Here is a 56,318-nt window from a genome sequence, read left to right as displayed (position 1 = left end):
CCCAGATACGGGTTGGCGGTCACCGCGTCTGCGCGGTAGCGGTCGAACGCCTCGCTGGCGTAATGCTGTGCGGTGCTGCCGATATCGCCCCGCTTGGCGTCCAGGATCACCGGGATGCCGGGGTGGTTGGCGTGGATGTGGGCGATCAGCCGCGCCAGCGCGTCCTCCGCGCCCAGAGCGGCGAAATGGGCGATCTGCGGCTTGAATGCGCAGACGTATTCGGCCGTTGCATCGACGATGCCGCGGCAGAAGTTGAACACCGCATCGGGGTCGTTGGCGAATTGCGCCGGGAACTTCGCCGGCTCCGGATCGAGCCCGACGCAGACCAGTGAGTCGGCGTCGGACCAGCGGTGTTTCAGGGCCTGCATGAAGGTCATTGCAAACTCACTTCAGTGCCTTGAACCGGAGGCGCTTGGGCTGGGCGCCTTCTTCGCCGAGGCGACGCTTCTTGTCGTCCTCGTATTCGCGGTAGTTGCCCTGGAAGTACTCCACGTGCGAGTCGCCCTCGAAGGCGAGGATGTGGGTGGCGATGCGGTCCAGGAACCAGCGGTCGTGGCTGATCACCACCGCGCAGCCGGGGAACTCCAGAATCGCGTCTTCCAGTGCGCGCAGGGTCTCCACGTCCAGGTCGTTGGATGGCTCATCGAGCAGCAGCACGTTGCCGCCCTGCAGCAGGGTCTTGGCCAGGTGCAGGCGGCCGCGTTCACCACCCGACAGCGTGCCCACCAGTTTCTGCTGATCCTGGCCCTTGAAGTTGAAGCGGCCCAGGTAGGCGCGCGACTGGATCTCGACCCCGTTGATGTTGAGGATATCCGCGCCGCCGGAGATTTCCTGGAACACGTTGTGGTCGCCTTCCAGCGTGTCGCGGCTCTGGTCGACATAGGCGACCTTGGTCGACGGGCCACGGGTGATCTCACCCTTTTCCGGGGTTTCCTGCCCGGTGATCATCTTGAACAGGGTCGACTTGCCGGCGCCGTTGGGGCCGATGATTCCGACGATCGCGCCGGGCGGGATGATGAAGCTCAGGTCGTCGATCAGCAGGCGGTCGCCGAACGACTTGGAGACGTTGTTGAACTCGATCACCGAGTTGCCCAGCCGCTCGCCCGGCGGGATGAAGATCTCGTTGGTCTCGTTGCGGCGCTGGTATTCGACCGAGTTGAGCTCATCGAACCGCGCCATGCGCGCCTTGCCCTTGGTGCGGCCGCCCTTGGCGTTGCTGCGCACCCACTCCAACTCCCTGGCCAGCGCCTTCTGGCGGGCCTTCTCGCCGGACTCCTCGCGCTTCAGTCGCTCGGATTTCTGCTCCAGCCAGGCGGTGTAGTTGCCCTTCCACGGGATGCCCTTGCCGCGATCCAGCTCCAGGATCCACTCGGCGGCATTTTCCAGGAAGTAGCGATCATGGGTGACCGCGACCACGGTGCCGCTGTAGCGGGCGAGGAACTGCTCCAGCCACTCCACCGACTCGGCGTCCAGGTGGTTGGTCGGCTCATCAAGCAGCAGCATGTCGGGCTTCTGCAGCAGCAGCTGGCACAGTGCGACGCGGCGCTTCTCGCCACCGGACAGCTTGCCGATGATGGCTTCCCACGGCGGCAGGCGCAGCGCGTCGGCGGCGACTTCCAGTTGGTGCTCCAGCGTGTGCGCATCGCCGGTGGCGAGGATCGCCTCCAGGCGCTGCTGCTCGGCGGCGAGCTTGTCGAAGTCGGCGTTCTCGTCGGCGTAGGCCTCATAGACCTTGTCCAATGCGGCCTGGGCATTGATCACCTCGCCCAGGCCTTCCTCGACCGCTTCGCGCACGGTGTGCTCGGGGTTGAGCTGGGGTTCCTGGGCCAGGTAGCCGACCTTGATGTCCTTGGCCGCGCGCGCCTCGCCGGTGAAGTCGGGGTCGACGCCGGCCATGATCTTCAGCACCGTCGACTTGCCCGAGCCGTTCAAGCCCAGCAGGCCGATCTTGGCGCCGGGGAAGAACGACAAGGATATGTCCTTGATGATCTGGCGCTTGGGCGGAACGGTCTTGCTGACGCCGTTCATGGTGTAGATGTATTGCGACATTCGGGGGCTCCGCAGGCAGACGGCGGCGCCCTGCGCGGGGGCAGGGGCCGGAAAGGATCGATAGCCGGCCATTATCCCGGATGCAGGAGTTTCCTGCAGCGGGCGGGTCAGCGGGCAGTTGGTTTGGGTGCAGGTCGCACCGACAACCCGTTCGCCCGTGGTTCCGGCGGCGGGTCGGGGCTAAACTCGGGGCCTTCCCTTCTTCATCTGAACTGGAGTGGCAATGTTTGCGCGCGATGCACGTATTGAAGGATTTGACCCGGAACTCGCCCAGGCCATCGCGAACGAGAATCGCCGCCAGGAAGACCACGTCGAGCTGATCGCCTCGGAAAACTACGCCAGCCCGCGGGTGATGGAAGCCCAGGGTAGCCAGCTGACCAACAAGTACGCCGAGGGCTATCCCGGCAAGCGTTACTACGGCGGCTGCGAATACGTCGACGTGGCCGAGCGGCTCGCGATCGACCGGTTGAAGGAGTTGTTCGGCGCTGATTACGCGAACGTGCAGCCGCATTCGGGCTCGCAGGCCAACCAGGCGGTGTACTTCGCACTGTTGAAGCCCGGTGACACCATCCTGGGCATGAGCCTGGCGCATGGCGGCCATCTCACCCACGGGGCCAAGGTCAACATCAGCGGCAAGCTGTTCAACGTCGTCCCGTACGGCCTGGACGAGTCCGGGTTGATCGACTACGACGAGATGGAGCGGCTGGCCCGTGAGCACAAACCGAAGATGTTGATCGGCGGCTTCAGCGCCTACTCGCAGGTGGTGGATTGGGCGCGGATGCGCGAGATTGCCGATGCGGTGGGCGCGATCTTCTTCGTCGACATGGCCCACGTCGCCGGCCTGATCGCCGCCGGCGTTTACCCCAATCCGGTGCCGCACGCGCACGTGGTGACCTCGACCACCCACAAGACCCTGCGCGGCCCGCGCGGCGGCATCATCATTGCCAGCAACCCGACCGAGGAGCTGGTCAAGAAGCTGCAGAGCATCGTCTTCCCCGGCCTGCAGGGCGGCCCGCTGATGCACGTGATCGCGGCCAAGGCGGTGGCGTTCAAGGAGGCACTGGAGCCGGCGTTCAAGGACTACCAGGCCCAGGTGGTGAAAAACGCCAAGGCGATGGCCAAGGTCATCATCGATCGCGGCTACAAGGTGGTCTCGGGCGGCACCGAGAACCACCTGATCCTGATCGACATGATCGGCAAGGGGATTACCGGCAAGGACGCGGAAGCCGCGTTGGGCAAGGCGCACATCACCGTCAACAAGAACGCGGTACCCAACGACCCGCAAAAGCCGTTCATCACCTCCGGTCTGCGCATCGGCACCCCGGCGGTGACCACGCGCGGTTACCTCGAGGCGGACTGTGTCGCGCTGGCCAACTGGATGTGCGACATCCTCGACAACCCGAATGACGAGGGCCTGATCAAGTCCGTGCGCGAAAACGTGACCACGCAATGCGCGCAATTCCCCGTCTATGGTTGACCGCTGCCTGACGCGCACCCACCCCGCACCCCCGGGGCGGGTCTCGACCCCTCATGGCCAGTCACCCGTAGGTCGGGTTTCAACCCGACATGCCCGGCCACCCGTAGGTCGGGTTTCAACCCGCCGCCCCCGCACGACCGGGCAACCCGGCTAGCCCCCGCCCGCCATGCACTGTCCCTTCTGCCAACACGTAGACACCCGCGTCATCGACTCGCGGGTGTCCGATGACGGCGCGACCATCCGCCGTCGCCGCGTTTGCGAGGCCTGCGGCGAGCGCTTCTCCACCCTGGAGACGGTCGAGCTCAAGTTGCCGGTAATCATCAAGTCCGATGGCCGTCGCGAATCCTTTGACGCACGCAAGCTGCGCGGCGGCTTCGACCGCGCATTGCAAAAACGGCCGGTGGCGGAAGAGCAGATCGAGACGGCGGTGCGCGCGGTGGTCCACCAACTGCGCCGCACCACCGAGCGCGAGTTGTCGTCGCTGCGGGTGGGCGAGTTCGTGATGGGCGAATTGCGCAAGCTCGACCATGTCGGCTACGTGCGCTTTGCCTCGGTCTATCGCGCGTTCCAGGACGTGGCGGATTTCCGCGATGAACTGGATCGACTCGAGAGCGACAATTCCGGCGCAGACCAGTTGCCACTGTTGGGTGGGGACACCGACACGGCAACCAAATCGCGCAAGCGCTGATGGCGGGGCGTTTCCGCAACCGTTTCCGCCTCCGCTCCCGCCAGCGCCGCTGACCGCAGACCTTCCGACTCCCGCAAGAGGAATCCACCGTCCATGCCCGAATTCACCGCAACCGACCACCTGATGATGGCGCGCGCCCTGCGCCTGGCTGAGCACGGCGCTTACACCACCCGGCCCAATCCGATGGTCGGGTGCGTGATCGCCCAGGGTGACGAGGTGGTGGGCGAGGGCTACCACCAGCGCGCCGGCGAAGCGCATGCCGAGGTGCTGGCGCTGGAAGCCGCCGGTGACCGGGCCAAGGACGCCACGGTCTACGTGACCTTGGAGCCGTGCGCGCATACCGGCAGCACCGGGCCGTGCGCGGACGCGTTGGTCGCCGCCGGGGTGGCAAGGGTGGTGGCGGCGATGCGTGACCCGTTCCCACAGGTCGATGGCGCCGGTTTCGACAAGCTCCAGGCCGCCGGGATCCAGGTCGAGCACGGTTTGATGGAAGCCCTGGCGCGCGAACTCAACCGCGGCTACCTGTCACGGATCGTGCGTGGCCGGCCCTGGGTGCGGGTCAAGCTGGCCACCAGCCTGGATGGCCGCAGCGCGCTGGCCAGTGGCGAATCCAAGTGGATCAGCGGCGAGGCGTCACGCCTGGACGTCCAACATTGGCGCGCCCGTGCCGGGGCGCTGGTGACCGGTGCCGGCACCGTGTTGGCGGACGACCCGTCGTTGACGGTGCGGTTGGACGAGGGCGTCGCCTTCGTCCCGCCATTGCGGGTGGTGCTTGACCCCGGATTGGCCACGATCGCCCGCGGCCGCGTGCGCGACGGTGACGCGCCGACCCTGTACATCCATGCGCCCAATACCAAGCTCGGCCGCGGTATCGATGCCGAGCTGGCGACGGTCGCGGTCGAGAGCGGCCGCTTCGACCTGCTCGCGGTGCTGAAGCTGCTGGCCGCGCGAGGCGTCAACGAAGTCCAGGTGGAAGCCGGGGCAACCCTGGCGGCGGCCTTCCTGGAAGCCGGGGTGGTCGACGAGCTGCTGCTCTATGTCGCCCCGGTGCTGCTGGGATCACAGGCGCGACCGCTGTTTGATGGACTCAATATCGAGACGATGGCCGAGCGCATGCAGATGCGCGTGGTTGAATCGCGCCAGTTGGGCGAGGACATCCGGGTCCTGTTGCAACCAGAGACAGGCCCGTAAACCAGGCCCCGCAAGCCAGGCTTGACGGCGTAGGGGCGGATCAGAAGCGCGGATTACAGCCACAGCGTTCCACGGATCGGACAGTCGTGGCGCCTGCGGGCTGGTAGAATCGCCACGCCACTGCGGTGGCACCACACGTAAACGTCTTCAGGGCGGGGTGCGACTCCCCACCGGCGGTAGGTTACCTGGCCATGACGGCCGTGGTGACAAGCCCGCGAGCGCCTGCAGCCAGCTGCTGCAGGGTCAGCAGATCCGGTCGAATGCCGGAGCCGACGGTCATAGTCCGGATGAAAGAAGACGGCGTACGCCAGGCCCTGGGGCCATGCGTAAGCCATTGCCTTGTGGCGTTTTTCGCCATCCATTGATGCGGGAAACGAGCCATGTCCATGTCATTGAAGTGTCCGGTGTTGCGGTGCGTTCTGGCGACCCTGCCAAGTGGTCTTGCCGGGGAGTCACGCTGATGTTCACCGGCATCATCGAAGGTGTCGGCCGCCTGGCCGCACGCGATTCCCGAGGCGGTGACGCACGGCTTGTCATCGAGGTCGGCTCGCTGCCATTCGATCAGGTGGCCTTGGGTGAGTCGATCGCGGTCAACGGTACCTGCCTGACCGTGGTCGAGTTTGACGTCGACAAGGGCCGCGAAAACACATTCCAGGCCGACGCATCCAACGAGACGCTGGCGCTGACCACCTTGGGCCAGCTGCCCATTGGCGCGCCGGTCAACCTGGAGCGGGCGATGCGCCCGACCGACCGGCTTGGCGGCCACATGGTCAGCGGCCATGTCGATGGGGTCGGCGCGGTCGCGACGATCTCACCGGATGCGCGCGCCCAACGCTGGCGGTTCACCGCACCGCCGGCCGTGCTGCGTTATATCGCCAAGAAGGGCTCGATCTGCGTCGACGGCGTCAGCCTGACCGTCAATGAGGTCGATGCTGACGGCTTCGAGGTCGCGCTGGTGCCGCACACGGTTGCCCACACCGCTTTCGCCGACACCCGGCCTGGCGACGCGGTCAATCTGGAGGTGGATCTGGTCGCGCGCTATGTCGAACGCCTGCTGCAGGGCCGTGCGGAACGCTGACGCCGCGAGTCTCCCTTCCGCATTTGCTGCCACTACCGGTTTCCGCCCATTCGGAAACGACGATCACGGGCCCGCGGCGCCTCCCTGCCGCCGGCCCACACCACAGGAACCACCCCAATGAGCTTTGCCACCGTCCCCGAACTGCTGGAAGAAATCCGCGCCGGCCGCATGGTCGTCATCGTTGATGACGAGGATCGCGAAAACGAAGGTGACCTGATCATGGCCGCCGAGCTGGTCAAGCCGACCGACATCAACTTCATGGTCACCCACGCGCGTGGTCTGGTGTGCCTGTCGCTGACCCGCGAGCGCTGCGTCCAGCTCGGTCTGCCGCCGATGGTCCGCGACAACACCTCCCAGCACCACACCAACTTCACCGTCAGCATCGAGGCCGCCGAAGGCGTCACCACCGGCATCTCCGCCTACGACCGCGCCCACACCGTCCGCACGGCCGTCCGCCCCGACGCGACGCCGTCCGATGTGGTCCAGCCGGGCCACATCTTCCCGCTGCAGGCCCAGCCCGGCGGCGTGCTCAACCGCGCCGGCCATACCGAGGCGGCGATCGACCTGGCACTGATGGCTGGTCTGGAGCCGGCCGGGGTACTGGTGGAGGTGCTCAATGCCGATGGCACCATGGCGCGACGACCGGAGCTGGAAAAGTTTGCCGCCGAGCACGGCTTGAAGATCGGTTCGATCGAGCAGCTGATCCGGCACCGGCTGGAGACCGAGCACACCGTGGAACGGGTCGACAGCCGGCCAATCGAGACCGACCACGGCCCGTTCCAGTTGCTGACCTACCGTGACCGGCTCAGCCACGCGCTGCATTTTGCGATGTTGCGGGGCGAGGCCGATCCGGCCATCCCGACCCTGGTGCGGGTGCACATGAACAACCCGCTGGCCGACGTGCTGCATTGGCGGCGCGCGGACTTTGGGCCGGCGGTCGGCGATGTGCTCGCCGCGATCGCCGAGCAGGATCGCGGCGCCCTGGTGCTGTTGGCCGATCATGCCGATACCCCCGCGCTGCTGGCGCGCATTCGCGCCGAACCGCAGGCGGCCGACGCGCCGATGCAGGAGATCAGTCCTGGCGCCGGCCAGGGCCTGACCGAATGGCGGCGCAATGGCGCCGGCAGCCAGATCCTGGCCGACCTCGGGCTGGGCAAGCTGCGGGTGCTGGGCACGCCACGCAAGCAGGTCGGACTGGCCGGCTTCGGGCTGGAAGTAGTCGAGTACGTGGAGTCGATGTAGCCGGTGCGCCCGCGCGGTAAACTGCGGTCTCGCCAGACCCCGGCAACTCCCCTCCCCCTCCAAGGCTTTCCCTGACATGCCCCATATCGAAGGCGACCTGCGCAGCCCTGAAAGCGCGCGTTTCGCAATCATTGCCAGTCGCTGGAATCCGCGCATCACCGACACCCTGGTGATGGGCGCACGCAAGACCTTCTCCGACAACGGCGTGGCCGAGGAGGCCATCGACGTGATCCGGGTGCCGGGCGCGTGGGAGATCCCGGTGGCCGCCGCGCGTATTGCCGCCGCGGGGCGTTACGCGGCGATTGTCGCGCTGGGTTGCGTGGTGCGCGGCGATACCCGCCACTATGAGCAGGTGGCCGATGGCTGCGCGGAGGGTCTGATGCGGGTTGCACTGGATCACGGCGTGCCGGTCTGCAACGGCGTGCTGGCCGTGGAGGTGCACGAGGATGCGGAGAAGCGCGCCAACGGCAGCCATGGCAACAAGGGCGAGGAAGTGGCACTGGCCGCACTGGAGATGGCGAACCTGATGGAGCGACTGGCATGAACCACCGTCGCCGGCCGGGAGGTATCGACGCGGTGGGTCGCTCGCGGGCACGGCGGCGCGCATTGCAGGCGCTGTATGCCTGGCAGATGTCCGGCTCCAGCGCGCGCGAAGTGGTGACCCAGTTCGCCCACGAGCAAGCCCGCGAGGTCGCCGATCTGGCCTATTTCGAGGAGCTCGTGCACGGCGTGGACAAGCATCGCGTCGAGCTGGACCAGGCATTGACGCCCTTCCTGGATCGCGATATTGCCCAGGTCGATCCCATCGAGTTGGCGGCCCTGCGGATCGCCACCTACGAGCTGCAACATCGCCCGGACGTGCCGTACCGGGTGGTGATCAACGAGGCGATCGAGTCGGTCAAGCGTTTCGGCGCCGAGCACGGCCACACCTACGTCAACGGCGTGCTGGATCATGCCGCGGCGGAATGGCGGGCGGTCGAGGTCAACGCGTCACGGCGCAAGCCCGATTGAGCCAACACGCGCATGGCCGAGTTCGACCTGATTGATCGCATCCGCTCCCGGGCACAGACCCGCGATGACGTGGTGCTGGGCATCGGCGACGATGCTGCGATCATCCAGGTGCCGGCCGGTTTCCAGCTGGTGGTGTGTACCGATACGCTGAATGCCGGAGTCCATTTTCCGCTCGATACCGCCCCCGCCGATATCGGCTGGAAGGCATTGGCAGTCAACCTGTCGGATCTGGCCGCGATGGCGGCGACCCCGGCCTGGTGCACCTTGTCGCTGTCGATGCCCGGCGATGATCCGGTCTGGCTGGACGGTTTCCTGGACGGTTTCCTGGCGTTGGCCGCGGAACACCGCGTTGCCTTGATTGGTGGCGATACCACGCGCGGGCCGCTGTCGGTCAGTGTCACCGCGCATGGGCTGGTCGAGCCCGGCCGCGCGCTGCGTCGCGATGGCGCGCAAGTGGACGACGATCTCTGGGTGACGGGAACCCTCGGTGACGCGGCAGCGGCGCTGGCGTTGTTGCTGCCAGGCGCAGGCCCGTTGCTGTTGAAGCGCGACGAGAGTGTGTCCGACACCGCCCCGCGTGAGCCATCGGATCGGTCACCGGCACCGGAAGGCGAGCGTGCGCAGGCGATCGAATCCCTGCGTCCGCGTCTGGATCGACCGACGCCGCGCGTCGCCATCGGCCGGCGGTTGGGCATCCTTGCCCACGCGGGAATCGATATTTCCGATGGCCTGCTCGCCGACCTCGGACACCTTTGCCGCGCCAGCAGCGTCGGCGCCGAGATCGAGCTCGATGCCCTGCCGAGCTCATCCGCACTGGCCCGGGCATTCGACCAGCCTCAGCGACGCGTCCTGCAGGCGGGCGGCGGTGACGATTACGAATTGTGTTTCAGCGCGCCGGTGAGCGCGCGCGAATCGATCAATGCGCTGGCGAAACAGACGGTAACCACGATCACCCGCATTGGCCGGGTGATCGCCGGCGAGGGCGTGCGGGCGCTGGAGGCCGATGGCCGGCAGTGGCATCCGCCGCGCACCGGCTATACGCACTTCTAAACCGACAACGCATCGCGTACGCGCTGTTTCAGCACCGGCAACACTTCGCCTTCGAACCAGGGGTTGGCCTTGAACCAGGCGACATTGCGCGGGCTGGGGTGGGGCAGTGGCAGCTCGGTCGGCAGGTAGTCGCGCCAGGCGCGCATGGTCGCGGTGAGGTTGTTTCCGCGCCGCCCGCCGAGAAAATAGGTCTGGGCGTACTGGCCGATCAGGACCGTCAGTTCGATATTGGGCAGCAGCGGCAGCAATCGCGGATGCCAGGTCGCGCGGCATTCGGGGCGCGGCGGAGCATCGCCGGAACCGGCCTTGCCGGGGTAGCAGAAGCCCATCGGGATGATCGCGACCTGGGCCGGGTCGTAGAAGGTAGAGCCATCGATTCCCAGCCACTCACGCAGGCGTTGCCCGCTGGCGTCATCCCACGGCACGCCGCTGAGGTGCACCTTGCGCCCCGGTGCCTGGCCGACCACCATTACCCGCGCGCTCTGGCTGGCGGCCAGCACCGGGCGTGGCCCGAGCGGCAGCGAGGCCTCGCAGATCCTGCAAGCGCGTATGTCCACCAGCAACCGATCCAGCTCGGCGCCGTCGCCGGGAGGATCCGTGGTGTGGCCCGTGCCTGGTGTCGCCGCTGCGCTCATGGCGGAAGTAGCTTGCCGGGGTTGAGGATGCCGTCGGGGTCGAAGGTGGACTTGATGGCGCGCATCAGTGCCAACGTCGGCGGCGTGATTGCCTGTGGCATGAAGTCGCGCTTGGCCAGCCCGATGCCGTGCTCGCCCGACAGGGTGCCGCCGAGTGAAATCGCCAGCGTGAACACCTTGGCCATCGTGGCGTTGGCGCGTGTGGACTGGTCCTGGTCGGCCGGGTCGTACATCAGGTTGACGTGCAGATTGCCATTGCCGGCATGGCCGAAACAGACAATCGGCAGCCCGCAATCGCGCGCCAGTTGCTGCACGCCATCGACCAGTTCCGGGATGCGCGATACCGGCACCACCACGTCCTCGTTGATCTTGCCGGGGGCGAGCGTCCGCAGCGCCGGGGACAGCGACTTGCGGGCGGCCCACAATTGCGCGCGCGCCGGCTCGTCGGCCGCATCGTCCAGGGCGACCAGGCCTTCGCCCCGAGCGGCGTCCTTCAGCGCTTCGATATCGTGCGGCAAATGCGCCGGGTCGCCGTCGGCTTCGATCATCAGCAGTGCGCCGGCATCATCGGGCAAGTCGGCGCCACCGACGTCACGCGCCAGCCGCACCGCCTGTGCATCCATGAATTCCAGTATCGACGGCGTGACAGGCTGCGCCATCAAGCGGGCCACCGCCTGCGAGGCGCTGGACACGTCGCGGTAGATCGCGCGGAGGGCACGCTGTGCGGTTGGTGCCGGGGTCAGTCGCAACGACGCTTCGACGATCAGCGCCAGCGTGCCTTCACTGCCTACCAGCAGCCGTTGCAGGTCGTATCCGGTTGCGCCCTTGGTGGTCTGGGTGCCGCAGTGGATCAGCTCACCGGCGCCGGTGACCGCGGTCAGGGCGAGCAGGTTGTCGCGGCTGGCCCCGTATTTCACCGCGCGCGGCCCGCCGGCGTTGCAGGCCAGGTTGCCGCCGACGGTGCTGAACGCGGCGCTGGTCGGATCGGGCGGCCAGAACAGTCCGTGCGGCGCAAGCGCGGCTTGCAGGTCGCCATTGAGGACCCCGGGCTGGACCACCACACAACGGTCGCCGGGACGGATGTCGAGGATCTTGTCCATGCGCTCGAACGAGACCACCACGCCGGCATGGACCGGCACCGCCGCGCCGGTGGTATTGGTGCCGCGACCCCGGGCGATCACCGGCACCCGGTGTTTGCGACAGGCGCGGACCAACGCGACCACTTGTGCTGCGGAGGTGGGCAGGGCGACCGCGTCGGGCAACGCCAACTGCCGCGAGTTGTCATAGGCGTAGGCAAGTCGTTCGCTGTCGTCGGTGAGCCACGCCGCGCCCAGCAAGTCGGTCATTTCAGCATGCAGCTCAGTCGGCAATGGCGTGGGCATCGCGCTATCGGCTCAGCAATCGTCGGCGCGAAACGCATCGCGCAACCAGTTCAGGCGCGGGGATTCCGGGTCGCCATCGGCCTCGACCACGTCGAATCGGCACGGTCCGTCGGCATAACGGGGGTGGCGCAGCAGGAACATCTGCGCGGCGCGTACCAGCTTGCGCTGCTTGCGCCAGTCGACCGAGGCGGCGCCGCCGCCAAAACGGTCATCGCGGCGGTAGCGCACCTCCACGAACACCAGGGTGTCGCCGTCCAGCATCACCAGGTCGATCTCGCCGAGGCGGTAACTGGCGTTGGCGGCAACCGGACGCAAGCCCGATTGCTGCAGGTGGTCGCGGGCAGCGGCTTCCACCGCGGCACCGCGCTGGCGCCGGTCAGTAACGGTTGCCATTGCCCAGCGGTACGACGACCCCGCCACTGAAGGTCAGCCAGGCAGGAACGCGCTGGACATTGCCGGAGGCATCGATGCTGAGCGCACCGGTGGCGCCGGCGACGTAGGCATCGGCCGATTGCGACAGGCGATCCAGATAGGCAGTGAGCAGCCAGGCGTCATAGCCGAAGGCGAACAGCCGAGCCGCACCGCCGCGTGCGGTCGACACGGTTTGTGCGGCACTGGCCGCAGACGGCAGGCCGGGCACGTGACCGCCGCTGGTCCAGGTGCCGCCGGGGAACGCGATGCCATCCAGGATCCGGTCCTCGTCTACCTCGCCGGTGTCGGAAATCAATTGCGACGTTGCCACCATCGGCTTCCCAGCCAGTCCTGCCATGGCCAGCCGCGGCATCAGCTCGCGTGCGGCACTGCCGCGCAGGGCAAGGAAAATCGCGTCGACACCGCCTTCTTTCTGTACAAACGGCGTCAGGTCGGCCACCCCGGCGCTGAGTACATCGGTCACCACCACGCCTTGTCCGGTCAGCCGCTCGCGCAGCGCCGCGACCGAGCGGCGCGCCTGGTCGTCGCTATCGGCCACCACCAGGACGCGTTTTGCGCCGCGCTTGACCAGCAGGTCGGCGGCGGCGATGCCCTCGTCTTCCGGTGACAACGAGAAGCTGGCATTGCCGGCCGGCGGTGCGACCTGGCCATGGTTGAGCGCAAGCACCGGTACCGGCAGCGCTCCACGACGGAACAAGGCGTCGACACCGGTGCGCGACAATGGCCCGACCACGAAATCGTTGCCTGCCGCCACGGCCTGGTCGTAGGCCGCCACCGCGCCACCGGCCGTGCCGTGGGTATCGTAGAAGGCCACTTCCGGCCGGCGTCGTGATTCGGCGTAGTAACCGGCGAGGAAACCGTCGCGCACCGGTGCGGCGGCGGCCGAGATGCCTCCCGACAATGGCAACAACACGCCCAGTTTCACCGGAGGCCGGTAGCCATCGCGGGCGTCGGCCGGGGGCCGGCTGCCCGCATCGAACTGCCAGCGGGCGCGTTCCAGCGGCCTTGGCAGCGCCAGTCCGCGGCTGAGCAGCGCGCGTGCGAGGTGGTTGTAGAGCGGATCCCCGACCGCCAGCGCAGCCGCCTGGCCGGCAAGGGTGTCGTCGTCCAGTTGGGCCAGCAGTGCGTCAATCTGCTGGTTGCCGGCGCCGGCCCGGAGCAATTCACCTGCCTGTGCGACCAGTGGATGCATGGCGTCCTGCCCGGTCCGTGTCGAGGTTTGCGGGGACATCGAAACGCAGCCGCCCAGCAGGACGGCGATGATGGTCAGGGCGAACAGCCAGGTGCGCCGGGGACGTCGGAGGTGTGTGCTCATCGGCATGCGCTCGCCGCGATGCGGCGTTCCAGTGGGGACCTTGACGATTCTACCGGCCATGCCGGGAAGTGGTGCAAAGACGCCGGCATCCTTACCATCGTGATGATGCACAAGCCCGGCACCCTGCACGTCATCGCCACCCCGATCGGTAACCTGGGTGATATTTCCGCGCGCGCGCTGGAGGTGCTGGGGCAGGTCGATGCGATCTGCGCGGAGGACACCCGGCATACCCGCCAGTTGCTGTCGCACTTCGGGCTTGAGCGGCCATTGCTGGCGCTGCACCAGCACAACGAGGAGGCGCAGGCGGATCAACTGGTCGCCCGCCTGCAGGCAGGTGAATCGCTGGCGCTGGTGTCGGATGCCGGGACGCCGCTGGTCAGCGATCCGGGCTATCGCCTGGTTCGCGCCGCGCGCGCGGCCGGGGTGCGGGTGTCGCCGCTGCCCGGTGCGTGCGCGGCGATCGCGGCGTTGAGCGTGGCCGGGATTGCCTCCGACCGGTTCGCGTTCGAGGGTTTCCTGCCGGCCAAGGGGGGGGCGCGGCGCGAGCGGTTGGCGCGGTTGGCGGCCGAAACACGAACGCTGATCTTCTACGAGTCCGCGCACCGGATCGAGGAGTCGCTGGTCGACTTCGTTGCCGCGTTCGGTGCCGGTCGCCCGGCGGTGTTGGCGCGTGAGTTGACCAAGTTGTTCGAGACGGTTCTCGATGGCGACCTGGCGGCGTTGCTGGCGGCGGTGCAAGCCGATGCCAACCAGCGCAAGGGCGAGTTCGTGCTGGTCGTGGAAGGCATCGGCGATGCCGCCGAAGCGAAGCTGGTCGAGGGTCGGCGGCTGTACCTGAAACTGTCCGAACACCTGCCGCCGTCGACCGCAGCCAAGCTGGCCGCCGACCTCAGCGGCGCGTCGCGCAAGGCGTTGTATGGCGCGACGGATTGAGTCGGACTCAGCAACAGCAACGGCAACGGCAACGGCGGTGGAGTGTGTGGGCTTCGGTGGGGGCGGCGCCCTGTCCGGGCATTGCTACTCGGTTCGGGCGGCCATCCATGGCCGCACTCACCGCCGTGTGCCATCCATGGCGCACTCTCCGCAATGCCCGGACAGGACGCCGCACGGGGGCTGGGGCGTCGTGGCCTTGTTTCAGTGAGAGCGGGTTGCTCTTGGCGATTCGCGCCAACGCGACTTCTCGCTGTTGTATATATAGTGCTGCGGAGTTCCCAGACCATGGATTGGCGATGTGGCAAAAGGCCCCAACGCGTGATCTTCGCCTTTCCCGCCTCAGAACAGGTGAGTGCAGGCGACTTGCGCGGCTCTGCCGCGTGCCTTTCACGAAGTCAGCGAGGTCCGGCAGGAGGTGGACGGTGGGGGGATTGCGGAAAAGCAGGCCATGGATGGCCTGCGGCCCGCCTCAGGGCAGGATGCCCTGATGAAGGGCTGGAGCAATCCCCCCGCCGGCCGCCTCCTGCACGCCCGAACCTCCCGAAGCCCGCTCTTGGCTCTGAACCAGACACCGCCCGGGCATCAAGCAATCCCCCCGCAACCGTCGCGCAACCGCTAAACTGCGCGTGGCGGAGTCGGCCAGACAGTCGCGTCATCGCAGCGGGTTTACCCGCGGCGGTGCCGAGGAAAGTCCGGGCTCCACAGGGCACGGTGCCAGGTAACTCCTGGGCGGCGCGAGCCGACGGAAAGTGCAACAGAGAGTAGACCGCCGAACGGTCCGGTGTTCGAGAGAATGCTCGATGCGTGGCAAGGGTGAAACGGTGCGGTAAGAGCGCACCGCGAGTCTGGCAACAGACCGGCATGGCAAACCCCACCGGGAGCAAGACCAAATAGGGACCTAATGGCGCTGCCCGCGTCGGGTCCGGGTAGGTTGCTCGAGCGTATCGGTGACGATGCGCCTAGAGGAATGACTGTCCACGACAGAACCCGGCTTATCGGCCGGCTCCGCCACTTTTTTCCACGCCACGCCGCTTCCGCGGCGCACATCCCGCTGCCCGGCGCGCGCTGCGGTGGTCGGCCGGTTGGTTTCCTGAACCGAATTTCACATCTGTCTTGAACCCGTCAGTCTCAAAATATGAGACGAAACAAGGGTTAGTGGATAACTCTTGACCAAGACTATGAAGTGTTGCGCAAGCCATTGATCCGACAGGCGAAATACGCCGGGAATTTTGTTGACAACCCCAAGGGTGGTGCATAAGGTGGTCATCAGAGGGAAAACCGGGTTTTTTGTGGTTTTCGATGGTTGCAACCGGATTCCAGCCCCGGTTGTCCGACAGGCGAACCGTCCGCAGAGGCGGGCCAACGCGAAGGTGTGCAATGTTCCAGGGCGAGACCGCCATCACTATTGACGACAAGGGCCGATTGGCGATTCCCACCGCCCATCGGGATCTTGTTGCGCGTGATTGTGGCAACCGGTTGGTCGTCACCTACAACCCGTTCGAGTCCGGCTGCCTGTATCTGTACCCGGTAGCGATATGGGAGCGCATCAGCAAAGAGGTCAACAAGCTGCCCAGGGCGAAGAAGGTCAATCGCTCCATGCAGCTGAAACTGGTCGGCGCGGCAAGCTTCGTGGAGCTGGATGGCAATGGCCGCATCACCATTCCGGCCAGCCACCGCGCCGCGGTGGGAATCGAGCGAAAGGCCATCTTGTTGGGGATGGATGAGAAGTTCGAGTTGTGGAGCGAGCAGGCGCATCACGCACAGATCCATCAGACGATTTCTGATGACGATCTGAGTGACGAGCTGCTCGACCTGCAGCTATGACGGGCGGTGGCATGGAGCGCGCAGCGACTTCCGGCCACCTTCCCGTGATGTATCGGCAGGCGCTGGATGGCCTGCAGGTGCGTGGGAATGGCACTTACCTGGATGGCACGTTTGGCCGTGGAGGTCACGCGCGCGGTGTGCTTGAGCGGCTGGGGCCAGCCGGACGGCTGCTGCTGATGGATAAGGACCCCGATGCGATCGCGGTGGCCGAGCGCGATTTTGGCGACGACCCGCGGGTGGCGATCTTCCGTGGCAGTTTCGCCGACATGGCGCACTGGGGCGCGACCGGTGCGGGCGCGGCTCTGGACGATGGGGCGCTGGACGGCATCCTCCTCGATCTGGGCGTCTCATCGCCGCAACTGGATGTCGCCGAGCGTGGTTTCAGTTTCAGCAAGGATGGCCCGCTGGACATGCGCATGGATCCCGATACGGGCCTGAGCGCGGCGCAATGGCTGGCCATGGCCGATGAGCGCGAGATCGCCGACGTGCTGTGGACCCATGGCGAGGAGCGCCAGTCGCGCAAGATCGCGCGCGCCATCGTCGCCCGGCGTGAGGAACAGCCGATCCTCCGCACCGCCCAGCTGGCCGAGCTGATCGCCTCGGTGATGCCGCGCGGCAAGGACAAAATCCATCCTGCCACCCGCAGCTTCCAGGCCATCCGCATTTTCATCAACCGCGAGCTTGCCGACCTGGAGGCCGGGCTGGACGCAGCGCTGGCGCGGCTCAAGCCCGGCGGCCGGCTGGTGGTGATCAGCTTCCATTCGCTGGAAGACCGGATCGTCAAGCAGTTCATCAACCGCCACGCCAAGGCACCGCCGGGTAACCGGCGCTTGCCCGAGGTCGAGTTCACCCCCGGCCTGCTGGCGATCGGTGGCGCCCGGAAAGCCGAGGTTGACGAAACTTCGGCGAATCCGCGCTCGCGCTCCGCGGTGTTGCGCGTGGCCGAGAAACTTCCCGTGCAGGAGGCCGCATGACGCTGCGCCTGCTGCTGATCGTCCTGGTGGTCGCCAACCTGGTGTCGGCCCTTGCGGTGGTGCATGCGCGTCATCGCCACCGGGTGCTGTTCGTCCAGCTCAGCCAGTTGGAGAAGGCGCGCGACGAGCTCGACATTGATTTTGGCCGTCTGCAACTGGAGCAGGCGACCTGGGCCGAGAGCAACCGCATCGACCAGATTGCGCGTGACCGACTGGGGATGAAGCTCCCCGAAGGCGCGGAAATCGTGGTGATCCGGCCATGAGGGCCAATGGCCGGCGCGCGCGGGGTGCACAGTCGTCGCGTGAGCGTTCGCGCTGGGCCTGGCTGCAGGCCTACCTCGGTCGCGGTGATGGCGCCGCCACGCGTGGCCGAACGCACTACAACGTCCGCAAGCGCATGGCGCTGGTGGGCGGCACGCTTGGTTTGTGTTCGGTCGCGCTGGTCGGCCGCGCGCTTGATGTCCAGGTGTTCAACAACGATTTTTACGTCCGCCAGGGTGACGCGCGTGCGCTGCGCGAGATCCCCATTGCGACTTCGCGCGGCATGATCACCGACCGCAATGGCGAACCGCTGGCGGTGTCGACGCCGGTGGAATCGGTATGGGCCAACCCGCAGGAGCTGTTGCAATACCCCGACCGGATTCCCGAGCTGGCCAAGGTGCTGGGCGTGCCGGCCGACGAGTTGGCACGCAAGCTCAGCCAGCGTGCGGACAAGGAGTTCATGTACCTGCAGCGCCGGATCAACCCGAGCCGGGCGCGCCAGATCCTGGGCCACGAGATCCCCGGTGTGTTCTCGCAGCGCGAGTTCCGTCGCTTCTACCCCCAGGGCGAGGCGATGGCACATGTGCTGGGCTTCACCAACATTGATGATCGTGGGCAGGAAGGCCTGGAGCTGGCGTTCGACGACTGGCTGAGTGGCACGCCGGGCTCCAAGCGGGTGATCCGCGATGGCCAGGGCCGGATCATCGAGAACGTCGACCTGATCCGACCGGCACAGCCCGGCCATGACCTGACCCTGACGATCGACCGCAGGATCCAGTACCTGGCGTTCCGTGAGTTGCGCCGCGGGATCGAGCAGGCGCGGGCGTCGGCCGGCTCGGTGGTGATCCTGGATGTGGATACCGGCGAGGTGCTGGCAATGGCCAACCTGCCCAGCTACAACCCCAATCAGCTGGAAGGCGGACGTGGTGATGCGCGCCGCAACCGCGCCGTTACCGACGTGGTGGAGCCGGGCTCGACGATGAAGCCGATCACCATCGCGGCGGCGCTGTCCACCGGCAGGGTCACCCCGACCACCATCGTCGACACCTCGCCGGGCTGCATGCGCAATGGCCGCTACACCATCAACGACTATCGCAACTACGGCGCGCTGACGGTCGCTGGTGTGCTGACCAAAAGCTCCAATGTGGGCGCGGCCAAGCTGGCGCTGGCGATGCCCGACGACTACTTCTACAACGTCATCCACCACTTTGGTTACGGCACCAAGCCCGGCAGCGGCTTTCCCGGCGAGGCGTCCGGCCTGCTGGCCGCGCCCCGGCAGTGGAGCGGCACCACCAAGGCGACCATGGCCTACGGCTATGGACTGTCGGCGACCCCGCTGCAGATTGCGGTGGCCTACGCCTCGCTGGCCAACGGCGGCCGGGTGATCGCACCGACTTTCGTCAAGGGCCAGCGCAATGAATCGGAGCAGGCGGTCAAGCCGGAGATCGCGCATCAGGTGCTGGGGGCGATGCAGACGGTGACCGAGACCGGCGGCACCGCGACCAACGCCGCAATCCTCGGCTACCACGTGGCCGGCAAGACCGGCACCTCGCGCAAGTTCAGCGCCAGCGGCGGGTATTCGGACGAGTACGTGGCGTTGTTCGCCGGCGTGGTGCCGGTGGAAAATCCGCGCTTCGCGATGGTGGTGATCATCGATGAGCCTGATGCCAGCGCCGGCCATGGTTATGGCGGCGGCGCGACTGCGGCACCGGTGTTCAAGCGGGTGATGGAAGGCGCCTTGCGGCTGATGGACGTGCCACCGGACGACATCGAGACCTGGCTGGCCGCGCAATCGGCGGCGCGCGCCAAGCGACTGAAGGCCAATGGCGGCAAGCTGGCCGAGGACGCGCCGGTGTTGCCCGACCCCACCGTGACCGTCGCCTCGCAGTCCGACTTGCCCGACCCGGTGGATGTGTCGGCAACGTCGCCGGCAGTGTCATCACGCCAGGGAGGTGCACGGTGACCGTCGCGCACAAGCCTCGCCGCATGCCGCTGGCCGAACTGTTGCCGGACGTCGCCGGTATCGCACCGGACCGGATCATCAGTGGCCTGGTCCAGGACAGCCGGGCGATCAGGCCCGGTGACGCTTTCGTGGCGATCGGCGGCTTCGGCACCCATGGCTTGAAGTTTGTCGAGCAGGCACGGGCGGCCAAGGCCAGCGCGATCCTGTTCGAGCCGCCGGCATCCGAAGCCATTCCGGCGCCCGCCGACGCGATTGCGGTGCCGGGCCTGCGCGCGCGGATGGGCGCGATGGCCGACCGCTTCCACGGCTATCCAAGCGCTGGCATGGACATGGTTGGCGTCACCGGCACCAACGGCAAGACCTCCGTCGTGCAGCTGCTCGCCCAGGCCTGGGAGCTGCTCGGCCGGCGCGGCGCCAGCATCGGCACTCTGGGGGTTGGCATAGGCGGGCGGGTCGTCCCGACCGGCTTCACCACGCCGCTGGTGCTGCAGGTGCATGCGCTGCTGGCCGAACTTCACGACGCCGGTGCGCAGGCGGTGGCGATGGAGGTCAGCTCGCACGCGCTCGACCAGGGCCGCGTGGATGCGGTGCATTTCGACGTAGCGGTGTTCACCAACCTCAGCCGCGACCACCTCGACTATCACGGCGACATGGCGACGTATGGCGCCGCCAAGGCGCTGCTGTTCGCCTGGCCGGGATTGCGCGCCGCGGTGATCAACCTGGACGACGCCCACGGCCGTGCGATGCATGAGGCCCTGGCGCAAGGGCTGCGGGGCATCGGACTGAGTTCACGCGGCAATCCCGACGCGATGGTGCAGGCGCAGGCGTTACAACTGGACAACGCCGGGATTGCATTCGAGCTGGCCATGCGCACGCCGACCGGCGATGAATGCCACCCGGTGCGTTCACCGCTGCTGGGTCGCTTCAACGTCGACAACCTGCTTGCCGTCGCCGGCGCCTTGCTCGCGTTGGGCGAGCAGCCGGCCACCATTGCCGGCACCTTGTCCCGGCTGCAGCCGATCCACGGCCGGATGAACCGGCTCGGTGGCGCGGCCGGTCAGCCCCTGGTGGTGATTGACTACGCCCACACGCCGGACGCGCTGGAGCAGGCGCTGGTCTCGTTGCAGGCCCACGCCGCTGCGCGCCTGGTCTGCGTGTTTGGCTGCGGCGGTGAACGCGACCGCGGCAAGCGGCCGCAGATGGCGGCCATTGCCCAGGCGCACGCCGACGTGGTGATCGTCACCGACGACAATCCGCGCGATGAGGACGGCGATGCGATCGTCGCCGAGATCATGGCCGGTTTCGCCAACCCCGGCTCCGTCATCGTGCAGCGCGACCGCGCCGCGGCGATCGCGCGGGCGGTGGGCGAGGCCGGGCCGGACGACATCGTGCTGGTGGCGGGAAAAGGTCACGAGCCGTACCAGGAAATCGCCGGCGTGCGACACCCTTTCGACGACACACTGGTGGCGCGGGCTGCACTGGAGGATCGCCCATGAAGCGCCTCCAGCTGTCCGATATCGCACGCATGAGCGGGGGCCGGTTGCAGGGCGACGACCTTGCGATCGACGCGATCATCACCGACACCAGGGCGTTGCCGGCGACGGGAGCCAACCTGTTTGTCGCGCTCAAGGGCGAGCACTTCGACGGCCACGATCATCTGGCCGCTGCGGCGTCGAATGCCATCGCCGCGGCGCTGGTATCGCGTCCGGTCGATGTGGCCATCCCGCAGGTGCTGGTCGCCGACACCGAGCGCGCGCTGGGTGAACTGGCGGGTGCCCTGCAACGTGCCCGCAGTACCCGGGTGGTGGCGATCACCGGCAGCAACGGCAAGACCAGCGTCAAGGCCTTGTTGCTGGAGATCCTGAAGCGGGCCGGTTCGACCCATGCCAACCCGGGCAACCACAACAATGAAATCGGCCTGCCTCTGGCGGTGATCGACGCGCCGGACGATGCGCAGTTCGCGATCTACGAAATGGGCGCCGGCAAGCCCGGCGACATCGCCTACCTGGCCGCGATCGCCCGTCCCGACGTCGCCCTGGTCAACAACGTTGCCCCCGCCCATCTGGAGCGGATGGGCAGCCTGCTGGGCGTGGCCGACACCAAGGCGGCGATCTACGATGCGCTGCCACTGGATGGGGTGGCGGTGATCAATGCCGACGATGCTTTTGCACCGTATTTCGCCGAGCGCGCGCACGGGCGCCGGTTGATCCGTTTCGGCCTTGATGCCAGCGCCGATATCAGCGCCCGCGACATTGCGGTGAACGCGGCAGGTTCGCACTTCACCCTGGTCGCCCCCGACGGCGAGGTGGCGATCGCGCTGGCGCTGCACGGACGCCACAACGTGCGCAACGCCTTGGCCGCCGCGTCGCTGGCGATCGGGCTGGGCGTGTCCCTGGAGATGGTCGCGCAGGGCCTGGACGCCGCGGAGCCGGTTGCCGGGCGGCTGGTCACCCACGGCCTGGACAACAACGCGGTGTTGATTGACGACAGCTACAACGCCAACCCCGGCTCATTGGCCGCCGCCATCGACACCCTGGCCGAAGCGCCGGGCGAGGGTTGGCTGGTGCTGGGCGACATGCGTGAGTTGGGCGTCGACGCCGAAGCCATGCACGCCCAGGCCGGACGCCATGCAAGAGCGGCCGGCATCACACGTGTGTTCGCGCTTGGCCAACTGAGTGCCGCGGCAGCGCGCGCATTTGGCGACGGCGGTGACGAGTACCCGAATCACGACGCGCTGGCCACGGCATTGCGGCGCGCGTTGGCGCAGGCCGGCGCGGTGGCCGGAGCGGCAACACCGGCCGCAACGCCGATCCGCGTGCTGGTGAAAGGTTCGCGCGGCAGCGCGATGGACAAAATCGTGACCGCGTTGCTGTCTGGACAACGCCCACAAGGTCCGGAGGACAACATCGATGCTGCTTGAATTGGCACGCTGGCTGGAACAATTGGACAGCCTGTTCGGATTGTTCAATTACCTGACGTTCCGCGGCATCCTGAGCGCGCTCACGGCGTTGGCGCTGTCGTTGTGGTGGGGGCCCGCGGTGATCCGCAAACTGGCCATGTACAAGGGTGGCCAGCCGATCCGCACCGACGGACCCAAGTCGCATTTCTCCAAGGCCGGCACCCCGACCATGGGTGGCGGGCTGATCCTGTTGACCGTGCTGGCCTCGGTGTTGCTGTGGGGCGACTTGCGCAACCGCTATGTCTGGGTGGTGCTGGCGGTGATGGTCGCGTTCGGCGCGATCGGCTGGTACGACGACTGGATGAAGATCGTCAAGCGCGATCCCAACGGCATGAAATCGCGCTGGAAATACCTGCTGCAATCGATCTTCGGACTGGCGGCAGGCGTGTTCCTCTACCTCACCGCCGACGTGCCTGCGGCCACCACGTTCTACATCCCGATGTTCAAGGAACTGGCCTTCCCGATGGGGGTCGGGCTGGTCGTGGTTGCGTACTTCTGGATCGTCGGCTTCTCCAATGCGGTCAACCTGACCGACGGGCTGGACGGTCTGGCGATCATGCCGACCGTGCTGGTCGCCTGTGCACTGGGCGTGTTCGCGTACGTCTCGGGCAACGCGGTGTTCTCCGAGTACCTGCAGATCCCGCCGGTGCCCGGGGCAGGTGAGCTGGTGATCATCTGCGCGGCAATTGCCGGGGCCGGGCTCGGTTTCCTGTGGTTCAACACCTACCCGGCGATGGTGTTCATGGGCGATGTCGGCGCGCTGGCGCTGGGTGCGGTGCTGGGAACGGTCGCGATCATCGTCCGCCAGGAGCTGGTGCTGGTGATCATGGGCGGCGTGTTCGTGATCGAGACGCTGTCGGTGATGATCCAGGTCGCCTCGTTCAAGCTCACCGGCAAGCGCGTGTTCAAGATGGCGCCGATCCACCACCATTTCGAGCTCAAGGGCTGGCCGGAGCCGCGAGTGATCGTGCGCTTCTGGATCATCTCGGTGGTGCTGGTGCTGGTCGGCCTGGCGACGTTGAAGGTGCGCTGATGAACGACACCACGCACCAGGCAACACGCCTCGACGCGATCAATGGTCACTACGACCGTTGGCTGCTGGCGGTGGTGTGCGCGCTTGCGTGCCTGGGCGTGGTGATGGTCGGTTCCAGCTCCATCGCGATCGCGATCGACTACGGCGTTGGCCCGTTCCACTACCTGGTCCGGCACGTTGCCTTCCTCGGGATCGGCGCGGGGCTGGGGCTGTGGCTGATGCGCACCGAGCTGAAGACGGTCGAGAACCTCAATCAATGGCTGCTGCTGGCCTGCTTCGGCTTGCTGGTCGCGGTGTTCATTCCCGGTATCGGCGACGAGGTCAACGGCGCCAGCCGATGGATCAACCTGCGGGTGTCCAGCTTCCAGGCGGTCGAGGCGGTCAAGCTGCTCTACATCATCTGGCTGGCCAGCTATCTCAAGCGTTACAGCGATGAAGTAACCGCCACCTGGACTGCGATGCTGAAGCCGCTTGGCGTGGCGTTGCTGATGGTGGTGCTGTTGATCTTCCAGCCCGACTTTGGCTCGCTCGCGCTGATCCTGGCGATCACCGGCGGCATGCTGGTGCTGGGCGGGGTCAACATGCCGCGGATGTTCGGCCCGGTGCTGGTGTTGCTGCCGGCGCTGGCGGCGGTCGCGATCGCCGAACCCTACCGCGTGCGCCGGCTGACCTCGTTCCTGGATCCGTGGGCGGATCCGTTCAACTCCGGCTACCAACTGACCAACGCCTTGATGGCGGTCGGTCGCGGTGAATGGTTCGGCGTCGGTCTCGGCGGCTCGGTGCAGAAGCTGTCGTACCTGCCCGAAGCGCACACCGATTTCATCCTCGCGGTGATCGGGGAAGAGCTCGGCTTCGTCGGCGTCTGCACGGTGATTGGCCTGTACGCGCTGCTGGTCGGACGGGCGCTGTGGCTGGGTTTGAAGTGCGTGGAAATGCGCCGTCATTTCTCCGGCTACTGCGCCTTCGGCATCGCCTTGTGGATCGGCCTGCAAAGCTTTGTCTCGATCGGCGTCAACCTGGGCCTGTTGCCGACCAAGGGGCTGACGTTACCATTGGTCTCGTCGGGCGGCTCCAGCGTGTTGATGACCTGCGCGGCCATGGGTCTGTTGTTGCGGGTGTCCTACGAGCTCGATCGCGCCGAGCGCCAGGTCGCGCGCCTGCGCGGCGAGAAGTCGAGCGCCGCGACGGCGGACGGTTCCGAGCCGTCGACCGCCAGCCTCCGCGCGCCCGCATCGGTACCGGTTGGGAAAGTCACGGCCAGCACCGCTCGCGGCACCAGCCGCCTACGCGGTCGCGTCGAGCCGACCTTCGGAGGCCTGGCATGAATGCGGCCCTGCAATCACATCCGGTGATGATCCTCGCCGGCGGCACCGGGGGACACATCTTCCCGGGCCTGGCCGTGGCCCGAGAGCTGCTTGATCGCGGTGTGCCGGTGACCTGGCTGGGCGCGGAGGGCGGTATGGAGACGCGCCTGGTGCCGGAGCACGGTATCCAGATCGACACCATCGCGGTGCGCGGTGTCCGCGGCAAGGGACTGCGCACCTTGCTCGGCGCCCCATACAAGGTGGCCGGCGCCGTGCGTGCGGCCGCCGCCGTGCTGCGTGCGCGCAAGCCGCGGGTGGTGATCAGTTTTGGTGGCTACGCGGCCGGTCCGGGTGGTCTGGCCGCCAAGTTGGCCGGCGTGCCGTTGCTGGTGCACGAGCAGAACCGCGCGCCGGGCATGACCAACCGGGTACTGGCCCGGCTGGCCGCGCGCGTGATGACCGGCTTTCCCGATACGTTCGCCAACGAGGTGGTCGTGGGTAATCCGGTGCGCGCCGAGATTGCCGCGGTGGCCGGCCCCGAGCATCGCTTTGCCGGTCGCCAGGGGCCATTGCGGCTGCTGGTGCTGGGCGGCAGCCAGGGCGCGCGTGCCCTCAACAATGCGGTGCCACAGGCGCTGGGCTGGGTTCGCGAGCGGATCCAATTCGAGGTCCGCCACCAGTGCGGAGCGCAGCAACAGACCGATGCCGAGCGCCGGTATGCCGATGCCGGGATCGCCGCCAGCGTCGAGCCGTTCATCGCCGACATGGCCGATGCCTATGGCTGGGCCGACCTGGTGGTATGCCGCGCCGGCGCGCTGACCCTGGCCGAGCTGTGCGCGGTTGGCGTGGGCAGCGTGCTGGTGCCGTTCCCGCAAGCCGTCGACGACCACCAGACCCGCAACGCGCAGTACCTGGTCGACCGCGGCGCGGCGCAACTGCTGCCGCAAGGTCCGGCTGACCTGGCCACGCGCCTGGCGGCCACCCTGCAGGACCTTGCCAATCGCGAGGACCTGTTGCGCCTGGCCCAGGCCGCGCGCGCGCTGGCCCGGCCCGATGCCGCGGCGCGGGTCGCGGACATCGTGCAGCGGCAATCGGATCCCGACTCGAATCATTCCCAACAGGAGCCCGCTGCATGAGCACTACCGTGCGCCGCCGCCTGCAACACAGCGGCGATCTCGCCCAGGCCTTTCCGCGGGTGCATTTCATCGGCATCGGCGGCACCGGCATGAGCGGTATCGCAGAAGTCATGAGCACCCTGGGCTATCAGGTATCAGGATCGGACCAGGCCGACAACGCCGTCACCCGTCGGCTGGCCGGCCTGGGCATCACCGTGCACCGCGGCCATGCCGCCGCCAACGTGCTGGGCACCGATTGCGTGGTGGTCTCCAGCGCGATCAAGGCCGACAACCCGGAACTGCTGGAAGCGCGCGCGCAACGCATCCCGGTGGTGCCGCGTGCGGAGATGCTGGCCGAGTTGATGCGCTTCAAGCGCGGCATCGCCGTCGCTGGCACCCATGGCAAGACCACCACCACCTCGCTGACCGCCAGCGTGCTCGCTGAAGGTGGTATCGACCCGACGTTCGTGATCGGTGGCCAGCTGCTTGCCGCCGGCGCCAACGCCCGGCTGGGCAGCGGCGACTGGCTGGTGGCCGAGGCCGACGAGAGCGACGGCAGCTTCCTGCGCCTGAGCCCGCAGATCGCTGTGGTCACCAACATCGACGCGGATCACCTGGAGAACTACGGCGGCGACTTCGCCAATGTCCAGGCCGCATTCGGCGAGTTCATGCTGAGACTGCCGTTCTATGGACTGGCGGTGTTGTGCATCGATGATCCGGAAGTCGCCGCGCTGGCCGAGCGCACCCCGCGTCACGTGATGACCTACGGCTTGTCCGCCGATGCCGACGTGCGCGCCGAAAACGTCACCCAGCAGGGTGCGCGGATGCACTTCGAGCTGTGCCTGCCCGATGGTGCGCGCTGCCCGGTGACCCTGGCCCTGCCGGGCGAGCACAATGTGCTCAACGCCCTGGCCGCGGCGACAGTGGGCTGGCAGCTGGGCGTCGAACCCAGCGCGATCAGCCGTGCGCTGGAGGGGTTCGCCGGGATTGGCCGGCGCTTCAACCTGCTCTCCCAGACCCCGTTGCCCAAGGGCGGCATGGTCACCGTGGTCGATGACTACGGCCACCATCCCCGGGAGCTGGAGGCGGTGTTTGCCGCGGCCCGCGGCGGCTGGCCGGACAAACGGCTGGTGGTCGCATTCCAGCTGCATCGCCATAGCCGTACCCGCGACCTGTTCGATGAGTTCGCAGCGGTGTTGTCCAGCGTCGATGCGTTGGTGCTGACCGAGGTCTACGCCGCCGGCGAGCAGCCGATTGCCGGTGCCGACGAGAAGGCGCTGGCGCGAGCGATCCGTGCACGCGGCCGGGTTGATCCGGTGGTGGTGGGCGCCGCACACGAACTGCCTGGGGTGCTGGGCGACGTACTCGAGGACGGCGACCTGCTGCTGCTGATGGGTGCTGGCGACATCGGCCAGGCTGCCCAGCAGATCGCGATCCACGGGTTTATCAACGCCGAGCCCGCCGATGCAAAGGAGGGCCAGCCATGAGTACTGCATTGCCCCCGCCGCGGGTAACCAACCCGGTCGGCTTTGGCCGCGTCGCGGTCCTGATGGGCGGCACCAGTGCCGAGCGCGAGGTATCGCTGGATTCGGGTCGCAACGTACTGGAAGCCCTGCAGGCGCGCGGCGTCAACGCGTTCGCGATCGACGGCATCCCGGCACTGGTCGACGCGGTGCGCAACGGCCGGGTCGACCGGGTATTCAACATCCTGCACGGCAACAAGGGCGGTGGCGAGGATGGCGTATTGCAGGGACTGCTGGAGGCGCTTGGCGTGCCTTGCACCGGCTCCGGCGTGCTCGGCTCGGCGTTGAGCATGGACAAGATCCGCACCAAGCAGGTTTGGCTCAGCGTCGGGCTGCCCACGCCGCGCTACCAGTGCCTGGCCGAAGGTGCCGGACGTAGCCGCGAGGACGTGCATCGCGCGGCGCGCGAGCTGGGCCTGCCGGTGATCATCAAGCCGTCCAGCGAGGGCTCCAGCGTCGGCATCTCGCGCGTGCTGGACGAAGCCGGCCTGGACGAGGCGGTGGAGCTGGCGGCGCGCTATCCGGGCGAGTTGCTGATGGAGCAGATGGTGGTCGGCGACGAGCTGACGGTCGGCATCCTTGGCCACGGCAGTACCCATTACGCGCTGCCGTCGATCCGCATCGTGCCCAGGGGCGAGTGGTACGACTACAACGCCAAGTACGTGGCCGATGACACCCAGTATCTGTGTCCCGGCCTGGAGGGCGATGCCGAAGACGAGATCCGCCGGATTGCACTGGCCGCCTTCGAAGCCGCCGGGTGTCAGGGCTGGGGACGGGTGGATGTCATGCGCGATCGCAGCACCGGCGCGTTCCACCTGCTGGAAGTGAATACCGCGCCGGGGATGACCAGCCACTCGCTGGTGCCCAAGGCGGCCGGCCAGGTCGGGATCGACTTCGAAGAGCTGTGCTGGCGCGTGCTGGAGTCATCGATGCAGGAGGGCTCGCACCGGTGAATGCGCTGCTGCGCCTGCTGGGTTGGCTGCTCGCGGTAGCACTGGTAGTGCTGCCGGTTGCGGCCGTGCTCAACGGCTGGGTGGGCGCGGACCAGTGGCCGTTGACCAAGTTGCGCGCGACCGGCCAGTTCGAACGCGTGGACGAGGCGCTGCTACGCCAGACCGTGCTGCCGTATGCACGCCAGGGATTCTTCGCCGTGCGTCTTGATGATGCGCGCGCCGCGATTGCCGCGCTGCCGTGGGTCGAGCACGCCGAGGTTCGCAAGCGTTGGCCGGACGTACTGGAAGTGCAGGTGATCGAGCACGTGCCGTATGCGCGATGGGGCGAGGACCAACTGCTGTCCGAGCATGGCCGGTTGTTCCCGGCCGCAGGCATCGAGATACCCGAAGGCCTGCCGCAACTGGATGGCCCCGAGTCCCGGATCAAGGACGTGGTGGCGCTCTACAACGAGTCGCGCAGCTTGTTCAGCCCGATCGGGCTGGACGTCCGGGTGGTCCTGCTGGATCCGCGCGGCAGTTGGACCCTGGGTCTGGGCAACGGAGCCCAGGTGGTGCTCGGGCGCAATCAGGCCCATGCCCGGATCGAACGCTTCGTGCGCCTGATGCCACAGCTGCTCGGGCAACAGGAGCAGGCGCTGGTCCGCGCCGACCTTCGTTACACCAATGGCTTCGCATTGACCTGGGCCGCGAGCAACCAACCAACCCCGCGCGACCCGGCCGCGGACAAGCAGGGAAACACATGAATCGCAAGGGTGACAAATCATTGATCGTCGGCCTCGACATCGGCACCTCCAAGGTGGTCGCGCTGGTGGGCGAGTACACCCCCGGATACAGCGGGCCGGACAACCCAATTGAGGTGATCGGGATCGGCTCGCACGAATCGCGCGGGCTGCGCCGCGGCGTGGTGGTCGATATCGAGTCGACCGTACAGTCGATCCAGCGCGCGATCGAGGAAGCCGAGCTGATGGCCGGCTGCGAGATCCGCTCGGTGTACGCATCGATCTCCGGCAGCCACGTGCAATGCCGCAATTCGCAGGGCATCGCGCCGATCCGTGACGGTGAAGTCACCTTCGGCGACCTGGACCGGGTGCTGGAAGCCGCCAAGGCGGTCGCAATCCCGGCCGACCAGCGGATCCTGCATGCGATCCCGCGTGACTATGTGCTCGACGATTCGCAGGAAGGCATCCGCAACCCGGTCGGCATGACCGGTGTGCGCCTGGAGGTGCACGCCCACCTGGTGGTCTGCGCGCAATCGGCCGCGGCCAACGTCAGCAAGTGCGTGCAGCGCTGCGGCCTGCAGGTGGACAACCTGATCCTGGGCGTACTGGCCTCCAGCAACGCGGTGCTGACCAGTGACGAGCGCGAGCTTGGCGTGGTGCTGGTCGACATCGGCGCCGGCACCACCGACATCGCGGTGTTCGTGCAGGGGGCGATCGCCCACTCGGCCAGCCTCGGCATCGCCGGCGACAAGGTCACCGAAGACATCGCCCACATGCTGCGCACACCGACCCCGGATGCGGAGCAGATCAAGGTTCGCTACGCCTGCGCGCTGGCCCAGATGGCCACGGCCGAGGAGTCGATCCAGGTGCCGTCGGTGGGCGACCGCCCGCCGCGCCGGATGCCGCGGGCGTCGCTGGCCCAGGCGGTGCAGGCGCGCTACGAGGAAATCTTCGAGATGGTCCAGGCCGAACTGCGCCGCAGCGGCTTCGAGCAGCACGTCCGGGCCGGCATGGTCCTGACCGGCGGCGCCGCAAAGATGGAAGGCGTGGTCGAGCTGGCCGAGGAAATGCTGCAGATGCCGGTTCGCGTCGGCATCCCGCAACACGTCACCGGCCTGGGCGAGGTGGTGGGCAATCCCGTCCATGCCACCGGCGTCGGCCTGCTGCTGATGGGCAGCCAGATCGAAAACCCGCGCCGGCCGGTGATCAATACCGGCCGGGCCGGATCCATTTTCAACAAGCTCAAGGACTGGTATCGCGGCCAGTTCTGAGTCCCCAGGCAAGACGCAACACCACGCGACACCCAGCACTACATAACTAGACATACGAGGACACGGACATGGCGCACTTTGAACTGGTAGAAAACATGGCCCCCAATGCGATCATCAAGGTGATCGGCGTCGGGGGTGGCGGCGGCAACGCGGTTGCACACATGGTCAGCAACAACGTCGATGGGGTGGAGTTCATCACCGCCAACACCGACTCGCAGGCAATCAAGAACTGCGGTGCGAAGTTGCAGCTGCAACTTGGCACCAACGTCACCAAGGGCCTGGGCGCAGGCGCGAACCCGGAGGTCGGTCGCCAGGCCGCCCTGGAAGACCGTGAGCGGCTGATGGACGCGATGGAGGGCGCCGACATGGTGTTCATCACCGCCGGCATGGGTGGCGGCACCGGCACCGGCGCGGCCCCCGTGGTCGCACAACTGGCCAAGGAGATGGGCATCCTGACCGTCGCGGTGGTGACCAAGCCGTTCCCGTTTGAAGGCCGCCGACGCATGCAGGTCGCGCTCAAGGGCATCGAGGAACTCAGCCATCATGTCGACTCGTTGATCACCATCCCCAACGAGAAGCTGATCACCGTACTGGGCCGCAACGCGACCATGATCCAGGCCTTCCGCGCCGCCAACGACGTGCTGTTGGGCGCCGTGCAGGGCATCGCCGACCTGATCGTGCGTCCCGGCCTGATCAACGTCGACTTCGCCGACGTCCGCACCGTGATGTCGGAGATGGGCTTGGCGATGATGGGCAGCGGCTCCGCCCGCGGCGACGACCGTGCGCAGGCGGCAGCCGAAGCGGCGGTGCAGAACCCGCTGCTGGACGACATCAACCTGTCGGGCGCCAACGGCATCCTGGTCAACATCACCGCCGGCCCGGACTTCACCATGGCCGAGTTCGATGAAGTCGGCCGTACCGTAGAGGCGTTTGCGTCCGAGGATGCGACCGTGGTCATCGGCACCGTGCTGGATCCGGACATGCAGGACGAGGTCCGTGTCACCGTGGTCGCGACCGGCCTGAACCGCGCCGTCGTGCGCCAGGCTCGTCCGGGCGAGGGCAACCGTCCGCCGATCCAACTGGTACGCAACGGCAGTACCGGCGAGCCGGAGTTTCCGATGGACGACGCGATCGCCCCGGCGATGCCGAGTTTCGGCGGCAGTTTGCGCGGTAGCAGCAGCGCCGCCCCGTCCGAGATGCCGTCTTCGGCTCCGGCCGCGGCGGAATTCGGCAACGACACCAACTATCTGGATATCCCGGCATTCCTGCGTCGGCAGGCAGATTGATCACGTTGATTGATCGGGCCTGCTGACCCGAAAAGTAACGCCAATGTCCAGTTCGATTGGTTCCGTGGCTTGATTGCGCGGGACGTTTGGACCGGTCACCTGCCCGATGGGCGGTGACCGGTCATTTTCCTCGGCCGGCTCCTCGGCCAGCCCAGCCCCCGGATTGACCGGAGGTAGCGGGACTGCGTGTTAATCTTGCGCGCTGCAATAATTCCGTCACAAGGCCTGCCCTATACCCATGCTGCGTCAGCGCACCCTCAAGAACGTCACCCGCGCTACCGGTGTGGGCCTACATAGCGGCGAGAAGGTCTTCCTGACCTTGCGCCCGGCCCCGGTTGATGCCGGGATCATATTTCGTCGTATCGACCTGGATCCGGTGGTCGAGATCCCCGCGCGCGCCGATCTGGTCACCGAGACCACCCTGTGCACCGGACTCAGTCTTGGCCCGGCCAACGTGCAGACGGTCGAGCACCTGATGTCCGCGCTGGCGGGCCTGGGCATCGACAACGCCTACATCGACCTGTCGGCACCGGAAGTGCCGATCATGGACGGCTCGGCCGGTCCGTTCGTCTTCCTGTTGCAGTCCGCCGGCATTGCCGAGCAGGACGCGGCCAAGCGGTTCATCCGCATCAAGCACCCGGTCGAGGTGCGTGATGGCGACAAGACCGCCCGGTTCGAACCCTATGAGGGCTTCCGGGTCGGCTTTACCGTGGAGTTCCGCCACCCGGCAATCCCCGATTCGCAGTCGCGTGCGCAAGTCGAGTTCTCCACCAGCAACTACATCAAGGAAGTCAGCCGCGCCCGCACCTTTGGCTTCATGACCGACCTGGAATACATGCGCGAGCGCAACCTCGGGCTGGGCGGTTCGATGGACAACGCCATCGTGCTGGATGAGTTCCGGGTCCTCAACGAGGACGGGCTGCGCTACGCCGACGAATTTGTCCGCCACAAGATCCTTGATGCCATTGGTGACCTGTACCTGGCGGGCCATGCGGTCATCGGGGCCTATGAGGGCTTCAAGTCTGGCCATGCGCTGAACAACAAGCTGGTGCGCGCCTTGCTGGCTGAACAAGCCGCCTGGGAGATCGTCAGCTACCCCGGCGCTGAGGAACCAGAGGCCGTATCGGTGGCCTACGGCATTCCGTCGCTGGTGTGATCGCACTACCTCGCAAGGCTTCCGCCCTCCGGGGCGGGATGGAGCGACGTCGCTTGTTTGATGGTGATGGTGACCTGCGCGCCGCCGCGAGTGCGCTGTGAGCGTCGTCACGGAAGTGAACCCATGACGTCGAAATAACGACTTATATACAAATCATTTCCTAACCCTTAACAAATCGGGGGTATCGGAGCTTTAGCATGCGACGTCGATGCTCACTTGATCTTCACGGCATACAACATGCCAGCGGGAACAAGTGCTCATCCGGCGTCGTCGGGTTCGTCCGGATTGGAAGGCTTCAACGACGCCAGCGCGGCCTGCAACGCTTGGTGTGCAGCGGCGGACATGGTGACCGGTTTCCGGGGCGCTGGTTGGGGGGGCGCACTGGATACGAGGCTCGTCTTGATGGCGAACTCGGTCACACCCAGCCCAATTGATCGGGCGCCCGCCAACAGTTCCGGAGCAAGTAGACGCAATTTCGTCCGCCACACCGGGGAGTCAACCAAATACACGAGCCTGCCGCGCTCGTAATTCGCCAGTCGCGCATGCGCGGCAAGCGGGGGCGGCAGGAGGGGGCGTAAACGACGGTCCAGCTCGTCGAGCCAGAGGGCACGACGAATCGGGTCGCCAGCCGGCTCTGCCAGCAGCGCATCGAGCGCTGCAACAGGAGTCGATGGACGACGCGGCGGGTTGGATCGGGAATCAGACATTGGACCTATGACCTATCAAGACATCGTAAACAAATCGCGTGGCAGGTGGGCGTCAATGGCGCAACGCCTGCTGGACGGCGTGACCCGACAGGCGTTGCAACGCCCCGGCCCGAGCGCCGCGTTGCTGCTGGGCGGTGGCCTGGCGCTGGGCATTGGTGCCGGGGTTGCCGGGAACCTGTCGCTGCGTCACCAGGTGGACTCCCAGCAGGCGCAATTGCAGACCACTCAGGCCGAGGCGCAACGCGAAATCAACGCGCTGGCGGCCCGTCTGGGCGAACTGCAGGCCGAAGCCAACCGGCTCAATGCCCTGGGTGAGCGCCTGACCCGCATCGGTCAATTGCAGGATGGCGAGTTCAACTTCAACAAGCCGGTGGGTATTGGTGGCGGCGGCATCGTCCAGGACATGCCCAAGAGCGAGCTCAACCAGGGATTGGTTGAGCTGGGCGCGCAGTTCCAGGCCTCCGGTGAGCAGCTGTCGGTACTGGAGTCGCTGCTGTTCAACCGCCAACTGGACATGAACTCGGTGCCTTCGGGCGAGCCGATCGACAGTTACATCACCTCCAACTTCGGCTATCGGGCCGACCCGATCCGTGGCGGCCGCGCGCTCCATAAGGGCATTGACTTCGAAGCCAATGTCGGCGATCCGGTGATAGCCGTGGCCGATGGCGTGATCAGCTTCTCCGGTCGCCGCTCCGGCTACGGCAACACCGTGGAGATCGACCACGGCAACGGCTACGTGACCCGCTATGCCCACAACTCCAAGCTGAGTCTCAAGGTGGGTGCGCTGGTTCGCGCCGGGCAGCAAGTCGCCAAGGCCGGTTCCACCGGGCGCTCCACCGGGGCCCACGTGCACTTCGAGGTCTGGCAGGACGGCCGGGTGGTCAACCCCAAGAAGTTTCTCGCCCAGCGTTCTCCGCTGCGGGGCTGAGATCGCCATTGGCCCCTTGATAGGCGTCTGCGCGCCCCCACGCTAGAATAGGCTTTGCCATGACAGGGTGCCCAGCGCCCTGTTTTCGTTTTCGCGATGCAATCTTGCTTCCGTGGTGTCGCGCTCGCCTGATTCGTTCTGGACCAATCAATGCTCAACAACATGCTTACTCGCGTCTTTGGCAGCCGCAATGACCGCCTGCTGCGCCAATTGCAACGCTCCGTGACCAAGATCAACGCATTCGAGCCGGATCTGGAGAAACTCAGCGACGCCGAGCTGCAAGCCAAGACCCCCGAGTTCAAGCAGCGCCTGGCCGATGGCGCCACCCTTGACCAGATCCTGCCGGAGGCATTTGCCGTCTGTCGCGAAGCCTCCCGCCGGGTGCTGGGAATGCGTCATTACGACGTCCAGTTGGTTGGTGGCATGGTCCTGCACCTGGGCAAGATCGCCGAAATGCGCACCGGTGAGGGCAAGACCCTGGTCGGCACCTTGCCGGTCTACCTCAACGCCCTCAGTGGCGATGGCGTGCACCTGGTCACCGTCAACGACTACCTGGCCCGGCGCGACTCGGCGTGGATGGGCAAGGTGTACAACTTCCTGGGCCTGTCGGTCGGGGTGGTCTACCCGGGCATGCCGCACGGCGACAAGGCCGAGGCCTACAACGCCGATATCACCTACGGCACCAACAACGAGTTCGGCTTCGACTACCTGCGCGACAACATGGCGCTGTCGAAGGAGGATCGTCACCAGCGCGGCCTGAATTTCGCGATTGTCGATGAGGTCGACTCGATCCTGATCGATGAAGCGCGCACGCCGCTGATCATCTCCGGCCCTGCCGAGGATTCCCCCGAGCTGTACATCAAGACCAACCGGATCGTGCCGTCGCTGACACGGCAGAAAGAAGAGGAAGGCGAAGGCGACTACTGGGTCGACGAAAAGGGCAAGCAGGTGCACCTGTCCGAGACCGGGCAGGAGAACGCCGAGCAGTTGCTGCGCGATGCCGGCATCCTCGATGCGAACGAGGAGGAGGGCGGGCTGTATTCGCCGCAGAACCTCGCCATCGTCCATCACCTCAATGCCGCGTTGCGCGCCCATGCGATCTACCAGCGTGACGTGGACTACATCGTCCGCGATGGCGAGGTGGTGATCGTCGATGAGTTCACCGGCCGTACCCTGGCCGGGCGGCGTTGGTCGGACGGCCTGCACCAGGCGGTCGAGGCCAAGGAGGGCGTCCCGGTCCAGCGCGACAACCAGACGCTGGCGTCGATCACCTTCCAGAACCTGTTCCGGATGTACAACAAGCTTGCCGGCATGACCGGTACCGCGGATACCGAGGCGTTCGAGTTCGAGAGCATCTACTCGCTGGAAGTCGTGGTCATCCCGCCCAACCGTCCGGTGCAGCGCAAGGACAGTGCCGACGCGGTGTTCCTCAACCGCGCCGGCAAGTACCGCGCGGTAGCCGCCGAGATCAAGGAAGCGCACGCGAAAGGCCAGCCGGTGCTGGTGGGCACCACCTCCATCGAGGTCTCCGAAATGCTCAGCCAACAGCTGCGCGAGGCCGACATCGACCACGAAGTGCTCAACGCCAAACAACACGAGCGTGAGGCGACCATCGTTGCCCAGGCCGGCCGGCCCGGCGCGATCACCATCGCCACCAACATGGCCGGTCGCGGTACCGATATCGTGCTGGGCGGATCGTGGGAGAACGAGATCGAGCAGATCGAGGCCGAGACCGGCGAGCCGGTCGACGAGGTCACCCGCTCGCGCCTGAAGGCCGAATGGAAGGAACGCCATGACGCGGTCAAGGCCGCCGGCGGCTTGCACATCGTGGGTACCGAGCGCCACGAGTCGCGGCGGATCGACAACCAGCTGCGCGGTCGCGCCGGACGCCAGGGTGACCCGGGGTCGTCGCGCTTCTACCTGTCGCTGGAAGACAACCTGATGCGCATCTTCGCGGCCGACTGGGTGCAGCGGGTCATGACCCGGATGGGCCTGAAGGAAGACGACATCATCGAAAGCCCGCTGGTGTCCAAGCAGATCGCCAGCGCGCAGCGCAAGGTCGAGGCGCACAACTTCGACATCCGCAAGAACCTGCTGGATTTTGACGACGTCAACAACGACCAGCGCAAGGTGATCTACGGCCAGCGCAACGAGTTGCTGGAGGCGCAGGACGTCAAGGAAAACATCGACAACATCCGCGACGACGTGGTTGCCGAACTGGTGTCGCGCTACGTGCCGCTCAACTCGATCGACGAACAGTGGGACCTGCCGGGGCTGGAAACCGCGCTGGTCAACGACTTCAACCTGCGGGTGGACGTACAGGCCAAGGTGCGCGACAACACCGAGATCGATGCCGAGGCCATCGCCGAGTACGTCAACGAGCAGGTGACTGCCCACGTTGCCGAGCGCGAGTTGCAGTTGGGTCCAGATACCACGCGCATGCTCGAGAAGCACATCATGCTCAACGTCCTCGACCAGAGCTGGAAAGAGCACCTGGCGCAGATGGACTTCCTGCGCCAGGGCATCCACTTGCGCGGTTACGCCCAGAAGCAGCCCAAGCAGGAGTACAAGTCCGAGGCGTTCATCCTGTTCAGCGACATGCTGGAGAAGGTCAAGCACGAGGTCATCACGATGCTGGCGCGGGTGCGCATCCGCAGCGAGGAGGAAGTCGCCGCGCTGGAAGCCCAAGAGCGTGCGCAGGCCGAGGCTCAGGCCCGGAACATGCAGTTCCAGCATGCTTCAGCGGGTGGCTACGGCGCCGATGAAGAGGCCGAGCAGGCACAGGCCGCCATCGCCCAGGCCGGTGGCCCGGGTCTGGCGCGTCAGGCCGCTGAACCGGCATTGCCCAAGGTGGGTCGCAATGAACCGTGCCCCTGCGGCAGCGGCAAGAAGTACAAGCACTGCCATGGACAGTTGGCCTGAAGAACAATGGTTAAGGGCATTCGCCACGCAAGCGGCGGTGTCAGCCTGACCTGATGGCCGACGATCTTCCATCGCGCGTCGTTGAGGTAGTCGCGGGCGTCATCCGCGACGCCCGCGGCCGGATCCTGTTGACCCGGCGCACCGAAGGCCGTGACCTGGCCGGGCGGTGGGAGTTTCCCGGCGGCAAGATCGACCCCGGTGAATCGGCCGAAGCCGCTCTCGCACGCGAGCTGGACGAGGAACTCGGTATCCAGGTGGACGTCGGCACGGCGTTGATCAAGGTCCCGCAGATCTACCCCGACAAGCGGTTGACCCTGGACGTCCGCCAGATCACCCAGTGGCGCGGACGCCCCCGTGGCTGCGAAGGCCAGGCGCTGGCCTGGGTCCCCCCGCACAAACTGTCCCGCTATTCGATGCCGCCTGCCGACCGCCCGGTCGTCGCCGCGCTGCTGCAGCCGGAGCTGTATCTGGTGACGCCGGATATCGGCCCAACGATGCCAGCACTTGCAGAAGAGGAATGGCTGGATGCGCTGGATCGCGCACTCGCCCAGGGCATTCGCCGGGTTCAACTGCGCGCGCCGAGTGCAGATCCCAAGGGCTGGCTGGAGCTGGCCGCCACGGCGGCAGCGCGCTGTCTTGCCGCCGGCGCGGAAGTGCTGGTCAACGGCGATGCCGCACTGGCGAGCTCACTTGGCATTGGCCTGCACCTGCGCGCGGCTCAACTATCGTCCGCGACAACCCGCCCCGTCGCCGACGGCGTCCTGCTGGCCGCATCCTGCCACACCATCGAAGACCTGCAAGCTGCCGAAGCACTGGGTTGCGACTTCGCCGTGGTTGGCAGCATCAAGCCCACCGCCAGCCATCCCGGCGCCGCGGGCATCGGCTGGGACGGCTTTGCCCGCCTGCGAGAGCACGTCAGCCTGCCGTTGTACGGCATCGGCGGCCTCGGCCCCGATGACCTCACCGACGCCCGCCAACGCGGCGCCCAAGGCATCGCCGCCATCCGCGCGTTATGGCCCACGAAAATCGTTTAGCCCCCGGTCGCCGAGCCATGGCGCATTGTTAATGCGCCCTACGGGTGCAGGCGCGAAGGACAAGTAGGCCGCATTAACAATGCGCCGTCCCCCGTAGGTCGTATTAGCCGGTGCCACAACACACCACCCGCCATCGTAGGGCGCATTAACAATGCGCCGCCCCGCAATTACACCACCGGCTATCTCTCGGCTGCCAGCGCTCCATAGCGTCGGTCCAGCGCTTCCACATGCGCGTCCAGTGCTTCCAGCGGCCCGTCGTTGATGATCACGTCATCGGCAATCGCAAACCGCTGGGCCCTGGTGGCCTGTGCCGCAATCATCGACTCGGCCAGCGCCAGGTCCACGCCATCGCGTTTGATGAGGCGCTCGCGCTGTACCTGCACCGGCACGTCCACCAACAGGATCCGGTCCAGCCAGGGATACGCCGTGCGCCCGCCGCCTTCGGCCAGCAACGGGATCGCGGCAATCGCATACGGCCCGTCGGCAGCCTCGCATAGCGCATGCAGCCGGGCGCGTACCCGTGGGTGGATGATGGCCTCCAGTTCGGCCCGGGCACCGGCATCGGCGAACACCCGCTCGCGCATCCGCGCGCGGTCCAGTTGGCCATCGCCGAGCAGGACTTCGGCGCCAAATGCCTGCACTACCTCGGCCAGGCCCTCCGAACCCGGCACGACCGCCTCACGCGCGGCAACGTCCGCATCGGCCACGAAGATGCCCAATGATTCAAAACGCCGTGTGACCGCGCTCTTGCCCGAGGCGACTCCGCCGGTGACGCCGATGATGCAGTTGCTCATGCCGCACAGGATGCCATGGGACCGATATCAGGCCAGTCCCGCGACCCGCAGGTAGCTGTCGACCATTTTCTCGCCCCAGAAGAATGCCAGCCAGCCGGCGACGGCGAGATAGGGGCCGAACGGGATCGGGGTGGCCTTGTCGCGGCCTTTTGCCGCCAGCCAGACCGAACCGATGATGGCCCCGACCAGCGATGACAGCAGCACCGTCGGCAGGATGCCGTTGAGGCCAACCCAGGCGCCGATCGCGGCCAACAGCTTGAAGTCGCCGTGGCCCATGCCTTCCTTGCCGGTGATCTGCTTGAACACCCACCAGACCAGCCACAGCGACAGGTAGCCGGCCACTGCACCCAGTAGCGCCGGCTTGGTGGCCATGTACAGATTGTCCGCCGCGGCGATCAACCCCAGCCACATCAGCGGCAACGTCAACTGGTCGGGCAATAGCTGCGTGCGCAGGTCGATCCCCGACAGCGAGATCAAAAAGCCGGTAAACACCATCGCCCCGAAGCCCTGCCAGCCGAAGCCGAAGCGCCACACGCAGGCGACCATCAGCACCGCGGTCAACAACTCCACCAGCGGGTACTGGATCGATATCCGGGCCGCGCAGCCACGGCAACGGCCGCGCTGGATCACCCAGCTGAGCACCGGGATGTTCTCGTACCAGCTCAGCTGACGCTTGCATTGCGGGCAATGGGAGCGCTCCACCACGATGCCGGGCGGCGGTGGATCGTAATCGTCCGGCTCGCCCAGCATCTCGAGGCTGTCGCGCTGCCACTGCCACTCCAGCCGCTTGGGCAGGCGCAGGATCACCACGTTGATGAAGCTGCCCAGCAGCAGGCCGAAACCGGCCACCAAGGGATAGCCGATTTCAGGATTCTGGTCGAGGAATGCCATCGGCCGAGCTTATCCGACCACCGCGCCGAGCTTGAAGATCGGCAGGTACATCGCGATCACCATGCCGCCGACCACCACGCCCAGGAACACCATGATCATCGGCTCCAGCAGGCTCGACAGCGCGTCGACCGCATCATTGACCTCGCGCTCGTAGAACTCGGCGACCTTGAACAACATGTCGTCCAGGGCGCCGGCCTCCTCGCCGATCGCGGTCATCTGCACCACCATGTGCGGGAACTGGTTGGTCTGCTTCATCGCCATGTTGACCGAGTAGCCCACCGCCACGTCGTCGCGCACCCGGTAGACCGCCTTCTCGTAGACGATGTTGCCGGTCGCGCCGGCCACTGTGTCCAGTCCTTCCACCAACGGCACGCCGGCCTTGAAGGTCACCGCCAGGGTCCGCGCAAAACGGGAGATCGCCGAGTTGTGGATGATCTGGCCCACCACCGGCACCTTGAGGATCAGCCGGTCTAGGAAGTACTGGAATGCCGGCGAGCGGTTCTTGACCATGATGAAGGCGACCACGGCCGCGATGCAGCCGATCAGGATCAGCCACCACCACGCGACCATGAAGCGGCTCAGGTTGACGACCATCTGCGTGAACGCTGGAAGGTCGGCACCGAAGCCGGCGAATACGTCCTCGAACATCGGCACCACGAACACCAGCAGGATCGCACTGACGATCAACGCCACCGCCACCACCGCGGTCGGGTAAAACATCGCCTTCTTGATCTTGCCCTTCAGCGCCTCGGTGTTTTCCTTGTAGGTTGCCACGGTGTCGAGCACCGTTTCCAGCACACCAGCCGACTCACCGGCCTTGACCAGGTTGCGGAACAACTCGTCGAACTCTACCGGATGCTTGCCCAGTGCCTCGCTCAACGACGAGCCACTCTCGACCTCCGAGCGGATCGAGTTGACCAGCTTCTGCATCTTCGGGTTCTTGTTGCCGCTGGCTATGATCTCCAGCGAACCCACGATGGGTACGCCGGCCTTCATCATGGTGGCGACCTGACGGGCGAAGATCGCGATGTCCTGCGGCGTGACCCGCTTGCCGGCGCTGCCGAACAGCGGCTTGGGCTTGACCTTGACCACCTTGGGGGTGATGCCCATCTTGCGCAGCTCGGCGCGCACGTAGTTCGCGTTCTTCGCGGTCTGCTCGCCCTTCATGACGACGCCGCGCTTGTCGGTGCCCTCCCAGACAAACATCGGCGACGGTTCGGCGCGACGCACCGCAGCGGCGGACTTGGTGGCAGCAGATCGGGTAACGGACATGGTTGGGCCCCAGTAACGCGTAGCAATTCGACCAATGTGATGGGTCAGTGGTGACACATCATTCCCCAGTGTAGACCGCGGCTCCCCGGCTGCGGACTACCCGGCACGCCCCGCGTAAAAAGCCAAGCATGCCGTAGGCCAGCATATCCTGACCTTCCACGTCGCGATAGCAACGCCGGTCACGGTGCGGACTTTGATATTTCAGTCTTTGGTCACGCGGTTGATCTCCGCCAGGCTGGTGACCCCGTTGCGGGCCTTCAACAGCGCTGATTGTCGCAAATCGCGGACGCCGGCCGCCTGCGCCGCCTCAGCAATCTGCATCGCGTTGCCGCCGGCCAGCACGATCATCTGGATCTCGTCGCTCATCGGCATCACCTGGTAGATGCCGGTCCGACCCTTGTAACCCTCGGTGCAGTCGCCGCAACCGACCGCCTCGTACAGCTTGAACTCCGGGTCGGCGATTTCCTCGGCGGTAAACCCTTCGGCCAGCAAGGCATGCTCCGGCAGTTCCACCGGGCGCTTGCAACTGTGCAGCCGCCGCGCCAACCGCTGGGCGATCACCAGGGTAACCGAGGAGGTGATGTTGAACGGCGCCACGCCCATGTTCATCAACCGCGCGATGGTTTGCGGGGCGTCGTTGGTATGCAGGGTGGAAAGCACCATGTGCCCGGTCTGGGCCGCCTTGATGCCGATTTCGGCGGTTTCCAGGTCGCGGATCTCGCCGACCATGATCACGTCCGGATCCTGGCGCAGGAAGCTGCGCAGCGCGGCGGCAAAGGTCATGCCGCGCTTGATGTTCATCTGCACCTGGTTGATGCCGGGTACCCGGATCTCGACCGGATCCTCGACCGTGGAGATGTTGCGGGTCTCGTCGTTGAGGATGTTCAGTGCGGTGTACAGCGACACCGTCTTGCCCGAGCCGGTCGGGCCGGTGACCAGCACCATGCCGTAGGGCCGCTGCACCGCGCCCAGGAACAGGTCGCGTTGCTCGTCCTCGTATCCCAGCTTCTCGATGCCCATCTTGGCGGCACTGCCGTCCAGGATACGCAGCACGATCTTCTCGCCGAACAGGGTCGGCAAGGTGCTGACGCGGAAGTCGATCTGCCGGGTCTTGCTCAGGTTGAGCTTGATGCGCCCGTCCTGTGGTGCCCTCTTCTCGGCGATGTCCAGTTGCGCCATCACCTTCAGGCGAGCGGAGATGCGTGGTTGCAGCTTCACCGGCACCCGCGCCGACTGCTTGAGCAGGCCATCGATGCGCAGGCGCACCCGGTACTCGGTCTCGTAGGGCTCAAAGTGGATGTCCGACGCGCCGCGGCGGATCGCGTCGACCAACACCTTGTTGATGAACTTGACCACCGGCGTGTCGTCCGTCTTGGCGTCGACCCCGGCATCGGACGAGTCATCATCGTCAGTACTGACGTCGAGGTTCTCCAGCCCCTCGTCGTCGCCGCCCATCGCATCGCCCATCGCATCGGCACTTTCCAGCCAGCGGTCCAGGTGACGCTTGATGCTCTCCTCATCGACCAGGATCGCCTCGATGGTGAAGTTGGTCTGGAACTTGATCTCCGACAACGCGTGGGTGTTGGTCGGGTCGGCCACGCCCACGAACAACCGGTTGCCACGCTTGAACAACGGCAACACGCAGTGTTTGCGCAGCAGCTCTTCCTTGACCAGCTTGACCGCCGACTGCTCCGGATCCATCGCGGCGGCATCAAACAGCGGCACACCGAACTCGATCGAGTTGGCCGCCGCCAGGCTGGCCGGAGTGACCAGGCGCTTGTCGACGATGTAGTTCGCCAGCGGCTTGCGCTCGTCGCTGGCCGCGGCCATGGCTTCGCGGGCAGCGGCCTCGCTCAGCGCACCGTCCAGCACCAGCCGCCGGGCGATGCCGGTGATCCCTACCAGGTTGGCAGTAGCTACGGCGTTCATGTGATCCCCTGTGGTCCCGTGCGGACAACTTTACTGCAATCACCCGTTGGCAGGGCGGCGGCGGGGGCGCAATAAGCGCGCACCACACCGTGAGGCGACAGGTTCAATAGATGTGACGTTTGACGTTAGTAACGTGTCGCGTTAGTATTGCCGCAGGAAAAGGAAATCCAATGTCCATTCAGTCCTTCCGATGTGCCGAAACCGAAAGTCTCTTCAACGGCAATACGATTAAGAAGTTCGAGGGTTTTCAACGCGTTGCAATGCGGAAGTTGGCCATGCTCGACGCCGCCAAAGTACTGAAGAATCTGCGGATTCCGCCAGCCAATCGTCTGGAGCCTCTCCGGGGTAACCGAGAGGGGCAGCACAGCATCCGGGTGAATGACCAGTTCCGTGTGTGCTTCACCAGGACCGATACCGGCCCCATCGCAGTTGAGATTTGCGACTACCACTGAGGCAACGTCATGCGCTCTGTCCCTTATCCCCATCCTGGTGAGATCTTGCTCGAAGAGTTCTTGGCTCCTCTTGGGATCAGCCAGTACAAGCTCGCCAAGGCCATTGATGTGCCACAGACGCGTATTAGCTCGATCGTCGCTGGTCGCCGGGGCATCACGGCGGATACCGCCTTGCGTCTGGCCAGGTTCTTCAGCACGTCCGACAACTTCTGGATGAACCTGCAGGTCGGCCACGATGCAGCGCAGGCCAAGGACGAGTTGGCCGATGTGCTGGTTCGCATTGAGCCATACGCGCAAGCAGCCTGATTTCAGTGCCTCAAGGTCTCTCGGCGTCGGGGCGCCGCAATTGTTTGGTCGGCGCATTGTTAATGCGCCCTACGGCGCTGGTTTTGTTTGGGCCAACAAAAAACCCCGGTGGGTGCCGGGGCTCTTTGTGTTGCCAGGAAGCGAGGTCGAGTGAATCGGGCGTGTTACTTCAAGGTTGCCGACTCAAATGGAAATGTTCTCTGACCTCTTCTCCCGCGCTTTAGACGCCCGGGCACGTAGCAGGGGCCAGCTTATCGGCTGCCTCGGTTGCGCAGCTCCAAGTACCGGTTACGTTGGTGGCTTGGACATCCGCAGTACGAGTCCACACGATGTCAAGTCCGGCGATCTGCGCATTGCCAGTCAGAGTGCACGTAAGCGTTGCAGCGCCGGTTGCCGCAACGTCCACGGCGATTGTGCTGCAGCGATCAGTTGCGGCGACGAGGCCGAGATCAAGCGGGTCTGTCGTGACTGCGGCAGCGGCATCTTCAGCAAGAAGAGTCTCGGCCTGAACTTTTCCCGGCGTGATTTCGGCGAGACCGGCCGTAACCTGCGATTTGGCCACGTAATCCTGATAAGCCGGCAGCGCAATCGCGGCCAGTATGGCGATGATCGCCACAACGATCATCAGTTCGATGAGGGTGAAGCCTTGCTGGTTGTTCTTCATGGTCTTTCCCCTAGATTTCGGTGGAAATGTTCTTTGACCCCTTTTTCTCGGCAGGGCCATGGTTCCGCCGATTGCGGTCTTTTGTGGCGAGCATGGTCGCTGGGGGCAACCGGGGGTGCACAAAAAACCCCGGCGGGTGCCGGGGTTCTCTGTGTTGCCAGGAAAGCGAGGTCGAGTGAATCCGGTACCTGTTGCTTCAGGGTTGCCGATTCAAGTGGAAATATTCTCTGACCCCTTTTTCGGGTCTAATTCTTGCGGATTAGACGCCGGTGCATCCGTTCGGAGCCAGCTTCACGACAACGGTGGTCGCGCAAGTCCACTCACCCGTCGTTCCATTTGCGTCAGCGGCACGCGACAACGTGATGGTCTCACCGTCGATCTGTGCGTTACCCGACAGTGTGCACTCAATCTCTGATTCGCCAGTCGCTGCAACATCGGCAGTAATTGCACAGCGATCCGTCGGCGTGTTCAGGCCCAACAATGCTACGTCCGTGGTGACCGCAGCGGTAGCATCGTCTGCCAAACGGGTTTCGACCTGCACTTTACCTGGAGAGATTTCAGCCAAGCCCGCAGTAACCTGTGATTTAGCGACGTAATCCTGATAAGCCGGCAGCGCAATCGCGGCCAGGATGGCAATGATCGCCACAACGATCATCAGTTCGATGAGGGTGAAGCCTTGCTGGTTGTTCTTCATGGTGTTTCCCCTAGGAGTGATGGTTACTTCACGTACCTGCAGGTCCGGCTGTTCCGGTCCGTCGGCATTGCCGTGCATGCTGCACGTGCAGGGAAGAGTACGCATGAGCCGTGCCAAGTACAGTGTTATGGGCGTTTTGCGGGTGCCAGGACGCGAAACTGAATGCCGGGTCACGTTTGAATGGGGCACCTGTGCTAGCAGGGTGACGCGGAAGGTCGGTTTGGCTGCGGGCTGAGTGACGGTTTGCGTCACATTGGCGCGGGTGGGCAGCCAATGCGCTCTGGAGCTCACGGCAACGCCAGTCCCACGCGCGGGACGATCCATCCCTGCTTGCGCCCTTTTCAACCCGGGCCGGGGACCCATTTTCTGTCGTGTAGCGACGGCAGTCCAGGCATTCCGCCGGGGCCCGTCGCACGGACGACTCGCCGCTCCCTCCCCTTGCCGCGATGTCCGGATGCAGGAGCTACCAGCACCATGAACAAGACCAACATCCTGTCCCGTACCCTTTTGGCCGTCGTGATCGGCGCCGCCGCCTTCGGCGCGCAGGCCACCGAGCAGCCCGGTTTCTATGCCGGCGTCGGTGCCGGCCAGTCCATCGTCGACGAAGGCATCCTGGATGACGAGGACACCGCGTTCTCGGTATTCGGTGGTTACCAGGTCAACCGCTATTTCGGTGTTGAGGCCGGCTACGCCGACTTCGGCAAGATCGAGCCCCGCGGCGTGCCCGGTAACGTCGAGGCCGACACGGCCTACCTGACCGCCGTCGGCACGCTGCCATTCACCGAGAGCTTCTCCGGTTACGCCAAGGCCGGCGTCCATGTCTGGGACGCCGAGGCGCGTATCCCGGGAGTGATCGGCGCGAACGATGACGGTACCGACCCGACCTACGGCCTCGGCCTGCAGTACCGCTTCACCGACGCTGTCGCCCTGCGCGGCGAGTACAGCCGGTTCGAGATGGACGATATCGATGTCGACCTGGCCCAGGTGCAGCTGCGGTTTGACTTCTAGGGAGTCTGCGCAACTGTCGTCATCCCCGCGTCCGACTGGACTTCCTACGGCCGGAGGCGGGGATCCATTGGTCATGCGGTATCGAGTCCGACAGCAAGCAGCGTCATCCCCGCGCAGGCGGGGATCCATGGACGTCAAACTGTTGACCGGAAACGTCCCTGGACTCCCGCCTGCGCGGGAGTGACGATCAGAAGCGAATTGTCAGGCGGCAGACTTGAGCTGCCAGTAGCGGGCGCTTCACGATGACGGTCTGGGCGGCCACCGCCGAGCGCCATGGACGATATTGAGGATGTGAACCTCGCTCGGCGTCTGTTCGTGTGGATGCAAGGCGTACACAACGATGAAGGGCAGGCCGCCGAGCACCCATTCGCGGGTGCCGGGCTCGCGACCCTTGCGGCCGGCTGCCGGGTGGCTGGCGAGCGTCGAGATGCGTTGCTCGATTTCATTCACGACAGCCAACGTATCCGGAAAGCCCTCGCTCATGCCGTAGCGCAGGACCTCTCGCAGGTCCTGTTGCGCTTCGTCCGTATAGCGCAATCTCAATGGCGGCATGGGCTACTTTTCCGCTTCGAGTTGGGAAGCGTATGCGCGCAGATCGGCGAACACGGTGTCGTGCTCGGTCAGCTTGCCGTCGCCCGTGGCGAGCCGTTGGCGGGTGGCGCGCACCTGGTCGCGGAACCAGGTGTCGTGGGCGGCGGCTTCGTGGGCGTGACGCAAGGCGTTTGCGCGATCGGGGCGTCGGGGTCGCGCCAGTCGTCCGTCTGGCGAATAGTCGGCCAGATTCAGGTTGATGTTGTTCAGCAGGCCCAGCTCGCGAAGCACCCGGGTTGCTGCGTCCACGCTCGAGAAGATCCGCGGGTCGCCGCTTTTGGTGCCAAGCTGACGGGGCTGGTTGCCCAAGCGCAGGAAAATCGAATAACCCCCCGACAGGCCGAGAATTTCAACGCCCTTGATTGAGCCGGAGTCGGCCAGCTCGCGTGCGACGGCGATTTTAATGGTGTCGGTCATGGCGAACTCGTTGCCGTTAACAGTTGTTTGGGTAACAAATTACAGTTGACTGGTTGTGAGGTCAACTGTTGTTCTGGTTCAGCGCGTCAGCTCCGCCAGGAGCTCGGGGTGCTTGTCCAACAGGCGGAACAGGTTGACCACGGCCGGGAGCGGGCGCGCCTCTCCGCGCTCATAACGGCTGAAGGCATTGTGGACGCCGCCGGTCTGGCCGCCGCGCGCTGGCTGAGCCCCAGTCGCTTGCGGACGGTACGAAGCAGTGCCGCTTCTTCGATGGCGATTTCATTGCCGAGCGCTTCCAGGGCGGCGCTATAGCGTTCGCCCTCGCCTGGATCGAACTCGACTTCACCGCGAGCTGTAATCATTGAAAGTTCATTATCTAATGATTAATCTGCATCCAATAATCATTTACCGAGGACTCGTAATGATCAACCTGGTCAAAATCGATACCGCCCGCGAGCTGGTCGATGCCGGTGTTGTCCAAGGCGCCGAGGTCGTTGGCCTGCCTGGTGGCTGGGCGGTGCAACTGAGAACCGGCAACAAGACCCAGACGCTCGCCACGCGCCAGGCGGAGCCGCGAGTGTTCGGCAAGTTTGAAACCGCGCTCACGACTATCCGCGCGCTTGGACTGCAGGGCCGAATCACGGTGGATGCCGAGAAATGGACCGCCCAAGGTGTGCACACCCGGCGTCGGCCCGACCGGTCGACCGCAATGAAGCTCAAGGATGCCGATGCGCGCTATGCCGCGATGTTGCGCGAAGGGACGCGGAAGGCCATGGCCGACCCTCGTCCGGCCCTATCCAGCACCGAGGCGAAGAAGCGTATGGACGCGATCAAGGTAGAGCAGCAGGCCCGGCTTGGCGCCGCACTGCAGGGTAAGGATGCGAGTGCATGACGGTAAAGTGGAAGGAAACCGCGCTTGATGACCGCAGCGGTTTCCTCGATGACGCTATGGCGCGTGCCATCAAGCAGTCCGACCCGCACATCCACGTCGCGGCTATCCAGGACGACGACCGCCTGGAGGCTGAGGGGAACGTACTCGATGGCGTGGCCACCTACCAACAGGGTCCGCTGCCAGGAACGCGCCTCTATATCTGCAGAAGCGGGAAATACGCGGTGATCTACAACCGCCGCGGCAACCACGTCGAGATCCTCTGGATTGCACCGACGCGCTCGAACTGGAAGGGCGAGGCAACCTGACCGGCGGAACTCAAGAAGCCATCGCTCAGCCGATGGCCATGTGGGCGATGTAGCTGGAGCGGGTTTCGCCCAGTTGCTTTGCCTTGGCATCCAGGCGCTTCAGGACGCGCCGTTGCAGTGTGCGCCTTGGTTGGCAGCAGTGGTCTTCTTGAACGGATAGCGGAATTGCTTCAGTGGAGCTGGTTTCAGCGTGTTGTCACTCATGCGGACGTCCTTGTCTGTGTCTGCCGTGCAGGTATCAGCCGGAGAAATCCGGCATCCGGTCGGGTTTCAGTGTCAACAGATCATCGGGCAACGAGAGCCGAACGTCACCACTCGCGCCACCCTTGAACGGCACCTGCCCGGCTTTCACCGTGAAGTTGCCCGGGCAGGCGAACGTGATGTCGCCGCCTTCCAATGTGATCTGTGTCTGACCCGCCTGCAGGACGATCTTCTGTTTCGCCAGTACGTCGATGCGTTCGTCGGTGGCGGTGATGGTGACGGACTGGTCGGCCAGCAGTTCCAGCGGGCCGGCGTGGGCCTGCAGAGTGACCGGGCCGTTGGCGGCAATCGCCTTGATCGGGCCGTGCTGGGCGAACAGGGCGACATGGCCGCCGCTGACACCGGCAAAGGTGTGGCCGGCGGCGAGGTGGGTGTCCTGCTGGCTGGTCAGGTGGGTGTTGCCGCCGGCGTAGGCCAGGGCGCTGTTGGGCGTGGTCAGGGCGATGGCGTCGGGCGATTCGGCCAGTAGCAGCGGCGTCGCGAACTTCTCGACTGCGTCGCCGCCGTCACGGGCGCTGGCGCTTGGTTTGGTGGCGCTTTGGCCATTGACGCTGGCCGGATGCTTGCCGTCCTGCTTGGGGTCCAGCGCGGTGATCAGGTCGGTCTGGGCGGGGTTGGCGGCCAGCGCGGCGACTTCGCTGCTTTGGGCGGCGTCGCTCAGGGCTTGCGCGGTGCGTTCGGCGCCCTTGAGTTGGGCCAGCGTTTCGGCCGTGTCCAATTGGGTCGAGGTGGCATTGATTTTCGCCGTGGTCGACAACAACACGCCCTGGCCGGCGCGCAGGTTGGCCCAGCCGAGGGTAGCCAGGTCGAAGCCCTGTCCACGAAGCTTGCCGCGGCGGGCGTTGTTGGGGTCGATCAGGTAGCCCAGCTCCAGCCGGCTATCGGCGAGGCTGGTGTGCAGGCGCTGGCGCAGTTGACCGCTGGCATCATCCATCAGCCATTGCTGGGTGCCGCTGCCGTCGAGTGACTGGCTGTGCAAGCCGCTGAGGGTGCCGGGATGGTTGCTGGCATCGGCCAGGGCGAACGGCGGGGGAATCGCACTGTTGTAGAGCTGGCCGACGATCACGGGCTGGTCGATGTCGCCATGCAGGAACTCGACCAGCACCTCGCTGCCGATACGCGGCAGGGCGTGGCTGCCCCAGTTGGGGCCGGCCTGCCATTCCGATACCCGCACCCAGGTGCCGCTGCTGTGGTCGCCGGGGGCGTGGCCGTCGGGATGGGTGTTGGAGCCGGTCTCGGTGAGGCCGCCGCGGTTGGGGGCGACGCCGCGCTGCCACGGGAACTGGATGCGAACCTGGTGGTCGCGGGTGGAGGTGATGCTGGCATCGGGCAGGCCCACCACGTGGGCAGTCTGCAGGCCATGCACGGTCGGTCGGGGCCGCGAAACTGGAACGATGGGAGTGTCGGCCGTGACCGCCAGGAAGCGGTTGCGGTAGCTGCCGCGCTCCAGGTCGCCGCTGCCGGTGAACGCGCTATCGAGCAGGGTGACGATGCCGCTGCCCAAGTTGTTGGCGGCGATGTGCTCGATCACCAGCGGGAGGAAGCGTTGGTCGGATAGGTCGGGGTGCTGGGACAAGTTGAAGGCGAATCCGGGCGCGAGTCCGCGACCGCTGCCGGTGCCCGCGTGCAGGCGCTGCGGCAACCGCAAAGCATCAAGTTGCAGCTCGGCGGCGAGGTCGGCATGAGTGCGCGCGGTAAAACGGCCAGCGCGCGGGACGGTGTAGACCTCGCGGGTCGGCAGGTTCGGGCCGGCCGGGTCGGCGTCCAGCGCGGCGGAGTGGGCTTCGACCTGCTCGGCTTGCCAGCTGACGGTGGTGAAGGCGTTGGCGGTGGCCTGGCGCTGCTCGGTGAAGTGGTTGATCGCGTCACGCGACTCGGCGGCATCGCTGCGGTGGAAGCGCAGCGCGGCCGGGGTGGCGGCAGGGGGTTCGGCGTCGCGGTCGAAAATCACCAGGGTGTGGGTGGTGGCCGGGCCGGAGTGTTCGAAGCGCCAAGCAAGACCGGCGTCGGCCAGCAGGCGGAATACGAAGGCGTGGTCGGTCTCGCGGTATTGGGTGGTGGTCGGGTAGCGCGCAAGTGATTGGCTGGTGTCGACCCGGAAGGCGGCTTGCGGATAGTCGGCGAGAACCCGCTCGACCACGCCCAGCGCGTCCAGGTTCTGGAACACCAGTGCGTTGCGGCGCAGTTTCAGGAACGCGGTCCACGGCTCCATCGTCAGCCGATAGCGGGCCAGGCCGCCGTCGCTGCCCAGCGGCGCCACCTGGGTGCAGTAGCCGTGCCAATGGCGGTGTGACCCGTCGGCCTGCCGCAAACGTAGCGCCAGCGGTTGCCCAATCAGTGCCTTGGCGTCCAGGAACGCCGATATCGACAGGCAATCGATGTTGAAGGTGAAGTCGTCGCAGACCGATTCGCTGCCGTCGAAACGCTCGACCACCAGCGCGCCGGGCAGCGCGGTATCGATCTCGATCAGGCGGGTGTCTTGCGACAGCAGCGTCGACCATTGCCGGGCGGTTGCTGCGAGTGACTGGATATCCATATCCATGGTTTCCATCCTTGGTTCAGTCGATGCCGAGCTTCTTCAGCTTGTAGCGCAATGCGCGGAAGGTGATGCCCAGCGCGGCGGCGGTACGGGTCTTGTTGTAGCGGTTTTCCTGCAGGGCGTGGTTGATCGCGGCGCGCTCGATTTCCTCGATATACGAGGGCAGGGCGCTGGTTGCGGTGTCGCGTGGATCGATGGTGCGCGGGTCGATGCCGGCAGCGGCCGCGGCGGTTTGCGGGGCCTGCGGGTGGGAGATGCCGGGGTGCTGGGGGCTGCCGGGCGGGTTGCTGAAGCCGGAGCGTTGCGGCAGCGACAGGTCGGCGGCGGTCAGGCGGCCGCCATCGGTCAACGCCATGGCGCGCTCGAGGATGTTCTCCAGCTCACGCACGTTGCCGGGGAAATGGTATTGCCCCAGCGCAGCCACGGCGTCGGCGCTCAGGCTCGGCGTTTGGCAGCCCAGGTCGGCGGACAGGCGCTGGAGGATCTTGGCTGACAGGCCGGGCAGGTCCTCCAGTCGTCCGCGCAGCGGTGGTACGTGCAGCTCGATGACGTTGATGCGGTAGTACAGATCCTGGCGGAAGCGGCCATCGGCCACCATGCGCGCCAGGTCCTTGTGGGTGGCCGACAGGATGCGGACGTCGACCGGAATCTCGGCGTTGGCACCGACCGGCTTGATCGACTTTTCCTGGATCGCGCGCAGCAGCTTGACCTGCATCGCCAGCGGCAACTCGGCGACCTCGTCCAGGAACAAGGTGCCGCCGTCGGCGCTCTGGAACAGGCCCGGCTTGTCGGCGTGGGCGCCGGTAAAGCTGCCCTTCTTGTGGCCGAAGAACTCGCTTTCCATCAGCTCCGAAGGGATCGCGCCGCAGTTGACCGGCACGAACGGGTTGGCACCGCGGCCCCCTTCGGAATGGATGGTGCGGGCCACCAGCTCCTTACCGACGCCGGACTCGCCGGCGATGTAGACCGGGGCCTGGCTGCGGGCGACCTTGGTGATGGTATGGCGCAGGCTGACCATCGCTGGCGACTCGCCGTACAGGCGGGTGGCGACGGCTTCCGGGTTGTGGACGGGAGCCGGTTTGTCCTTCAGTTCCAGGGCGTGGCGGACCAGGTCGCGCAACACCGACAATTCCACCGGCTTGGCGACGAAGTCGAATGCTCCGGCCTTGAGCGCCTCCACGGCCGAGTCGACGTTGCCGAACGCGGTGATCATCGCGACCGGGGTGTCGGGGTGCCGGTGGGCGATCTCGGCAACCAGGTCCAGGCCCGAGCCATCCGGCAGCCGCATGTCGGTCAGGCACAGGTCGTACCGGTTGCGTGCCAGCTGGGCACGGGCGTCAGACAGGCTGGATGCGGTGTCGCACCGCAGGCCCATCCGTCCCAGGGTCATGACCAGCAACTCGCGGATGTCGCGCTCGTCGTCGATCACCAATGCGCTGCGGGTGTCTGTCATTGCTCCTCCGGTCATGGTGACAGCTTAATCGATCATGACCGCTGGCGGCGTGGATTGCCGTTATCCGGCACACGCTTGTCCGTGCTGGTGGCCGACAGGCGCAGGCGGAAGCAACTGCCGCCGGCCGGCAGGGCGATGTGGTCAAGCGAGGCCTGGTTGGCGCGCGACAACTCGCGGGCGATGTACAGCCCGAGCCCGGTGCCATGGCCGGAGGTGGTGAAAAAGGGCCGGAACAACTGCTGCGCCACGCGCTCGGGGATCCCCGGGCCACGGTCGGTGACGTCGATGATCGGGTGCTGGTGGCTGTCCAGGTACACGTGCAGGGTCACACGCGCCGGTTCTCCCGGGATGCGCCCGTAGGTCAGGGCGTTGTGCACCAGCACGGTGAGGATCTGGTGCAGCTGGCGCGGGTCGACCAGGGCGGCAATCCGGGGCAATTCGCTGGTCGTCAACAAACTGTCCTGTTCCAACGGGTGGCCGGCGCGATAGTCCTCGACGAAATGGCGGGTCATGCCAATCAGCTCGATGTAGTCGGGCTTGGCCGGGTCACGTCGCGCCATGCCGAGCACGTTCTCGACGATGCCGTTCATGCGCTGGCCCTGCTGGCGAATGATCTGCAGCAGGCGTCGGTCGGCGGTGGCGACGTCGTCGGATTCCTCCAGCAACTGCACGGCGTAGTTGATCGCCGCCAGCGGGTTGCGGATCTCGTGGGCGAGGCTGGCGGAGAAGCGCCCAAGGGTGGCCAGGGTCATCGATTCGGCGCGCCGCGAGACCAGTGAGGTGTCGTCAAGGAACACCAGGGTCTGGTCGCTGCCGGCCAGCAGGCGGGTGAAACGCGGCACCACCTCGTTCTGGTCGGCGGCGACCAATAGCGGGTCCTCGTTGGCTTTCCCGGTTTCGCGCCAGATGGCCAGGCGCTTGGCCAGCTCGGGCAAGGCCATGCCCAGGTCGCGGTTGCCTTCACCGGCATCACCCAACAGCAGGTTGGCGGCTTCGTTGGCCAGCTGTACCCGGTTGTGGCCGTCGACCAGCAGCACGCCGGTGCGCAGCCGGCGGATGATCAGTTCGTTGACCTCGGTCAGGTGGGCGGTCTGCACGCCGCGATGCTCGGCCAGGTCGTAGCTGTCGCGCATCTGCCGGCCCAGCACGCTGGTGGTGGTGGCAATGGCGAGGTAGCCCACGGCGAACATCAGCGGTTCGGCCAGGGCGCGGTCGCTGGCTTCCAGTGCGACGCTCCACAGGTGCTCGCCGATGATCCCGGCCACCGCGACGAATGCCGCCGCCAGCCCGAGGCGCGCCGGCAGCAGCAACGCGGCGGCACCCACGTTGAACATCAGCATCAACGCAATGCCGGTGCCTACTGCGGGGATGGCGTGGATGGCCAGCAGGCCGAAAAACAGGTCGCAGGCGATCCCGGCCAGGGCCAGGTTGCGCAGCTCGCCGCGATTGCGGAATGCAAACAGCAGTGCTGACAGGAAGACATACGACAGTGCGCCCGCCTGCGCGACCAACTGGTGCCGCGGCGGGGCGATCATGTCGGCGACCGGGCCAAACAACACCAGCACCAACAACGACGCTTCCAGCAGCCGGTACAGGGTGCACAGGTACAGCTCGCGGCGAAGTGCGTTGTCGGCGTCTTCGGCCGGGATGGCGGCGATGGTCAGTGGCAAGCGCGAGTCCCCGTTGCGGTCACGCGGAGTATAGGCAGATCGACCGGTGCATCGGCGGGGCGTCCGGATTGCGGGCATCGATGGCCGATGACAGTATCGGGCGAACCAAGGGGAAGTGACGTCGTTGTGGTGTCGTGCGCCTGGACGGCAATGGCGCGGCCTTGAAATGGATGCGGTGGATGGGGATGAAACGTTTTCTGAAATGGGCGGCCGTGGCAACCGGAGCGGTAGTCGTGGTGGTCATTGGTTTGTACGGGCTTTCGCGGGCACTGGGTCCGAGTGACCAGCACGAGCGCGCATTGGCGTTGATGAGCGACCGCGAGCCGGTCACCGGAACCAACGCGTTTGCGGCGCTATGGCTGATCCCCTACGACGTGCCGCCCGACCAGGTCGCGGCGATCGCGGCCACTGATGGGCGGCGGTTCAATGCCTTGTCCGCTCCCAACGGGCAGCCCGTCGACGCTGGATCGACGATGGCGAATTTTGCCAGCGTGGCGCAGGGACAGTTCACGCGGCGGTCGCGCGATGAAAGTGACTTGCCGATGTCGTGCCTGGCGGATCCGGTGGCCTGCCTGCAGCACGTCAGCGCCCGGGAGGCGGACTACCAAGGCTGGCGCGCGCACAATCGGGCATTGATCGAGCGTGCGGCACTGGACGGGACCGATTACTACCGCAACCCGTTCGAGCCTGCCATTTATCGCCCGTCGCCGAACTTCAGTTTCGGCGCGCGGGCGCGCCGGGCCAGTCAGGCGCTGGATTTCGTTACCGGCGACCGGGAGGCGGCATTTTCCGGCGTCTGCCACGACATCAATACCTGGCGGCGCCTGGGTACGAACGCGGACACTCTGCTGGTGAATGGGGTGGCGTCCGGCTTTGTTGACGGTTCCTTGAGGATGTTCGCTGAAATGCTGGCGCGCGCGCCTGCCGGCGAATCATTGCCGCCCGTCTGTGAGGCCGCCCTGGCACCGCCACGGCCGCAGGAGCTGTCGATGTGCGAAGTGATGAAGGGCGAGTTTGCCTTCATGCGGGCCGGCCTGGCGGCGGCTGGCTTTCCTGACAGCAACCTGTTGTACGACCGCGACGGCACCTATATGCGCAGCGCCGCCATCATGGCGGTGGGCTGCGATGAGGCGACCGAGCGCGCGATTGTCGACGACCGCCCGTTGCCGCCGTCGGCACTGCCGGCAGCATTCGACTTCAGCTGCATCCGCAATCCGGTTGGCTGCATATTGACCCACGTATCGGGCCCGGCTTATCAGGACTACCTGAAAAAGGCGCAGGAGACCGGCGCGAAGATGCGGTTGGGCTCGACGGTGTACTGGTTGCTGACCCATCCCGACGACCACCGGCCGTTGGCCGAGCGACTGGCGGCACGGCCGGCGGAGCTGCACAGCCCGCAGCACCCGATCGAGATCGTCGACAGTGGGCAGGCCCTGCGCATCACGCTGCAGCGAGGCAGCGGGCGCCATTGGGATCTGCCGTTGTCCGCGCCGGCAGGGCAGCCAAGCGCCACCGCCGGAGCGCGCTAAGCAGACTCTGGACCACCCGGTCTTCGCTCATCATTTCGCTTTTGTTCGTCATTCCCGCGAAAGCGGGAACCCAGAGCCTCTGCTTTCAATGACTTGAAGTCACTGGGTGGGCGGTTTTTGCTCACCCCGCCACGATCGGCGACAATACTTGGCCCCCTCGCGCCGCGCCGTTTTTCGGTGGCCTCCGCGTGGGACGTCTTCCACTCCCCTCGGTGACGCATGAATTTTCACGAATA

General features: G+C 66.0%; 52 protein-coding genes, 1 other RNA gene, 1 pseudogene and 1 riboswitch (2 of these 55 running past the window's edge). Of the genes and pseudogenes, 35 read left to right on the top strand and 19 right to left on the bottom strand.

What is annotated here, in order from left to right; all coding sequences use genetic code 11:
- Window positions 1-377, bottom strand: the start of a protein-coding gene (gene pyrF / locus ACW5DN_RS09235) for an orotidine-5'-phosphate decarboxylase (RefSeq protein ID WP_456962393.1). It extends 460 nt beyond the left edge of the window; the window shows 377 of its 837 coding nt (coding positions 1-377); it begins with the start codon at window positions 375-377; the stop codon falls past the left edge of the window.
- A gap of 7 nt (window positions 378-384) precedes the next feature.
- Window positions 385-2,049, bottom strand: a complete 1,665-nt coding sequence (ettA, locus tag ACW5DN_RS09230) for an energy-dependent translational throttle protein EttA (protein WP_456962392.1) — start codon at window positions 2,047-2,049, stop codon at window positions 385-387.
- Between the two features lie 223 nt (window positions 2,050-2,272).
- Between ettA and glyA the strand changes: the two genes are divergently transcribed.
- From glyA to thiL, 8 genes are all read left to right on the top strand, one after another.
- Window positions 2,273-3,526, top strand: coding sequence for a serine hydroxymethyltransferase (gene glyA, locus ACW5DN_RS09225; protein ID WP_456962391.1), 1,254 nt, complete (start codon window positions 2,273-2,275; stop codon window positions 3,524-3,526).
- A 166-nt stretch (window positions 3,527-3,692) separates the two neighbouring features.
- Complete coding sequence (nrdR, locus tag ACW5DN_RS09220; RefSeq protein WP_456962390.1) at window positions 3,693-4,214, top strand: transcriptional regulator NrdR; 522 nt, start codon at window positions 3,693-3,695, stop codon at window positions 4,212-4,214.
- A gap of 93 nt (window positions 4,215-4,307) precedes the next feature.
- Window positions 4,308-5,405, top strand: coding sequence for a bifunctional diaminohydroxyphosphoribosylaminopyrimidine deaminase/5-amino-6-(5-phosphoribosylamino)uracil reductase RibD (ribD, locus tag ACW5DN_RS09215; protein WP_456962389.1), 1,098 nt, complete (start codon window positions 4,308-4,310; stop codon window positions 5,403-5,405).
- Window positions 5,406-5,544: 139 nt separating this feature from the next.
- A riboswitch (FMN riboswitch) is annotated at window positions 5,545-5,708 on the top strand.
- A 157-nt stretch (window positions 5,709-5,865) separates the two neighbouring features.
- Window positions 5,866-6,483, top strand: a complete 618-nt coding sequence (locus ACW5DN_RS09210) for a riboflavin synthase (RefSeq protein ID WP_456962388.1) — start codon at window positions 5,866-5,868, stop codon at window positions 6,481-6,483.
- Between the two features lie 117 nt (window positions 6,484-6,600).
- The gene (gene ribB, locus ACW5DN_RS09205; protein WP_456962387.1) at window positions 6,601-7,725 is read left to right on the top strand and encodes a 3,4-dihydroxy-2-butanone-4-phosphate synthase; all 1,125 of its coding nucleotides are present in this window, start codon (window positions 6,601-6,603) and stop codon (window positions 7,723-7,725) included.
- A 76-nt stretch (window positions 7,726-7,801) separates the two neighbouring features.
- The gene (gene ribH / locus ACW5DN_RS09200) at window positions 7,802-8,269 is read left to right on the top strand and encodes a 6,7-dimethyl-8-ribityllumazine synthase (RefSeq protein ID WP_456962386.1); all 468 of its coding nucleotides are present in this window, start codon (window positions 7,802-7,804) and stop codon (window positions 8,267-8,269) included.
- Window positions 8,266-8,736 carry a transcription antitermination factor NusB gene (nusB, locus tag ACW5DN_RS09195; RefSeq protein ID WP_456962385.1) on the top strand — a complete coding sequence of 157 codons (471 nt, stop codon included), beginning with the start codon at window positions 8,266-8,268 and terminating at the stop codon, window positions 8,734-8,736. The genes ribH and nusB overlap by 4 nt, the downstream gene beginning before the upstream one ends.
- Before the next feature lie 12 nt (window positions 8,737-8,748).
- On the top strand, window positions 8,749-9,786 hold the full coding sequence (thiL, locus tag ACW5DN_RS09190) for a thiamine-phosphate kinase (protein ID WP_456962384.1): 1,038 nt from the start codon (window positions 8,749-8,751) through the stop codon (window positions 9,784-9,786).
- On the opposite strand, the gene ACW5DN_RS09185 is transcribed toward thiL, so the two are convergent.
- Genes ACW5DN_RS09185 through ACW5DN_RS09170 form a run of 4 tightly spaced genes read right to left on the bottom strand, consistent with a single transcriptional unit; the run spans window position 9,783 to window position 13,550 of the window.
- Entirely contained in the window at window positions 9,783-10,421 is a 639-nt protein-coding gene (locus ACW5DN_RS09185; protein WP_456962383.1) for a uracil-DNA glycosylase family protein, read from the bottom strand. The two genes, thiL and ACW5DN_RS09185, sit on opposite strands and share 4 nt — an antisense overlap.
- Complete coding sequence (locus ACW5DN_RS09180) at window positions 10,418-11,803, bottom strand: FAD-binding oxidoreductase (RefSeq protein WP_456962382.1); 1,386 nt, start codon at window positions 11,801-11,803, stop codon at window positions 10,418-10,420. The genes ACW5DN_RS09185 and ACW5DN_RS09180 overlap by 4 nt, the downstream gene beginning before the upstream one ends.
- 12 nt (window positions 11,804-11,815) lie before the next feature.
- Window positions 11,816-12,196 (bottom strand): YraN family protein, encoded by a 381-nt coding sequence (locus tag ACW5DN_RS09175; protein ID WP_456962381.1) that lies wholly within the window; start codon window positions 12,194-12,196, stop codon window positions 11,816-11,818.
- Window positions 12,180-13,550 (bottom strand): penicillin-binding protein activator, encoded by a 1,371-nt coding sequence (locus ACW5DN_RS09170; RefSeq protein ID WP_456962380.1) that lies wholly within the window; start codon window positions 13,548-13,550, stop codon window positions 12,180-12,182. Before ACW5DN_RS09170 ends, ACW5DN_RS09175 begins: the two co-directional genes overlap by 17 nt.
- A 105-nt stretch (window positions 13,551-13,655) precedes the next feature.
- Between ACW5DN_RS09170 and rsmI the strand changes: the two genes are divergently transcribed.
- The 17 genes from rsmI to lpxC all read left to right on the top strand — a co-directional run bounded on the left by rsmI (window position 13,656) and on the right by lpxC (window position 32,824).
- A complete protein-coding gene (gene rsmI, locus ACW5DN_RS09165) occupies window positions 13,656-14,483 on the top strand; it encodes a 16S rRNA (cytidine(1402)-2'-O)-methyltransferase (protein WP_456963016.1) in 828 nt (275 codons plus the stop codon).
- Window positions 14,484-15,114: 631 nt separating this feature from the next.
- Window positions 15,115-15,494: RNase P RNA component class A (gene rnpB / locus ACW5DN_RS09160), an RNA gene on the top strand.
- Between the two features lie 366 nt (window positions 15,495-15,860).
- Entirely contained in the window at window positions 15,861-16,307 is a 447-nt protein-coding gene (gene mraZ, locus ACW5DN_RS09155; RefSeq protein WP_456962379.1) for a division/cell wall cluster transcriptional repressor MraZ, read from the top strand.
- A gap of 11 nt (window positions 16,308-16,318) precedes the next feature.
- Complete coding sequence (rsmH, locus tag ACW5DN_RS09150; protein ID WP_456962378.1) at window positions 16,319-17,281, top strand: 16S rRNA (cytosine(1402)-N(4))-methyltransferase RsmH; 963 nt, start codon at window positions 16,319-16,321, stop codon at window positions 17,279-17,281.
- A complete protein-coding gene (ftsL, locus tag ACW5DN_RS09145; RefSeq protein WP_456962377.1) occupies window positions 17,278-17,544 on the top strand; it encodes a cell division protein FtsL in 267 nt (88 codons plus the stop codon). The genes rsmH and ftsL overlap by 4 nt, the downstream gene beginning before the upstream one ends.
- Before the next feature lie 134 nt (window positions 17,545-17,678).
- Window positions 17,679-19,505, top strand: a complete 1,827-nt coding sequence (locus ACW5DN_RS09140; RefSeq protein WP_456963015.1) for a peptidoglycan D,D-transpeptidase FtsI family protein — start codon at window positions 17,679-17,681, stop codon at window positions 19,503-19,505.
- 23 nt (window positions 19,506-19,528) lie between these two features.
- Window positions 19,529-21,001, top strand: a complete 1,473-nt coding sequence (locus ACW5DN_RS09135) for a UDP-N-acetylmuramoyl-L-alanyl-D-glutamate--2,6-diaminopimelate ligase (protein WP_456963014.1) — start codon at window positions 19,529-19,531, stop codon at window positions 20,999-21,001.
- Window positions 20,998-22,425, top strand: a complete 1,428-nt coding sequence (locus tag ACW5DN_RS09130) for a UDP-N-acetylmuramoyl-tripeptide--D-alanyl-D-alanine ligase (RefSeq protein ID WP_456962376.1) — start codon at window positions 20,998-21,000, stop codon at window positions 22,423-22,425. Before ACW5DN_RS09135 ends, ACW5DN_RS09130 begins: the two co-directional genes overlap by 4 nt.
- Complete coding sequence (gene mraY / locus ACW5DN_RS09125; RefSeq protein WP_456962375.1) at window positions 22,415-23,497, top strand: phospho-N-acetylmuramoyl-pentapeptide-transferase; 1,083 nt, start codon at window positions 22,415-22,417, stop codon at window positions 23,495-23,497. Before ACW5DN_RS09130 ends, mraY begins: the two co-directional genes overlap by 11 nt.
- Entirely contained in the window at window positions 23,497-24,822 is a 1,326-nt protein-coding gene (gene ftsW / locus ACW5DN_RS09120) for a putative lipid II flippase FtsW (RefSeq protein WP_456962374.1), read from the top strand. The genes mraY and ftsW overlap by 1 nt, the downstream gene beginning before the upstream one ends.
- Window positions 24,819-25,937, top strand: coding sequence for an undecaprenyldiphospho-muramoylpentapeptide beta-N-acetylglucosaminyltransferase (murG, locus tag ACW5DN_RS09115; RefSeq protein WP_456962373.1), 1,119 nt, complete (start codon window positions 24,819-24,821; stop codon window positions 25,935-25,937). Before ftsW ends, murG begins: the two co-directional genes overlap by 4 nt.
- A gap of 8 nt (window positions 25,938-25,945) precedes the next feature.
- Entirely contained in the window at window positions 25,946-27,403 is a 1,458-nt protein-coding gene (gene murC, locus ACW5DN_RS09110) for a UDP-N-acetylmuramate--L-alanine ligase (RefSeq protein WP_456963013.1), read from the top strand.
- The gene (locus tag ACW5DN_RS09105; RefSeq protein WP_456962372.1) at window positions 27,400-28,392 is read left to right on the top strand and encodes a D-alanine--D-alanine ligase; all 993 of its coding nucleotides are present in this window, start codon (window positions 27,400-27,402) and stop codon (window positions 28,390-28,392) included. Before murC ends, ACW5DN_RS09105 begins: the two co-directional genes overlap by 4 nt.
- Window positions 28,389-29,135 carry a cell division protein FtsQ/DivIB gene (locus tag ACW5DN_RS09100; protein ID WP_456962371.1) on the top strand — a complete coding sequence of 249 codons (747 nt, stop codon included), beginning with the start codon at window positions 28,389-28,391 and terminating at the stop codon, window positions 29,133-29,135. The genes ACW5DN_RS09105 and ACW5DN_RS09100 overlap by 4 nt, the downstream gene beginning before the upstream one ends.
- A complete protein-coding gene (gene ftsA, locus ACW5DN_RS09095; protein WP_456962370.1) occupies window positions 29,132-30,382 on the top strand; it encodes a cell division protein FtsA in 1,251 nt (416 codons plus the stop codon). The genes ACW5DN_RS09100 and ftsA overlap by 4 nt, the downstream gene beginning before the upstream one ends.
- Window positions 30,383-30,450: 68 nt before the next feature.
- A complete protein-coding gene (ftsZ, locus tag ACW5DN_RS09090; protein WP_456962369.1) occupies window positions 30,451-31,668 on the top strand; it encodes a cell division protein FtsZ in 1,218 nt (405 codons plus the stop codon).
- 238 nt (window positions 31,669-31,906) lie between these two features.
- Entirely contained in the window at window positions 31,907-32,824 is a 918-nt protein-coding gene (gene lpxC, locus ACW5DN_RS09085; protein ID WP_456962368.1) for a UDP-3-O-acyl-N-acetylglucosamine deacetylase, read from the top strand.
- Window positions 32,825-33,081: 257 nt separating this feature from the next.
- On the opposite strand, the gene ACW5DN_RS09080 is transcribed toward lpxC, so the two are convergent.
- A complete protein-coding gene (locus ACW5DN_RS09080; protein ID WP_456962367.1) occupies window positions 33,082-33,531 on the bottom strand; it encodes a DciA family protein in 450 nt (149 codons plus the stop codon).
- A 7-nt stretch (window positions 33,532-33,538) separates the two neighbouring features.
- On the opposite strand from ACW5DN_RS09080, the gene ACW5DN_RS09075 reads away from it, so the two are divergent.
- The 3 genes from ACW5DN_RS09075 to ACW5DN_RS09065 all read left to right on the top strand — a co-directional run bounded on the left by ACW5DN_RS09075 (window position 33,539) and on the right by ACW5DN_RS09065 (window position 38,415).
- On the top strand, window positions 33,539-34,459 hold the full coding sequence (locus ACW5DN_RS09075; protein WP_456962366.1) for a M23 family metallopeptidase: 921 nt from the start codon (window positions 33,539-33,541) through the stop codon (window positions 34,457-34,459).
- Window positions 34,460-34,609: 150 nt separating this feature from the next.
- Complete coding sequence (gene secA / locus ACW5DN_RS09070; protein WP_456962365.1) at window positions 34,610-37,381, top strand: preprotein translocase subunit SecA; 2,772 nt, start codon at window positions 34,610-34,612, stop codon at window positions 37,379-37,381.
- Window positions 37,382-37,434: 53 nt separating this feature from the next.
- Entirely contained in the window at window positions 37,435-38,415 is a 981-nt protein-coding gene (locus ACW5DN_RS09065) for a Nudix family hydrolase (protein ID WP_456962364.1), read from the top strand.
- A 179-nt stretch (window positions 38,416-38,594) separates the two neighbouring features.
- Here the strand turns inward: ACW5DN_RS09065 and coaE are convergent, their stop codons facing one another.
- From coaE to pilB, 4 genes are all read right to left on the bottom strand, one after another.
- Window positions 38,595-39,209 (bottom strand): dephospho-CoA kinase, encoded by a 615-nt coding sequence (gene coaE, locus ACW5DN_RS09060; RefSeq protein WP_456962363.1) that lies wholly within the window; start codon window positions 39,207-39,209, stop codon window positions 38,595-38,597.
- 27 nt (window positions 39,210-39,236) lie between these two features.
- Window positions 39,237-40,100 (bottom strand): prepilin peptidase, encoded by an 864-nt coding sequence (locus ACW5DN_RS09055; RefSeq protein WP_456962362.1) that lies wholly within the window; start codon window positions 40,098-40,100, stop codon window positions 39,237-39,239.
- Window positions 40,101-40,109: 9 nt separating this feature from the next.
- Window positions 40,110-41,372 (bottom strand): type II secretion system F family protein, encoded by a 1,263-nt coding sequence (locus tag ACW5DN_RS09050; RefSeq protein ID WP_456962361.1) that lies wholly within the window; start codon window positions 41,370-41,372, stop codon window positions 40,110-40,112.
- 201 nt (window positions 41,373-41,573) lie between these two features.
- A complete protein-coding gene (gene pilB, locus ACW5DN_RS09045) occupies window positions 41,574-43,301 on the bottom strand; it encodes a type IV-A pilus assembly ATPase PilB (RefSeq protein WP_456962359.1) in 1,728 nt (575 codons plus the stop codon).
- Window positions 43,302-43,471: 170 nt separating this feature from the next.
- Between pilB and ACW5DN_RS09040 the strand changes: the two genes are divergently transcribed.
- Window positions 43,472-43,753 (top strand): type II toxin-antitoxin system RelE/ParE family toxin, encoded by a 282-nt coding sequence (locus ACW5DN_RS09040; protein ID WP_456962358.1) that lies wholly within the window; start codon window positions 43,472-43,474, stop codon window positions 43,751-43,753.
- Between the two features lie 9 nt (window positions 43,754-43,762).
- Window positions 43,763-44,059 carry a HigA family addiction module antitoxin gene (locus ACW5DN_RS09035; protein WP_456962357.1) on the top strand — a complete coding sequence of 99 codons (297 nt, stop codon included), beginning with the start codon at window positions 43,763-43,765 and terminating at the stop codon, window positions 44,057-44,059.
- Window positions 44,060-44,279: 220 nt separating this feature from the next.
- Here the strand turns inward: ACW5DN_RS09035 and ACW5DN_RS09030 are convergent, their stop codons facing one another.
- Together ACW5DN_RS09030 and ACW5DN_RS09025 are read right to left on the bottom strand one after the other, a co-directional pair.
- Window positions 44,280-44,723, bottom strand: coding sequence for a pilin (locus ACW5DN_RS09030; RefSeq protein ID WP_456962356.1), 444 nt, complete (start codon window positions 44,721-44,723; stop codon window positions 44,280-44,282).
- A gap of 259 nt (window positions 44,724-44,982) precedes the next feature.
- On the bottom strand, window positions 44,983-45,417 hold the full coding sequence (locus tag ACW5DN_RS09025; protein ID WP_456962354.1) for a pilin: 435 nt from the start codon (window positions 45,415-45,417) through the stop codon (window positions 44,983-44,985).
- 474 nt (window positions 45,418-45,891) lie between these two features.
- Here ACW5DN_RS09025 and ACW5DN_RS09020 point away from each other — a divergent pair, with 474 nt between their 5' ends.
- A complete protein-coding gene (locus tag ACW5DN_RS09020) occupies window positions 45,892-46,425 on the top strand; it encodes an outer membrane beta-barrel protein (protein ID WP_456962353.1) in 534 nt (177 codons plus the stop codon).
- A 237-nt stretch (window positions 46,426-46,662) separates the two neighbouring features.
- Here the strand turns inward: ACW5DN_RS09020 and ACW5DN_RS09015 are convergent, their stop codons facing one another.
- The 3 genes and pseudogenes from ACW5DN_RS09015 to ACW5DN_RS09005 form a co-directional block, all read right to left on the bottom strand.
- Entirely contained in the window at window positions 46,663-46,977 is a 315-nt protein-coding gene (locus tag ACW5DN_RS09015) for a type II toxin-antitoxin system RelE/ParE family toxin (RefSeq protein ID WP_456962352.1), read from the bottom strand.
- 3 nt (window positions 46,978-46,980) lie between these two features.
- Window positions 46,981-47,433 (bottom strand): hypothetical protein, encoded by a 453-nt coding sequence (locus ACW5DN_RS09010; protein WP_456962351.1) that lies wholly within the window; start codon window positions 47,431-47,433, stop codon window positions 46,981-46,983.
- Window positions 47,434-47,511: 78 nt separating this feature from the next.
- Window positions 47,512-47,625, bottom strand: a pseudogene (locus ACW5DN_RS09005) (type II toxin-antitoxin system MqsA family antitoxin); the annotation flags it as partial.
- A gap of 229 nt (window positions 47,626-47,854) precedes the next feature.
- On the opposite strand from ACW5DN_RS09005, the gene ACW5DN_RS09000 reads away from it, so the two are divergent.
- Together ACW5DN_RS09000 and ACW5DN_RS08995 are read left to right on the top strand one after the other, a co-directional pair.
- Complete coding sequence (locus ACW5DN_RS09000; protein WP_456962350.1) at window positions 47,855-48,325, top strand: hypothetical protein; 471 nt, start codon at window positions 47,855-47,857, stop codon at window positions 48,323-48,325.
- The gene (locus ACW5DN_RS08995; RefSeq protein ID WP_456962349.1) at window positions 48,322-48,630 is read left to right on the top strand and encodes a plasmid stabilization protein; all 309 of its coding nucleotides are present in this window, start codon (window positions 48,322-48,324) and stop codon (window positions 48,628-48,630) included. Before ACW5DN_RS09000 ends, ACW5DN_RS08995 begins: the two co-directional genes overlap by 4 nt.
- 238 nt (window positions 48,631-48,868) lie before the next feature.
- On the opposite strand, the gene ACW5DN_RS08990 is transcribed toward ACW5DN_RS08995, so the two are convergent.
- Genes ACW5DN_RS08990 through ACW5DN_RS08980 form a run of 3 tightly spaced genes read right to left on the bottom strand, consistent with a single transcriptional unit; the run spans window position 48,869 to window position 54,547 of the window.
- Window positions 48,869-51,433: a type VI secretion system Vgr family protein gene (locus ACW5DN_RS08990; protein ID WP_456962348.1), complete on the bottom strand. Its 2,565-nt coding sequence runs from the start codon at window positions 51,431-51,433 to the stop codon at window positions 48,869-48,871.
- A 16-nt stretch (window positions 51,434-51,449) separates the two neighbouring features.
- A complete protein-coding gene (locus tag ACW5DN_RS08985; protein ID WP_456962347.1) occupies window positions 51,450-52,883 on the bottom strand; it encodes a sigma-54-dependent transcriptional regulator in 1,434 nt (477 codons plus the stop codon).
- A gap of 32 nt (window positions 52,884-52,915) precedes the next feature.
- The gene (locus ACW5DN_RS08980) at window positions 52,916-54,547 is read right to left on the bottom strand and encodes a sensor histidine kinase (protein ID WP_456963012.1); all 1,632 of its coding nucleotides are present in this window, start codon (window positions 54,545-54,547) and stop codon (window positions 52,916-52,918) included.
- A 191-nt stretch (window positions 54,548-54,738) separates the two neighbouring features.
- Here ACW5DN_RS08980 and ACW5DN_RS08975 point away from each other — a divergent pair, with 191 nt between their 5' ends.
- Entirely contained in the window at window positions 54,739-56,082 is a 1,344-nt protein-coding gene (locus ACW5DN_RS08975) for a hypothetical protein (protein WP_456962346.1), read from the top strand.
- A gap of 219 nt (window positions 56,083-56,301) precedes the next feature.
- Window positions 56,302-56,318, top strand: the beginning of a protein-coding gene (gene sucC / locus ACW5DN_RS08970) for an ADP-forming succinate--CoA ligase subunit beta (RefSeq protein ID WP_456962345.1). It continues 1,147 nt past the right edge of the window; 17 of the gene's 1,164 nt are visible here — the first part of the coding sequence; its start codon is at window positions 56,302-56,304; its stop codon lies beyond the right edge, outside the window.

It is taken from the genome of Lysobacter sp. A289 (genome assembly GCF_054072675.1).
This window is presented reverse-complemented; position numbering and strand designations above follow the sequence as displayed.

Coding starts and splice junctions, on each gene's coding strand:
- mraY (WP_456962375.1), top strand. CDS start 22,415: ATGCTGCTTGAATTGGCACGCTGGCTGGAACAATTGGACAGCCTGTTC.
- ACW5DN_RS09010 (WP_456962351.1), bottom strand. CDS start 47,433: ATGACCGACACCATTAAAATCGCCGTCGCACGCGAGCTGGCCGACTCC.
- mraZ (WP_456962379.1), top strand. CDS start 15,861: ATGTTCCAGGGCGAGACCGCCATCACTATTGACGACAAGGGCCGATTG.
- ACW5DN_RS09210 (WP_456962388.1), top strand. CDS start 5,866: ATGTTCACCGGCATCATCGAAGGTGTCGGCCGCCTGGCCGCACGCGAT.
- murG (WP_456962373.1), top strand. CDS start 24,819: ATGAATGCGGCCCTGCAATCACATCCGGTGATGATCCTCGCCGGCGGC.
- rsmH (WP_456962378.1), top strand. CDS start 16,319: ATGGAGCGCGCAGCGACTTCCGGCCACCTTCCCGTGATGTATCGGCAG.
- ribH (WP_456962386.1), top strand. CDS start 7,802: ATGCCCCATATCGAAGGCGACCTGCGCAGCCCTGAAAGCGCGCGTTTC.
- ACW5DN_RS09020 (WP_456962353.1), top strand. CDS start 45,892: ATGAACAAGACCAACATCCTGTCCCGTACCCTTTTGGCCGTCGTGATC.
- coaE (WP_456962363.1), bottom strand. CDS start 39,209: ATGAGCAACTGCATCATCGGCGTCACCGGCGGAGTCGCCTCGGGCAAG.
- ACW5DN_RS09015 (WP_456962352.1), bottom strand. CDS start 46,977: ATGCCGCCATTGAGATTGCGCTATACGGACGAAGCGCAACAGGACCTG.
- ACW5DN_RS09035 (WP_456962357.1), top strand. CDS start 43,763: ATGCGCTCTGTCCCTTATCCCCATCCTGGTGAGATCTTGCTCGAAGAG.
- ACW5DN_RS09025 (WP_456962354.1), bottom strand. CDS start 45,417: ATGAAGAACAACCAGCAAGGCTTCACCCTCATCGAACTGATGATCGTT.
- ACW5DN_RS09000 (WP_456962350.1), top strand. CDS start 47,855: ATGATCAACCTGGTCAAAATCGATACCGCCCGCGAGCTGGTCGATGCC.
- ACW5DN_RS09130 (WP_456962376.1), top strand. CDS start 20,998: ATGAAGCGCCTCCAGCTGTCCGATATCGCACGCATGAGCGGGGGCCGG.
- ACW5DN_RS08985 (WP_456962347.1), bottom strand. CDS start 52,883: ATGACAGACACCCGCAGCGCATTGGTGATCGACGACGAGCGCGACATC.
- ACW5DN_RS09180 (WP_456962382.1), bottom strand. CDS start 11,803: ATGCCCACGCCATTGCCGACTGAGCTGCATGCTGAAATGACCGACTTG.
- ACW5DN_RS09170 (WP_456962380.1), bottom strand. CDS start 13,550: ATGAGCACACACCTCCGACGTCCCCGGCGCACCTGGCTGTTCGCCCTG.
- ftsZ (WP_456962369.1), top strand. CDS start 30,451: ATGGCGCACTTTGAACTGGTAGAAAACATGGCCCCCAATGCGATCATC.
- thiL (WP_456962384.1), top strand. CDS start 8,749: ATGGCCGAGTTCGACCTGATTGATCGCATCCGCTCCCGGGCACAGACC.
- ettA (WP_456962392.1), bottom strand. CDS start 2,049: ATGTCGCAATACATCTACACCATGAACGGCGTCAGCAAGACCGTTCCG.
- pilB (WP_456962359.1), bottom strand. CDS start 43,301: ATGAACGCCGTAGCTACTGCCAACCTGGTAGGGATCACCGGCATCGCC.
- ACW5DN_RS09065 (WP_456962364.1), top strand. CDS start 37,435: ATGGCCGACGATCTTCCATCGCGCGTCGTTGAGGTAGTCGCGGGCGTC.
- ACW5DN_RS08995 (WP_456962349.1), top strand. CDS start 48,322: ATGACGGTAAAGTGGAAGGAAACCGCGCTTGATGACCGCAGCGGTTTC.
- nusB (WP_456962385.1), top strand. CDS start 8,266: ATGAACCACCGTCGCCGGCCGGGAGGTATCGACGCGGTGGGTCGCTCG.
- lpxC (WP_456962368.1), top strand. CDS start 31,907: ATGCTGCGTCAGCGCACCCTCAAGAACGTCACCCGCGCTACCGGTGTG.
- ribD (WP_456962389.1), top strand. CDS start 4,308: ATGCCCGAATTCACCGCAACCGACCACCTGATGATGGCGCGCGCCCTG.
- ACW5DN_RS09075 (WP_456962366.1), top strand. CDS start 33,539: ATGACCTATCAAGACATCGTAAACAAATCGCGTGGCAGGTGGGCGTCA.
- ACW5DN_RS09055 (WP_456962362.1), bottom strand. CDS start 40,100: ATGGCATTCCTCGACCAGAATCCTGAAATCGGCTATCCCTTGGTGGCC.
- ACW5DN_RS09135 (WP_456963014.1), top strand. CDS start 19,529: ATGCCGCTGGCCGAACTGTTGCCGGACGTCGCCGGTATCGCACCGGAC.
- ACW5DN_RS09185 (WP_456962383.1), bottom strand. CDS start 10,421: ATGAGCGCAGCGGCGACACCAGGCACGGGCCACACCACGGATCCTCCC.
- ACW5DN_RS09080 (WP_456962367.1), bottom strand. CDS start 33,531: ATGTCTGATTCCCGATCCAACCCGCCGCGTCGTCCATCGACTCCTGTT.
- ribB (WP_456962387.1), top strand. CDS start 6,601: ATGAGCTTTGCCACCGTCCCCGAACTGCTGGAAGAAATCCGCGCCGGC.
- ACW5DN_RS09175 (WP_456962381.1), bottom strand. CDS start 12,196: ATGGCAACCGTTACTGACCGGCGCCAGCGCGGTGCCGCGGTGGAAGCC.
- ftsW (WP_456962374.1), top strand. CDS start 23,497: ATGAACGACACCACGCACCAGGCAACACGCCTCGACGCGATCAATGGT.
- ACW5DN_RS09140 (WP_456963015.1), top strand. CDS start 17,679: ATGGCGCTGGTGGGCGGCACGCTTGGTTTGTGTTCGGTCGCGCTGGTC.
- glyA (WP_456962391.1), top strand. CDS start 2,273: ATGTTTGCGCGCGATGCACGTATTGAAGGATTTGACCCGGAACTCGCC.
- secA (WP_456962365.1), top strand. CDS start 34,610: ATGCTCAACAACATGCTTACTCGCGTCTTTGGCAGCCGCAATGACCGC.
- ftsA (WP_456962370.1), top strand. CDS start 29,132: ATGAATCGCAAGGGTGACAAATCATTGATCGTCGGCCTCGACATCGGC.
- ACW5DN_RS09050 (WP_456962361.1), bottom strand. CDS start 41,372: ATGTCCGTTACCCGATCTGCTGCCACCAAGTCCGCCGCTGCGGTGCGT.
- ACW5DN_RS09105 (WP_456962372.1), top strand. CDS start 27,400: ATGAGTACTGCATTGCCCCCGCCGCGGGTAACCAACCCGGTCGGCTTT.
- rsmI (WP_456963016.1), top strand. CDS start 13,656: ATGCACAAGCCCGGCACCCTGCACGTCATCGCCACCCCGATCGGTAAC.
- ACW5DN_RS09040 (WP_456962358.1), top strand. CDS start 43,472: ATGTCCATTCAGTCCTTCCGATGTGCCGAAACCGAAAGTCTCTTCAAC.
- ftsL (WP_456962377.1), top strand. CDS start 17,278: ATGACGCTGCGCCTGCTGCTGATCGTCCTGGTGGTCGCCAACCTGGTG.
- ACW5DN_RS08975 (WP_456962346.1), top strand. CDS start 54,739: ATGAAACGTTTTCTGAAATGGGCGGCCGTGGCAACCGGAGCGGTAGTC.
- ACW5DN_RS08990 (WP_456962348.1), bottom strand. CDS start 51,433: ATGGATATGGATATCCAGTCACTCGCAGCAACCGCCCGGCAATGGTCG.
- nrdR (WP_456962390.1), top strand. CDS start 3,693: ATGCACTGTCCCTTCTGCCAACACGTAGACACCCGCGTCATCGACTCG.
- ACW5DN_RS09030 (WP_456962356.1), bottom strand. CDS start 44,723: ATGAAGAACAACCAGCAAGGCTTCACCCTCATCGAACTGATGATCGTT.